Source organism: Hydrogenophaga aromaticivorans, assembly GCF_013387465.1.
Classification (GTDB): Bacteria; Pseudomonadota; Gammaproteobacteria; order Burkholderiales; family Burkholderiaceae_C; genus Hydrogenophaga; species Hydrogenophaga aromaticivorans.
The window spans coordinates 33,638-90,303 of sequence record NZ_VYGV01000006.1 but is presented as its reverse complement, the minus strand read 5'-3'; the positions used below and the strand labels follow the sequence as shown (position 1 = coordinate 90,303).

The 56,666-nt window shown below is 65.5% G+C and carries 52 protein-coding genes and 1 pseudogene (1 of these 53 cut by a window edge); 22 read left to right on the top strand and 31 right to left on the bottom strand.

The annotated features are described in order from the left end of the window. The 6 genes from F3K02_RS04775 to scpA form a co-directional block, all read right to left on the bottom strand. On the bottom strand, positions 1–478 hold the 5' portion of the coding sequence (locus F3K02_RS04775; protein WP_177133856.1) for a VOC family protein. It extends 11 nt beyond the left edge of the window; 478 of the gene's 489 nt are visible here — the first part of the coding sequence; the start codon lies at positions 476–478; its stop codon lies beyond the left edge, outside the window. A 3-nt stretch (positions 479–481) separates the two neighbouring features. Then, positions 482–1,072: a class I SAM-dependent methyltransferase gene (locus tag F3K02_RS04770; RefSeq protein WP_177133854.1), complete on the bottom strand. Its 591-nt coding sequence runs from the start codon at positions 1,070–1,072 to the stop codon at positions 482–484. An 83-nt stretch (positions 1,073–1,155) separates the two neighbouring features. Beyond that, entirely contained in the window at positions 1,156–3,204 is a 2,049-nt protein-coding gene (gene accC / locus F3K02_RS04765; protein WP_177133852.1) for an acetyl-CoA carboxylase biotin carboxylase subunit, read from the bottom strand. Positions 3,205–3,524: 320 nt separating this feature from the next. Next, entirely contained in the window at positions 3,525–5,057 is a 1,533-nt protein-coding gene (locus tag F3K02_RS04760) for an acyl-CoA carboxylase subunit beta (RefSeq protein WP_177133850.1), read from the bottom strand. A gap of 29 nt (positions 5,058–5,086) precedes the next feature. Beyond that, positions 5,087–6,091, bottom strand: a complete 1,005-nt coding sequence (gene meaB / locus F3K02_RS04755) for a methylmalonyl Co-A mutase-associated GTPase MeaB (protein WP_177133848.1) — start codon at positions 6,089–6,091, stop codon at positions 5,087–5,089. Continuing rightward, positions 6,088–8,244, bottom strand: coding sequence for a methylmalonyl-CoA mutase (gene scpA, locus F3K02_RS04750; protein ID WP_177133846.1), 2,157 nt, complete (start codon positions 8,242–8,244; stop codon positions 6,088–6,090). Before scpA ends, meaB begins: the two co-directional genes overlap by 4 nt. Before the next feature lie 141 nt (positions 8,245–8,385). Between scpA and F3K02_RS04745 the strand changes: the two genes are divergently transcribed. The 3 genes from F3K02_RS04745 (at position 8,386) to F3K02_RS04735 (ending at position 11,463) form a co-directional block, all read left to right on the top strand. Beyond that, positions 8,386–9,021, top strand: coding sequence for a GntR family transcriptional regulator (locus tag F3K02_RS04745; RefSeq protein ID WP_177133844.1), 636 nt, complete (start codon positions 8,386–8,388; stop codon positions 9,019–9,021). A 105-nt stretch (positions 9,022–9,126) separates the two neighbouring features. Next, positions 9,127–10,017: a Dyp-type peroxidase gene (locus F3K02_RS04740; RefSeq protein ID WP_177133842.1), complete on the top strand. Its 891-nt coding sequence runs from the start codon at positions 9,127–9,129 to the stop codon at positions 10,015–10,017. A 159-nt stretch (positions 10,018–10,176) separates the two neighbouring features. Beyond that, a complete protein-coding gene (locus tag F3K02_RS04735; RefSeq protein ID WP_177133840.1) occupies positions 10,177–11,463 on the top strand; it encodes an NAD(P)/FAD-dependent oxidoreductase in 1,287 nt (428 codons plus the stop codon). 31 nt (positions 11,464–11,494) lie between these two features. On the opposite strand, the gene F3K02_RS04730 is transcribed toward F3K02_RS04735, so the two are convergent. From F3K02_RS04730 to dusA, 4 genes are all read right to left on the bottom strand, one after another. Beyond that, positions 11,495–13,072: a SpoVR family protein gene (locus F3K02_RS04730; protein WP_425485564.1), complete on the bottom strand. Its 1,578-nt coding sequence runs from the start codon at positions 13,070–13,072 to the stop codon at positions 11,495–11,497. Continuing rightward, positions 13,069–14,337, bottom strand: a complete 1,269-nt coding sequence (locus tag F3K02_RS04725) for a YeaH/YhbH family protein (protein ID WP_177133838.1) — start codon at positions 14,335–14,337, stop codon at positions 13,069–13,071. Before F3K02_RS04725 ends, F3K02_RS04730 begins: the two co-directional genes overlap by 4 nt. Before the next feature lie 43 nt (positions 14,338–14,380). Then, entirely contained in the window at positions 14,381–16,303 is a 1,923-nt protein-coding gene (locus F3K02_RS04720; protein WP_177133836.1) for a PrkA family serine protein kinase, read from the bottom strand. A gap of 176 nt (positions 16,304–16,479) precedes the next feature. Next, positions 16,480–17,529 (bottom strand): tRNA dihydrouridine(20/20a) synthase DusA, encoded by a 1,050-nt coding sequence (gene dusA / locus F3K02_RS04715; protein ID WP_177133834.1) that lies wholly within the window; start codon positions 17,527–17,529, stop codon positions 16,480–16,482. Positions 17,530–17,665: 136 nt separating this feature from the next. On the opposite strand from dusA, the gene F3K02_RS04710 reads away from it, so the two are divergent. Both F3K02_RS04710 and F3K02_RS04705 read left to right on the top strand, forming a co-directional pair. Next, positions 17,666–18,508 carry a transporter substrate-binding domain-containing protein gene (locus F3K02_RS04710; protein ID WP_177133832.1) on the top strand — a complete coding sequence of 281 codons (843 nt, stop codon included), beginning with the start codon at positions 17,666–17,668 and terminating at the stop codon, positions 18,506–18,508. Between the two features lies 1 nt (position 18,509). After that, a complete protein-coding gene (locus tag F3K02_RS04705) occupies positions 18,510–20,429 on the top strand; it encodes a sensor histidine kinase (RefSeq protein WP_177133831.1) in 1,920 nt (639 codons plus the stop codon). A gap of 151 nt (positions 20,430–20,580) precedes the next feature. Here the strand turns inward: F3K02_RS04705 and phbB are convergent, their stop codons facing one another. From phbB to phaC, 3 genes are all read right to left on the bottom strand, one after another. Next, entirely contained in the window at positions 20,581–21,318 is a 738-nt protein-coding gene (gene phbB / locus F3K02_RS04700) for an acetoacetyl-CoA reductase (RefSeq protein WP_177133829.1), read from the bottom strand. A 172-nt stretch (positions 21,319–21,490) separates the two neighbouring features. Next, positions 21,491–22,669 (bottom strand): acetyl-CoA C-acetyltransferase, encoded by a 1,179-nt coding sequence (locus F3K02_RS04695; protein ID WP_177133827.1) that lies wholly within the window; start codon positions 22,667–22,669, stop codon positions 21,491–21,493. 144 nt (positions 22,670–22,813) lie between these two features. After that, positions 22,814–24,658 carry a class I poly(R)-hydroxyalkanoic acid synthase gene (gene phaC / locus F3K02_RS04690; protein WP_177133824.1) on the bottom strand — a complete coding sequence of 615 codons (1,845 nt, stop codon included), beginning with the start codon at positions 24,656–24,658 and terminating at the stop codon, positions 22,814–22,816. Positions 24,659–24,773: 115 nt separating this feature from the next. Here phaC and F3K02_RS04685 point away from each other — a divergent pair, with 115 nt between their 5' ends. Next, positions 24,774–25,109 (top strand): hypothetical protein, encoded by a 336-nt coding sequence (locus tag F3K02_RS04685; RefSeq protein ID WP_177135388.1) that lies wholly within the window; start codon positions 24,774–24,776, stop codon positions 25,107–25,109. Here F3K02_RS04685 and pgeF read toward each other — a convergent pair. The 13 genes from pgeF to F3K02_RS04620 all read right to left on the bottom strand — a co-directional run bounded on the left by pgeF (position 25,029) and on the right by F3K02_RS04620 (position 38,534). Continuing rightward, entirely contained in the window at positions 25,029–25,850 is an 822-nt protein-coding gene (gene pgeF, locus F3K02_RS04680; RefSeq protein ID WP_177133822.1) for a peptidoglycan editing factor PgeF, read from the bottom strand. The genes F3K02_RS04685 and pgeF overlap by 81 nt on opposite strands. Further along, on the bottom strand, positions 25,850–26,491 hold the full coding sequence (gene maiA, locus F3K02_RS04675; protein WP_177133820.1) for a maleylacetoacetate isomerase: 642 nt from the start codon (positions 26,489–26,491) through the stop codon (positions 25,850–25,852). Before maiA ends, pgeF begins: the two co-directional genes overlap by 1 nt. A gap of 135 nt (positions 26,492–26,626) precedes the next feature. Beyond that, on the bottom strand, positions 26,627–27,025 hold the full coding sequence (locus F3K02_RS04670; RefSeq protein ID WP_177133818.1) for a hypothetical protein: 399 nt from the start codon (positions 27,023–27,025) through the stop codon (positions 26,627–26,629). A 265-nt stretch (positions 27,026–27,290) separates the two neighbouring features. Further along, a complete protein-coding gene (locus F3K02_RS04665) occupies positions 27,291–28,067 on the bottom strand; it encodes a slipin family protein (protein WP_177133815.1) in 777 nt (258 codons plus the stop codon). A gap of 14 nt (positions 28,068–28,081) precedes the next feature. Next, positions 28,082–29,521, bottom strand: coding sequence for an NfeD family protein (locus tag F3K02_RS04660; protein ID WP_218179354.1), 1,440 nt, complete (start codon positions 29,519–29,521; stop codon positions 28,082–28,084). 164 nt (positions 29,522–29,685) lie between these two features. Continuing rightward, positions 29,686–29,925 (bottom strand): acyl carrier protein, encoded by a 240-nt coding sequence (locus tag F3K02_RS27420; protein ID WP_343066994.1) that lies wholly within the window; start codon positions 29,923–29,925, stop codon positions 29,686–29,688. Between the two features lie 10 nt (positions 29,926–29,935). After that, positions 29,936–31,144, bottom strand: a complete 1,209-nt coding sequence (locus F3K02_RS04650) for a dihydrolipoamide acetyltransferase family protein (protein ID WP_177133811.1) — start codon at positions 31,142–31,144, stop codon at positions 29,936–29,938. Then, complete coding sequence (locus tag F3K02_RS04645; protein ID WP_177133809.1) at positions 31,129–32,145, bottom strand: alpha-ketoacid dehydrogenase subunit beta; 1,017 nt, start codon at positions 32,143–32,145, stop codon at positions 31,129–31,131. Before F3K02_RS04645 ends, F3K02_RS04650 begins: the two co-directional genes overlap by 16 nt. Then, a complete protein-coding gene (gene pdhA / locus F3K02_RS04640) occupies positions 32,142–33,140 on the bottom strand; it encodes a pyruvate dehydrogenase (acetyl-transferring) E1 component subunit alpha (RefSeq protein WP_177133807.1) in 999 nt (332 codons plus the stop codon). The genes F3K02_RS04645 and pdhA overlap by 4 nt, the downstream gene beginning before the upstream one ends. Beyond that, positions 33,137–34,909: an acetate--CoA ligase gene (gene acsA / locus F3K02_RS04635; protein ID WP_343066991.1), complete on the bottom strand. Its 1,773-nt coding sequence runs from the start codon at positions 34,907–34,909 to the stop codon at positions 33,137–33,139. The genes pdhA and acsA overlap by 4 nt, the downstream gene beginning before the upstream one ends. Before the next feature lie 193 nt (positions 34,910–35,102). Next, complete coding sequence (locus F3K02_RS04630) at positions 35,103–36,011, bottom strand: ribose-phosphate diphosphokinase (RefSeq protein WP_177133805.1); 909 nt, start codon at positions 36,009–36,011, stop codon at positions 35,103–35,105. Continuing rightward, complete coding sequence (locus F3K02_RS04625) at positions 36,011–37,582, bottom strand: thymidine phosphorylase family protein (protein WP_177133803.1); 1,572 nt, start codon at positions 37,580–37,582, stop codon at positions 36,011–36,013. Before F3K02_RS04625 ends, F3K02_RS04630 begins: the two co-directional genes overlap by 1 nt. A gap of 232 nt (positions 37,583–37,814) precedes the next feature. Then, positions 37,815–38,534, bottom strand: a complete 720-nt coding sequence (locus F3K02_RS04620; protein ID WP_177133802.1) for a GntR family transcriptional regulator — start codon at positions 38,532–38,534, stop codon at positions 37,815–37,817. Positions 38,535–38,613: 79 nt separating this feature from the next. On the opposite strand from F3K02_RS04620, the gene F3K02_RS04615 reads away from it, so the two are divergent. The 11 genes from F3K02_RS04615 (at position 38,614) to F3K02_RS04565 (ending at position 48,622) form a co-directional block, all read left to right on the top strand. After that, positions 38,614–39,999 carry a Rieske 2Fe-2S domain-containing protein gene (locus F3K02_RS04615; RefSeq protein ID WP_177133799.1) on the top strand — a complete coding sequence of 462 codons (1,386 nt, stop codon included), beginning with the start codon at positions 38,614–38,616 and terminating at the stop codon, positions 39,997–39,999. Continuing rightward, complete coding sequence (locus F3K02_RS04610) at positions 39,996–41,474, top strand: glutamine synthetase family protein (RefSeq protein WP_177133797.1); 1,479 nt, start codon at positions 39,996–39,998, stop codon at positions 41,472–41,474. The genes F3K02_RS04615 and F3K02_RS04610 overlap by 4 nt, the downstream gene beginning before the upstream one ends. A 6-nt stretch (positions 41,475–41,480) precedes the next feature. Next, the gene (locus tag F3K02_RS04605) at positions 41,481–41,804 is read left to right on the top strand and encodes a 2Fe-2S iron-sulfur cluster-binding protein (RefSeq protein WP_177133795.1); all 324 of its coding nucleotides are present in this window, start codon (positions 41,481–41,483) and stop codon (positions 41,802–41,804) included. Positions 41,805–41,880: 76 nt separating this feature from the next. Next, on the top strand, positions 41,881–42,576 hold the full coding sequence (locus tag F3K02_RS04600) for a fumarylacetoacetate hydrolase family protein (RefSeq protein ID WP_177133793.1): 696 nt from the start codon (positions 41,881–41,883) through the stop codon (positions 42,574–42,576). Positions 42,577–42,598: 22 nt separating this feature from the next. Then, positions 42,599–43,933, top strand: coding sequence for a glycosyltransferase family protein (locus F3K02_RS04595; RefSeq protein ID WP_218179353.1), 1,335 nt, complete (start codon positions 42,599–42,601; stop codon positions 43,931–43,933). Continuing rightward, positions 43,926–44,978 carry a glycosyltransferase family 2 protein gene (locus F3K02_RS04590; protein ID WP_343066990.1) on the top strand — a complete coding sequence of 351 codons (1,053 nt, stop codon included), beginning with the start codon at positions 43,926–43,928 and terminating at the stop codon, positions 44,976–44,978. Before F3K02_RS04595 ends, F3K02_RS04590 begins: the two co-directional genes overlap by 8 nt. Beyond that, the gene (locus F3K02_RS04585; protein ID WP_177133789.1) at positions 44,975–45,787 is read left to right on the top strand and encodes a glycosyltransferase family A protein; all 813 of its coding nucleotides are present in this window, start codon (positions 44,975–44,977) and stop codon (positions 45,785–45,787) included. The genes F3K02_RS04590 and F3K02_RS04585 overlap by 4 nt, the downstream gene beginning before the upstream one ends. Before the next feature lie 3 nt (positions 45,788–45,790). Then, a complete protein-coding gene (locus tag F3K02_RS04580; protein WP_177133787.1) occupies positions 45,791–46,165 on the top strand; it encodes a DMT family transporter in 375 nt (124 codons plus the stop codon). Beyond that, on the top strand, positions 46,162–46,794 hold the full coding sequence (locus F3K02_RS04575; RefSeq protein ID WP_177133785.1) for a class I SAM-dependent methyltransferase: 633 nt from the start codon (positions 46,162–46,164) through the stop codon (positions 46,792–46,794). Before F3K02_RS04580 ends, F3K02_RS04575 begins: the two co-directional genes overlap by 4 nt. A 134-nt stretch (positions 46,795–46,928) precedes the next feature. Further along, on the top strand, positions 46,929–47,981 hold the full coding sequence (locus F3K02_RS04570) for a TRAP transporter substrate-binding protein (RefSeq protein ID WP_177133783.1): 1,053 nt from the start codon (positions 46,929–46,931) through the stop codon (positions 47,979–47,981). 86 nt (positions 47,982–48,067) lie between these two features. After that, complete coding sequence (locus tag F3K02_RS04565) at positions 48,068–48,622, top strand: NUDIX hydrolase (protein ID WP_177133782.1); 555 nt, start codon at positions 48,068–48,070, stop codon at positions 48,620–48,622. Positions 48,623–48,652: 30 nt separating this feature from the next. Here the strand turns inward: F3K02_RS04565 and F3K02_RS04560 are convergent, their stop codons facing one another. Both F3K02_RS04560 and F3K02_RS04555 read right to left on the bottom strand, forming a co-directional pair. Continuing rightward, positions 48,653–48,868, bottom strand: coding sequence for a DUF3820 family protein (locus F3K02_RS04560; RefSeq protein ID WP_177133780.1), 216 nt, complete (start codon positions 48,866–48,868; stop codon positions 48,653–48,655). Then, positions 48,865–49,689: an alpha/beta fold hydrolase gene (locus F3K02_RS04555; protein ID WP_177133778.1), complete on the bottom strand. Its 825-nt coding sequence runs from the start codon at positions 49,687–49,689 to the stop codon at positions 48,865–48,867. The genes F3K02_RS04560 and F3K02_RS04555 overlap by 4 nt, the downstream gene beginning before the upstream one ends. Positions 49,690–49,771: 82 nt before the next feature. Here F3K02_RS04555 and F3K02_RS04550 point away from each other — a divergent pair, with 82 nt between their 5' ends. Beyond that, on the top strand, positions 49,772–50,371 hold the full coding sequence (locus F3K02_RS04550; protein WP_177133776.1) for a lysophospholipid acyltransferase family protein: 600 nt from the start codon (positions 49,772–49,774) through the stop codon (positions 50,369–50,371). Positions 50,372–50,477: 106 nt separating this feature from the next. Here F3K02_RS04550 and F3K02_RS04545 read toward each other — a convergent pair whose 3' ends face one another. Genes F3K02_RS04545 through F3K02_RS04535 form a run of 3 tightly spaced genes read right to left on the bottom strand, consistent with a single transcriptional unit; the run spans position 50,478 to position 52,785 of the window. Beyond that, positions 50,478–51,014, bottom strand: a complete 537-nt coding sequence (locus F3K02_RS04545) for a flavin reductase family protein (RefSeq protein WP_177133775.1) — start codon at positions 51,012–51,014, stop codon at positions 50,478–50,480. A gap of 23 nt (positions 51,015–51,037) precedes the next feature. Then, positions 51,038–51,535, bottom strand: coding sequence for a GNAT family N-acetyltransferase (locus tag F3K02_RS04540; protein WP_177133773.1), 498 nt, complete (start codon positions 51,533–51,535; stop codon positions 51,038–51,040). A 59-nt stretch (positions 51,536–51,594) separates the two neighbouring features. Then, the gene (locus tag F3K02_RS04535; protein WP_177135384.1) at positions 51,595–52,785 is read right to left on the bottom strand and encodes an aminotransferase-like domain-containing protein; all 1,191 of its coding nucleotides are present in this window, start codon (positions 52,783–52,785) and stop codon (positions 51,595–51,597) included. A gap of 381 nt (positions 52,786–53,166) precedes the next feature. Between F3K02_RS04535 and F3K02_RS04530 the strand changes: the two genes are divergently transcribed. From F3K02_RS04530 to F3K02_RS04515, 4 genes and pseudogenes are all read left to right on the top strand, one after another. Then, positions 53,167–54,759: a phage tail sheath family protein gene (locus F3K02_RS04530; protein ID WP_177133771.1), complete on the top strand. Its 1,593-nt coding sequence runs from the start codon at positions 53,167–53,169 to the stop codon at positions 54,757–54,759. A 62-nt stretch (positions 54,760–54,821) separates the two neighbouring features. Beyond that, positions 54,822–55,346 carry a phage tail protein gene (locus tag F3K02_RS04525; protein WP_177133769.1) on the top strand — a complete coding sequence of 175 codons (525 nt, stop codon included), beginning with the start codon at positions 54,822–54,824 and terminating at the stop codon, positions 55,344–55,346. An 8-nt stretch (positions 55,347–55,354) separates the two neighbouring features. Further along, positions 55,355–56,062, top strand: a complete 708-nt coding sequence (locus F3K02_RS04520; RefSeq protein WP_177133767.1) for a hypothetical protein — start codon at positions 55,355–55,357, stop codon at positions 56,060–56,062. Between the two features lie 25 nt (positions 56,063–56,087). Beyond that, positions 56,088–56,666 (top strand): annotated as a pseudogene (locus F3K02_RS04515) (hypothetical protein); the annotation flags it as partial.

Below are 56,666 nucleotides of genomic sequence, written 5' to 3'. Positions count from 1 at the left end.
CCGCCAGCCTGTCAAAGGCGCTCACCACTTCGGGCGGCGCCTGCACCAGCTCGATCAGCACGCCCTCGCCCGCAATGGGGAACTCATCGTTCGCCTTCGGGTGCAGGAAGGTGATGTCAAAACCCGCTGCACCCTTGCGGATGCCACCGGGCGCAAAACGCACACCATGGGCGGTCAGCCACTGCACCGCCAACGGCAGGTCGTCGATCCACAGGCCGATGTGGTTCAGCGGCGTGGCATGCACCGCGGGCTTCTTCTCGGGGTCCATCGGCTGCATGAGATCGACCTCGACCTTGAAAGGGCCGCTGCCGATGGCGCAAATGTCTTCATCCACATTCTCGCGCTCGCTTTTGAAGGTTCCGGTGACCTCCAGCCCGAGCATGTCGACCCAGAGTTTCTGCAGGCGCTGCTTGTCCGGTCCGCCGATGGCGATCTGCTGGATGCCCAGCACCTTGAAGGGGCGTTGTCGTGGTGTCATGAATCAGTGAATGCCGTTGTTGAGTGAATGGGGGACCTGCTCCAGCGTCCAGACGGTGGCCGGTGGCAGGTTGGCCCAGACCGAGGCCGCGCGCCGCCAGTGCCAGCCGGGCGGAATGCCGTCAAACGGGCGCAGGTGCGGTGATGCATAGGTGTACTGGACCAGGCGGGAATGTGGCTGGCGCGAGACCAGCGCCAGCATGGCGTCGATGCACAGGCGCGCCTCGTGCGCCGGCATGGACAGCAGGGGCAGTGACGACACCAGCGTCACCGGCGTGTCGGCCCCTATGACCAGCCGGTCAACACGGGAGGCACAGTGGTTGAGCACCTCGACCTCGGGAAAAGCGATGCGCAGCAGGCCGGCGAAGTCGGGGTCGAGCTCATAGACCACGAAGCGATCCAGCGCCCGCGCGGCGGTCGCCAGCCGGCGGGTGATGGCCCCGGTGCCGGCGCCCACCTCGATCAGCACCCCGGGTGCACCGCGCAGCGCCTCGTCGCAGACCGCCTGGGCCAGTGCCCGGGAAGCGGGGGCAATCGCACCCACGCGCCGCGGGTTGCGCAGACAACCCAGAGCGAAAGCCAGACCATGGTCCATGCGAGACCCCTCGAAGCCAACGGGAATCGAAGGGTATCCCATTTCCACCGGGCTTGTCTGTGTGCCAGTGTGTTCGGCCGGGATCAGCCGAATTCGACGATCGGCTGGTCGACCACCAGCGATTCGCCCTTGGCGGCCAGCACTTTGGACACCACGCCGTCGGCCGCAGCGAACAGCACGTTCTCCATCTTCATGGCCTCGATCACGGCCACGCGCTCGCCGGCCTGGACCTTCTGGCCCACCTGCACCGCCACGTCGACGAGCAGGCCGGGCATGGGCGAGAGCACGTATTTGCTCATGTCGGGCGGCGCCTTGAACGGCATGAGCTTGTGCAGCTCGGCCATGCGGGCGGACACCACCACGGTTTCGATGCGCGTGCCGTTGTGCTGCACCACGAGGGCCAGCGGGTTGCGCAGCGTGCCACGCTCCACCTGGGCGGTGAAGGGCTGGCCGTTGCACGCGCCGTTGATGCAGACGTCGTTCAGGCGCGAAGGGCTGCTGATGGCAAAGCGCTTGCCCTCCACCGTGACCACCGCGGAACCGACCTGCCCCACCACCTCGTCCACGTGCACCGCCGTGTAACGGTTTTCGCCGCTGTTCCCCAAGGTGATCACGCTGAAGTCGTGACCGACCTTGACGCCGTAACCCGGCAGCTGGCCCGTCAGACCCGCCGCGCGCTCGCGCGACTTGCGGCGCACGAAAGCGGCCAGCGCGACCAGGAAGTCGGCATCGTCGTGCGGCACGTCTTCGGCCCGGAAGCCGTGCGCGTAGTGCTCGGCGATGAAGCCGGTGTTGAACTCACCGCTGACGAATTTCGGGTGCGCCAGCAGCGCGGCCTGGAACGGAATGTTGCTGCTGATGCCGCGGATCACGAAGCCATTGAGCGCCTCGCGCATCTTGGCAATGGCTTCATTGCGGTCCTTGCCGTGCACGATGAGCTTGGCGATCATCGAGTCGTAGTACATCGGGATCTCGCCACCATCGACCACGCCCGTGTCCACGCGCACGCCGTACAGGTCGGCGGTGTTGGACTGGTGCATGGTCTGCGCCGGCGGCTGGAAGCGCACCAACCGGCCGGTGCTGGGCAGGAAGTTGCGGAACGGGTCTTCGGCGTTGATGCGGCACTCGATCGCCCAGCCGTTGCGCTGCACATCGGCCTGTGTCAGCGGCAGCTTCTCGCCGGCCGCCACGCGGATCATCAGCTCCACCAGGTCGACGCCGGTGATGCACTCGGTGACCGGGTGCTCCACCTGCAGGCGGGTGTTCATTTCCAGGAAGTAGAAGTCCTGGTCCTTGCCGACCACGAACTCCACCGTGCCGGCGCTCTGGTACTTCACCGCCTTGGCCAGCGCCACGGCCTGCTCGCCCATGGCCTTGCGCGTGGCGTCGGAGATGAAGGGCGACGGCGCCTCTTCGATCACCTTCTGGTGGCGGCGCTGGATCGAGCACTCGCGCTCGTTCAGGTAGATCACGTTGCCGTGCGAATCGCCCAGAACCTGGATCTCGATGTGGCGCGGCTCGAGCACGTATTTTTCGATGAACACACGGTCGTCACCGAAGCTGTTGCGGGCTTCGTTGCGGCAGCTGGTAAAACCTTCGAACGCCTCTTTATCGTTGAAGGCCACGCGCAGACCTTTGCCGCCGCCGCCGGCCGAGGCCTTGATCATCACCGGGTAGCCGATGTCCTTGGCAATCTCCACCGCGCGCTCGGCCGTCTCAATGGCATCGTTCCAGCCCGGAATGGTGTTGACCTTGGCCTCGTTGGCCAGCTTCTTGGAAGCGATCTTGTCGCCCATGGCCGCGATGGAAAAATGGCGCGGGCCGATGAAGGCGATGCCCTCGTCTTCACAGCGCTTGGCGAAGGCCTCGTTTTCCGACAGAAAGCCATAGCCGGGGTGGATGGCCTGTGCGCCGGTAGCCTTGGCCGCGGCGATGATCTTGTCGGCGACGAGGTAGGACTCGCGCGACGCGGCCGGACCGATCAGCACAGCCTCGTCGGCCAGCTGCACGTGGCGTGCTTCCTTGTCGGCCTCGGAATACACCGCCACGGTGGCGATGCCCATTTTCTTGGCGGTGGCGATCACGCGGCAGGCGATCTCACCACGGTTGGCAATCAGGATTTTGGTGAACATTTCAGTCTCCTAGACGAGAGCAAGTGTGTTTGTTAGGTTATGCATCGCTGAACCCGCCATGGGCACGGTGTGCCAGCCTCCGCTCATGTCCCCCGCCGACCTGCGGTCGGCTCCTCCTTTACTTCGCTGCGACAGGCACACCGTGCCCATGGCTGCGAAGGAGGTGAAGACAAAACCGGCCGAACACGCGTCACTCGGAATCGGGTGGTGCGGGCGTTTTGCGGAGGTAAAGGAGGAGCGCGCAGCGCGGGGGACACGGAGCAAAACGTCCGCGCCGCCCGATTCAGCGCCAGAGAAAATCATGGCACGCACAAAAGAAATCACAGCGGAATGTTCCCGTGCTTGCGCCACGGGTTTTCCAGCTTCTTGTCCTTCAACATCACCAGCGAACGGCAGATGCGCTTGCGCGTCTCGTGCGGCAGGATCACGTCGTCGATGAAGCCGCGCGCGCCCGCCACGAAGGGGTTGGCGAAGCGGGCCTTGTATTCGGCCTCGCGCCCGGCCAGCTTGGCCGGGTCCTTCTTCTCTTCGCGGAAGATGATTTCCACCGCGCCCTTGGCGCCCATCACCGCGATCTCGGCGTTGGGCCAGGCAAAGTTCACGTCGCCGCGCAGGTGCTTGGAGGCCATCACGTCGTAGGCACCGCCGTAGGCCTTGCGCGTGATCACGGTGATCTTCGGCACGGTGCACTCAGCGTAGGCGTAGAGCAGCTTGGCGCCGTGTTTGATGATGCCGCCGTACTCCTGGCTGGTACCGGGCATGAAACCGGGCACGTCCACGAAGGTGATCACCGGGATGTTGAACGCATCGCAGAAACGCACGAAGCGCGCGGCCTTGATGCTCGACTTGATGTCCAGGCAACCGGCCAGCACCAGCGGCTGGTTGGCCACGATGCCGACCGTCTGGCCGTCCATGCGCGCAAAGCCGATCAGGATGTTCTTCGCGTACTCGGGCTGCAGCTCGAAGAAGTCGCCGTCGTCCACCGTCTTGACGATCAGCTCCTTCATGTCGTAAGGCTTGTTCGGGTTGTCCGGAACCAGCGTGTCCAGGCTCAGCTCCATGCGGTCGATCGGGTCGCCGCTGGGGCGCACGGGCGCCTTTTCGCGGTTCGAGAGCGGCAGGTAGTTGTAGAGCCTGCGCAGCATCAGCAGCGCCTCGACGTCGTTCTCGAACGCGAGGTCGGCCACGCCGCTCTTGGTGGTGTGCGTCACGGCACCGCCCAGTTCTTCGGCGGTCACTTCTTCGTGCGTCACGGTCTTCACCACTTCAGGGCCGGTGACGAACATGTAGCTCGAATCCTTGACCATGAAGATGAAGTCGGTCATGGCGGGCGAATACACCGCACCGCCGGCCGAGGGGCCCATGATCATGCTGATCTGCGGCACCACGCCGCTGGCCATCACGTTGCGCTGGAACACGTCGGCATAACCACCCAGGGAGGCCACGCCTTCCTGGATGCGGGCGCCACCCGAATCGTTCAGGCCGATCACCGGCGCACCGACCTTCATGGCCTGGTCCATGATCTTGCAAATCTTCTCGGCATGCGCTTCGGAGAGCGCGCCGCCAAAGACCGTGAAGTCCTGGCTGAACACGAACACCAGGCGACCGTTGATCATGCCGTAGCCGGTGACCACACCGTCACCGGGGATCCTGTTGTCCTGCATGCCGAAGTCGGTGCAACGGTGCTCGACGAACATGTCCCACTCTTCGAACGTGCCTTCGTCCAGCAGCACCTCCAGCCGTTCGCGCGCGCTGAGCTTGCCTTTGGCGTGCTGCGCGTCGATGCGCTTTTGCCCGCCGCCGAGGCGGGCTGCGGCGCGCTTTTGCTCCAGTTGGTCCAGGATTTCTTGCATGCGTTTTCTCCAGAAAAATCGGTACGGGTTCAGTCAAACAGTTCAAGCAACTGGCGGGCAGCGGTCGACGCTGGCAGTTCACCGGCCAGCACCCGGCGGGTGGTGTCGTCGAGCCGTGCGCGGATCTGCGGGTGCTCGCGGAAGCGTTGTTTCAGGCCGGCGTCGATGCGCTCCCACATCCAGGCGCCCGCCTGGTGCTGGCGGCGCGCGGCGAGCCGGCCGTTGGCGGTCTGCACGGTGCGGAATCGGGACACTTCGGCCCAGAAACTGTCCACGCCCTGGTTGTGCAGCGCGCTGATCTGGATCACCTGCGGGTGCCAGATCTGGTCGTCATGGTGGGCATGCTCGGGGTGTCCATGCAAACCGAGCAGGCGAAGGCTGGACGTGATCTGCGCGCGGGCGCGGGTGGCGGCGTCGGGGTCAATGTCGGCCTTGTTGATGACCACCAGGTCGGCCAGCTCCATCACGCCCTTCTTGATCGCCTGCAGGTCGTCGCCCGCGTTGGGCAGCTGCAGCAGGCAGAACATGTCGGTCATGTTGGCCACGGCGGTTTCGCTCTGGCCCACGCCCACGGTTTCCACCATCACGATGTCGTAGCCCGCGGCTTCGCAGACCAGCATGGCCTCGCGCGTCTTCTCGGCCACGCCCCCCAGCGTGCCGCTGCTCGGGCTGGGGCGGATGTAGGCCTTCTCGTGCACGCTCAGGTGCTCCATGCGGGTCTTGTCGCCCAGGATGGAGCCGCCCGAGACGGTGGACGAGGGGTCGATGGTCAGCACCGCCACCCGGTGGCCCAGCCCAATCAGGTACAGGCCCAGCGCTTCGATGAAGGTGCTTTTGCCCACGCCGGGCACACCGCTGATGCCGAGCCGGAACGACTGGCCGGTGTGCGGCAGCAGCGCGGTCAACAGCGCGTCGCCCTGCGCGCGGTGGTCGGCGCGGGTCGATTCCAGCAGCGTGATGGCCTTGGCCATGGCGCGACGCTGTACGGCGCCGGTGCCGGCCAGCACACCGGCCTGCAACTCGGCAGGAATCACGCAAGCGCCTTCTTGATCTGCTCCAGCACGTCCTTCGCGCTGGCGGGAATGGGCGTGCCGGGGCCATAGATGCCCTTAACACCAGCCTCGTACAGCATCTCGTAGTCCTGGCGGGGAATCACGCCACCGACGAACACGATGATGTCGTCGGCGCCCTGCTTCTTCAGCTCGGCAATGATGGCCGGCACGAGTGTCTTGTGACCGGCGGCGAGCGTGGAAACGCCCACGGCATGCACGTCGTTCTCGATCGCCTGGCGGGCGCATTCTTCGGGCGTCTGGAACAGCGGGCCCATGTCCACGTCAAAGCCCAGGTCGGCGAAGGCCGTGGCCACCACCTTGGCGCCGCGGTCGTGGCCATCCTGGCCCAGCTTGCTGATCATCACGCGCGGGCGGCGGCCTTGTGCCTCTGCAAACGCGTTGATCTCGCCCTTCAGGGCATCCCAGCCTTCGGCGGAGTCGTAAGCAGCAGCGTACACACCGGTCACCTTTTGTGTATCGGCGCGGTGGCGCCCAAAAACTTTTTCCAGCGCATCGCTCACCTCGCCCACAGTGGCGCGCAGGCGCATGGCCTGGATGCACAGGTCCAGCAGGTTGCCCTGGCCCGATTCGGCGGACGTGGTCAGCGCATTGAGCGCCGCTTCCACTTTGGCGGCGTCACGATTGGCCTTGATCTGCTTCAGTCGAGCGATCTGGCCGTCGCGCACCGCCACGTTGTCGATGTCGCGCGCTTCGATAGCGTCTTCGGTCTTGAGCTTGTATTTGTTGACGCCAACGATCACGTCCTTGCCGCTGTCGATGCGCGCCTGCTTTTCAGCCGCCGCCGCTTCGATCTTCAGCTTGGCCCAGCCGCTGTCCACGGCCTTGGTCATGCCACCCATGGCTTCGACCTCTTCGATGATGGCCCAGGCCTTGTCGGCCATTTCCTGCGTCAGCGACTCCATCATGTAGGAGCCGGCCCAGGGGTCCACCACGCTGGTGATGTGGGTCTCTTCCTGGATCACCAGCTGCGTGTTGCGGGCGATGCGTGAACTGGTGTCGGTGGGCAGCGCAATGGCTTCATCGAAGGCGTTGGTGTGCAGGCTCTGGGTGCCGCCGAACACCGCCGCCATGGCTTCTATGGTGGTGCGCACCACGTTGTTGTACGGGTCCTGCTCGGTCAGCGACCAGCCCGAGGTCTGGCAGTGCGTGCGCAGCATCAGGCTCTTGGGATTCTTGGCGTCAAAGCCTTTCATGATGCGCGTCCACAGCAGGCGGGCCGCGCGCATCTTGGCGATCTCGAGGTAGAAGTTCATCCCGATCGCCCAGAAGAAACTCAGGCGCCCGGCGAACCCGTCCACGTCCATGCCCTTGGCGATGGCGGTCTTCACATATTCCTTGCCGTCGGCCAGGGTGAAGGCCAGCTCCAGCGCCTGGTTGGCGCCGGCTTCCTGCATGTGGTAACCCGAGATCGAGATCGAGTTGAACTTCGGCATGTGCTGGGCCGTGTACTCGATGATGTCGCCGATGATCTTCATCGACGGCTCGGGCGGGTAGATGTAGGTGTTGCGGACCATGAACTCCTTGAGGATGTCGTTCTGGATGGTTCCGCTCAGCTTGTCTTGCGACACGCCCTGCTCTTCGGCCGCGATCACATAGCCGGCCAGCACCGGCAGCACGGCGCCGTTCATGGTCATGGAGACACTGACCTTGTCCAGCGGGATCTGGTCGAACAGGATCTTCATGTCCTCGACCGAGTCGATCGCCACACCGGCCTTGCCCACGTCGCCGGTGACGCGAGGGTGATCGGAGTCGTAGCCACGGTGCGTGGCCAGGTCGAAGGCCACGGACACGCCCTGCCCGCCCGCGGCCAGCGCCTTGCGGTAGAACGCATTCGATTCTTCGGCGGTGGAAAAGCCGGCGTACTGGCGGATGGTCCAGGGCCGCACCGCGTACATGGTGGCCTGCGGGCCGCGGATGAAGGGCTCAAAGCCCGGCAGCGTGTTGGTGTGCGGCAGGTTCGCCGTGTCTTCTGCCGTGTACAGCGGCTTGACGGAAATACCGTCGGGCGTGACCCAGTTCAGCGCGTTCACGTCGCCGCCGGGCGCGGACTTCTGGGCCGCCTTGGTCCAGGCTTCGAGGGTGGCGGGGGCAAATTCGGGCTGTTTATGGCTCATGGCAGGCAGGTACTTGGAACGACGGAAGGGAGACTCGGGAGCGCCGGCGATTTTATATCATTCATAATTATTGATGCAAAATATTCCTGCGGTCTTACAATCAGCAGCCCGTCACACACCGTTTTCCCAACCACTCGCCCCATGTCCGCCCTGTCCCTCGCCCCCCGCGCCCTGTATGAAGAAGTCGCCGAGCTGCTGCGCCAGCGCATCTTCAACCGCGAGCTGGAGCCCGGCAGCTGGATCGACGAACTCAAGATCGCCGAGGAATACGGCATCAGTCGCACGCCGCTGCGGGAAGCGCTGAAGGTGCTGGCGGCCGAAGGCCTGGTGACCATGAAGGTGCGCCGCGGTGCCTACGTGACCGAAGTGTCCGACAAGGACCTGGCCGACGTCTACCACCTGCTGGCGCTGCTGGAGTCGGACGCCGCGGGCGTGGTGGCGCAGCGCGCGAGCGACGCCGAACTCGCCGAACTCCAGGGGCTGCACACCGAGCTCGAAGCCGCCGCAGACGACCGCAACCGCTTCTTCGCCCTGAACGAGCGCTTTCACATGCGCCTGCTCGAAATCGCCAGCAACCGCTGGCGCGAGCAGATGGTGGCCGACCTGCGCAAGGTCATGAAGCTGAACCGCCACAACTCGCTGTTCAAGACCGGGCGCATCGACGAGTCGCTCGCCGAACACCGCGCCATCATGACCGCCCTGCTCGCGCGCAACGCCGAGCTGACCCAGCAGCGCATGCACGAGCACTTCCAGAACGGGCTCGAAGCCGCGACCTGAAGCAACCCGGCCTTCTTCGGCCGGCTCACTGGTAAATTCCGGGCCAGGCCCTGCCCGTCAAACACCGGGCGGGGGTATGTGATCCGACGAGCCCCAGGAGCCCCCATGTCCGTTGCCCATCTGGCCCAACCCGGCATTCTTGAACCCATTCCGGCCCAGGGCCGCTACCTGTCCTGCCAGTTGCGCGTGGGCGCCGAGCCCCAGACGGTGCTGCGCCGACTGGGCAGCCAGGCCGATGGGCTGTCCACCGTGGTGGCGCTGGGCGCTTCGCTGGTGCGCGAACTTGGCGCGGAGATTCCCGGGCTCAAGACCTTCTGCGGCATTGAAGGCGCGCTCATCAAACTGCCCGCCACCCCGACCGACCTGCTGGTCTGGCTGCGCGGCACCGACCGCGGCCATCTGCTGATCCGCAGCCGCCACATTGAAACCCTGCTCGCACCCGCCTTCGACGTGACCGACATCACCGACGCCTTCAACCACGACAACGGCAGAGACCTCACCGGCTACGAAGACGGCACCGAAAACCCCGAGGGTGAAAAAGCCCTGGCCGTGGCCTTTCTGCCCGAAAGTGCGGGTCTGCTGGCGGGCAGCAGCTTCGTGGCGGTGCAGCGCTGGCGCCACCACATGAGCCGCTTCGAAGCCATGCCACGCGAACAGCAGGACCACACCGTCGGCCGCGAACGCGACAGCAACGAAGAGATCGACGACGCACCCGAGTCGGCCCACGTGAAACGCACCGCCCAGGAAAACTTCGAGCCCGAGGCCTTCGTGCTGCGCCGCTCCATGCCCTGGGCCGAGGGCAATGAGGGCGGGCTCGTGTTCACGGCCTTCGGGCACTCGTTTGCCGCCTTCGAGGCCCAGCTGCGGCGCATGTCGGGCGCCGAAGACGGCATCACCGACGCCCTGTACAGCTTCACCGAACCCGAAACCGGCGCCTATTTCTGGTGCCCCCCGGTGAAAGAAGGGCTCATCGACCTGCGCGCAGTGGGCGTATAAACACTGGGCGGAGCACAGAAGAAGTGAGGCCCACTGGGCTTCGGCGGTATACACCATAGGGTATATACCAAGACACCTGTACCTCATGTGCGCGCAATATAAGCAATTGCGGATTTAATAATTCTTATCCCACCCAACCATCGCGACGGAGATATACCCATGGCTCGAATCGTCATTCTCGGCGCCGGTCTCGGCGGCATGCCCATGGCCTATGAAATGAAGGCACTCGCCCGCCCCGGCGATACGGTCACGGTCATCAGCGAAGCACCCAAGTTCCATTTCGTCCCGTCCAACCCCTGGGTGGCGGTGAACTGGCGCACCCGAAAAGACATCGAGGTCGACATCGCCCCTGCGCTGGCGAAAAAGGGCATTGAATCCATCATCCAGCGCGCCAAACGGGTCCACCCGGACGCCAACCAGGTTGAACTGGAAGACGGCAACCGGGTGGACTACGACTACCTCGTCATCGCCACCGGCCCCAAGCTGGCCTTTGACGAAGTCGAAGGCCTGGGTCCTTTTGGTGGCCACACGCAGTCGATCTGCCATGTGAGCCACGCCGAAACCACCAAGACGGCCTGGGATGCGTTCGTGCAGGCGCCCGGCCCGATAGTGGTCGGTGCCGTGCAAGGCGCTTCGTGCTTCGGCCCGGCCTACGAGTTCGCCATGATCATGGACACCGACCTGCGCAAGCGCAAGATCCGCGACAAGGTGCCCATGACCTTCGTGACCTCGGAACCCTACATCGGCCACCTGGGCCTGGGCGGCGTGGGCGATTCCAAGGGCATGCTCGAATCGGCCATGCGCCAGCGCCACATCAAGTGGATCTGCAACGCCAAGACCACCAAGGTGGAAGCGGGCCAGATGCACGTCACCGAGCACGACGACCAGGGCAAGCCCATCAAGGACCACGTGCTGCCCTTCAAGCACTCAATGATGCTGCCCGCCTTCAAGGGCGTGGACGCGGTGTTCGGCATCGAGGGCCTGACCAACCCGCGCGGCTTCATCACCATCGACGAGCACCAGCGCAACGCCAAATTCAAGAACATCTTCAGCGTGGGCGTGTGCGTGGCAATTCCGCCGGTGGAAGTGACGCCCATTCCCTGCGGCACACCCAAAACCGGCTACATGATCGAGTCCATGGTCACGGCCACGGCGCACAACATCCGCGAACTGCTCGACGGCAAGGAGCCCACGCACCACGCCACCTGGAACACGGTCTGCCTGGCCGACTTCGGCGACACCGGCGCGGCCTTTGTGGCGCTGCCGCAGATCCCGCCGCGCAACGTGAGCTGGTTCAGCGAGGGCAAGTGGGTGCACCTGGCCAAGGTGGCGTTCGAGAAGTACTTCATGCGCAAGATGCAGAAGGGCACGTCCGAGCCGATCTACGAGAAACTCATCATGGACTTCATCGGCATCACCAAGCTCAAGGGCAAACAGGGCCCCTGATGCTGCGCGGGCACGCGGGTGGCAAGCGCCCTCAGTGGCGCGGCGGCTCGGCTTCCCAGCGCTGCACGACCTTGCCGTGGTTGTCCACGCTTTCGAGCTGAACCTTGAAGCCCCACAGGCGGGACACGTGCTTGAGCACTTCCCGGACGTCGTCGCTCAGGGGCCGGTCGTGCTGGCGGCTGTGGCGCAAGGTGAGCGAACGGTCGCCGCGCACGTCCACATTCCAGACCTGGATGTTGGGCTCCCGTTCGCTCAGGTCGTGTTGCCGCGCCAGCGCTTCGCGCACCCGCCGGTAGCCCGCCTCGTCGTGGATGGCGGCCACCTCCAGCTCCAGTTCTGCCGCGTCATCGACGATGGAAAACAGCCGCATCTCGCGCATGAGCCGTGGTGACAGAAACTGGCCGATGAAGCTCTCGTCGCGGTAGTTCCGCATCGCGTGATGCAACGTCGACCGCCAGTCGCTGCCCGCCAGATCCGGAAACCACTGCCGGTCTTCCAGCGTGGGGTTTTCGCAGATGCGCTTGAGATCGCTGAACATGGCAAAGCCCAGCGCATACGGGTTGACACCGCTGTAACCCGGGTGCCCCACCGGCAGCTGGCAGACCACGTTGGTGTGCGAGCGCAGGAACTCGATCATGAAACCGTCGGTCAGGCGGCCCTCGTCGTACAGGGCGTTGAGCAAGGTGTAGTGCCAGAACGTGGCCCATCCTTCGTTCATCACCTGGGTCTGGCGCTGCGGGTAAAAGTACTGCGCCACCTTGCGCACGATGCGCACCACCTCGCGCTGCCAGGGTTCCAGCAGCGGCGCGTGCTTTTCGATGAAGTACAGCAGGTTTTCCTCGGGCTCGGGCGGGAAACGCCGGCTGGACTTTTCCACCTGCTTGTCCGATCCCTTGGGCAGGGTGCGCCAGAGGTCGTTGACCTGCTGCTGCAAATAGGCCTCGCGGTCCTTGCGCCGCACCTCTTCCTCCGCCAGCGAGGGCTTCTGCGAACGCCGGTAGCGGTCCACGCCCTGGCTCATGAGCGCATGGCACGAATCCAGCAACGCCTCCACCGCTTCGATGCCATGCAACTCCTCGCACTCCGTGACATAGTTTCGGGCATAGACCAGGTAGTCGATGATGGACTCGGCGTCGGTCCACATGCGGAACAGGTAGTTGCCCTTGAAGAACGAGTTGTGGCCGTAGCAGGCGTGTGCGATCACCAGCGCCTGCATGGTCATGGTGTTCTCTTCCATCAGGTAGGCGATGCAGGGATCGGAGTTGATCACGATCTCGTAGGCCAGCCCCATCTGACCGCGCCGGTAGTGTTTCTCGGTCGCGATGAACTGCTTGCCGAAGGACCAGTGGCGGTAGTTGACCGGCATGCCCACCGAAGCGTAGGCATCGATCATCTGTTCGGCGGTGATGACCTCCAGTTGCACCGGGTAGGTGTCCAGTCCGAAGTCGCGCGCCACGCGCGCAATCTCCGCGTGGTAGGTCTCGATGAGTTCAAAGGTCCAGTCCGATGGACAGGGCAAGGGCTGCCGGTCCCGGCCCGCGGGAGCGGGAGCGGGATCGCCGCCAATCTCGGGCACCGGTTCCCGCGGGACATCGTCGGCGTGCATCATGAGGTACCTGCCTTCCTGAACAGCTCGCGAAACACCGGATAGATGTCGGCGGCATCGGTGATCCGGCGCATGGCAAAGTTCGGCTCGTTCCGGCGCACCTGGTCGTACTCTTCCCAGAGGTTCTGCTCGTCGCCAGCGACCTGCACATAGGCGTAGTAGCGCACCAGGGGCAGCAGCTTCTGCTGCAACAGATCCCGGCACAGCGCCGAATCCTTGTACCAGTTCTCACCGTCCGAGGCCTGGGCGCCGTAGATGTTCCAGTCGCCCGGCGGATAGCGCGCCTGGATGACCTCGTGCATCAGCGTCAGCGCGCTGGAGACCACCGTGCCCCCGCTTTCGGTTGCCTGGAAGAACTCGGTTTCCCCCACCTCGGCGGCCTGCGTGTGGTGGCGGATGAACACCACGTCGGTGCGTTCGTAGTGCCGTTGCAGGAACAGGTAGAGCAGAATGAAGAAGCGCTTGGCAATGTCCTTGCGCTCCTCATCCATCGAGCCTGACACGTCCATCAGGCAGAACATCACCGCCTTGGCGGTCGGCTGCGGAATGCGCACCCGGTTGCGAAACCGGAGATCGAGCGGATCGAGAAATGGAATCCTGCGCACCCGGCGCACCAAGGCCTCAATCCGCTGCTGGAGCGCATGGATCTCCTCGCGCGGCGTGCTGTCCAGCCGCTCGGCTTTGGCGAGCGCGTCCTGCAGCTCGCGCAGGTGCTGCCGCAGTTCACCGCCCATGGCGATGCGCCGCCCCAGCGAAGTGCGCATCGAGCGCACCACGTGAAGACTCGCGGGATTGCCGGCCGATACGTAGCCCGCGCGCTGCGATTTCCACTCGGGTGCGTCGGGCAACAACTGCGTGCGCACCAGGTGCGGCAAGGCCAGGTCGTCAAAGAAGATCTGCATGAACTCGTCGCGCGTGATGCGGAAAACAAAATCATCTTCCCCGCCGCCGTCCTGACTGCCCCGTCCGCCTCCGCCCGCGCCACCCGATGGTGGCCGGCCGACACGGTCGCCCCGCACGTACTCGCGGTTGCCCGGGTGCACCGTCTCGCGCACCCCGCCCTGGCCGTGGCCAAACACCGGCTCGGACACATCGCGCCGGGGCAGCGTGATGTCTTCGCCCTGCTCGATGTCACGGATGCTGCGGCCGGAGACTGCCTTCTTCACCGCGTCGCGGATCTGGTCGCGGTAGCGGCGCAAGAATCGCTCGCGGTTGCCGATGGACTTGTTCTTGCCCGACAGCCGGCGATCGACGATCTGCTGCAGCATGGAGACCCGCCTTTCTGGTTTTCGGGACAACGGCCCCGGGCGCTCAGGAGCTCTTGCGCACGCGCAGGTACCAGTCGCACAGCAGGCGCACCTGGCGCGTGGTGTAGCCCTTGTCGACCATGCGGTTGACAAAGTCTTCGTGTTTCTTCTGTTCGTCGGCGCTGGCCTTGGCGTTGAACGAAATCACCGGCAACAGGTCCTCGGTGTTGGAGAACATCTTCTTCTCGATCACCGCGCGCAGCTTCTCGTAGCTGGTCCACAGCGGGTTCTTGCCCGCGTTGTTGGCCCGTGCGCGCAGCACGAAGTTGACGATCTCGTTGCGGAAGTCTTTCGGGTTGCTGATGCCTGCGGGTTTTTCGATCTTCTCCAGCTCGGCGTTCAGCGAAGAGCGGTCGAAGATCTCGCCGGTGTCGGTGTCGCGGTATTCCTGGTCCTGGATCCAGAAGTCCGCGTAGGTCACGTAGCGGTCGAAGATGTTCTGGCCGTACTCGGAGTACGACTCCAGATAGGCGGTCTGGATCTCCTTGCCGATGAACTCGGCATACCGCACCGCCAGCGTCTCCTTGATGAACGCGAGGTACTTCTGCTCGGTCTCGGCCGGGAACTGCTCGCGCTCGATCTGCTGCTCCAGCACATACATCAGGTGCACCGGGTTGGCTGCCACCTCGGTGCTGTCGAAGTTGAACACCCGCGACAGGATCTTGAACGCGAAGCGGGTCGAGATGCCGCTCATGCCCTCGTCCACGCCCGCGTAGTCGCGGTACTCCTGGTAGCTCTTGGCCTTGGGGTCGGTGTCTTTGAGGTTCTCGCCGTCATAGACCAGCAGCTTGCTGAAGATGCTGGAGTTTTCGGGCTCCTTCAGGCGGGTGTAAACCGCGAACTGCGCGAGCATCTTCAGCGTGCCGGGGGAACAGACGGCCTGCGACAGCGACGAGTTGCGGATCAGCTTCTCGTAGATCTTGATCTCTTCCGTCACCCGCAGGCAATACGGCACCTTGACGATGTAGATGCGGTCCAGGAAGGCTTCGTTGTTCTTGTTGTTGCGGAAGGCCTTCCACTCGCTCTCGTTGGAGTGCGCCATCACGATGCCGTCGAACGGGATCGCGCCGAAACCTTCGGTGCCTTTGAAGTTGCCTTCCTGGGTCGCGGTCAGCAGCGGGTGCAGCACCTTGATCGGCGCCTTGAACATCTCCACGAACTCCAGCAGGCCCTGGTTGGCCAGGCACAAGCCACCCGAGTAGCTGTAGGCATCGGTGTCGTCCTGGGCAAAGGTTTCAAGCCGGCGGATGTCGATCTTGCCGACCAGTGAGGAGATGTCCTGGTTGTTCTCGTCGCCCGGTTCGGTCTTGGCGATCGCAATCTGCCGCAGCACCGAGGGGAAGCGCTTGACCACCCGAAAACGCCGGATGTCGCCGCCATACTCTTCCAGCCGCTTGACGGCCCAGGGTGACATCACACGCTCCAGATACCGTGGCGCGATGCCGTACTGCGTCTGCAGCAATTCGCCGTCTTCGGCCGCGTTGAAAAGGCCCAGCGGTGACTCGTTGACCGGTGAATCCTTGAGCGCATAGAACGGCACCTGTTGCATCAGGTGCTTGAGGCGTTCGGCAATCGACGACTTGCCGCCACCCACCGGCCCGAGCAGATAAAGGATCTGCTTGCGTTCCTCCAGCCCCTGGGCCCCATGGCGGAAATAGGACACCACCTGTTCGATCGGTTCTTCGAGCCCGTAGAAGTCCCGAAACGCGGGGTAGATCTTGATGACCTTGTTGCCGAATATGCGCGACAGGCGCTGGTCGTGCCGGGTGTCGAGCAACTCCGGCTCGCCGATGGCCACCAGCATGCGCTCGGGCGCGGTGGCATACACCAGCGGATCGCGCTTGCAGGCATCCAGGTATTCCTCGATCGAGAGCTCGTCTTCACGCGTCTGCTCGTATCGGGTCAGGAAATGACGGACGGCATCCATACGACCTCCTAGTCTGGAGCGCACTCATGCAAAACCACCAACCCCGACCCGCTCCCCGCCAGGGCTGGCGCCAGCCGGATACCCTCGTCCCGCCTGGCTCTGAACCTGCGCCACCCGAAACAGGTGTCTTCTACAGATCCTGAGCGTGTGAGGATACCGCTCGGGAAAAGTTCAGATCACACCTCAGCCAATGCACCTTCTTCTACCTTACCGACGTGGGCCTGTGCCATCGCCCACACTTCACGCGCCGGCAGGGGTTTCAACCGGTGGTCGCTCCACACCTGGCGCCACTTGCGCGCCCCATGCAATCCATGGCGCAACCCCAGCATGTGGCTGGCGATGGAATACCAGGGTGCGCCGTCTTCAAGGGCCGCTCGTTCCATGTAGTCCACCATCCGCTGCTCCACGGCTTCACGCGTCAGCGCCTCTGCACCAACGGGCGCACCGTAAAAGCGGGCGTCCCACTCCGTCATGAGCCAGGGATTGTGGTACGCCTCGCGCCCGATCATCACACCATCGATCTGCGTCAGATGTTCTTCAATTTGCTTGTTGGTGGTGATACCACCGTTCACGGCAATGGTCAACGCCGGGAAGTCACGCTTGAGCTGATACGCCAGCTCGTAACGCAGCGGCGGAATCTCGCGGTTCTCCTTCGGCGACAGGCCTTTCAGCCAGGCGTTGCGTGCGTGCACGATGAACACCTTGCAACCCGCATCAGCCACGGTGCCGACAAAATCGCGCACGAAGTCGTAGCTCTCCACCCGGTCGATGCCGATGCGGTGCTTCACCGTGACCGGGATGTCCACCACGTCCACCATGGCCTTCACCCCGTCGGCCACCAGCTTGGGTTCACCCATGAGGCAGGCGCCAAAAGCGCCGCGCAACACCCGCTCGCTGGGACACCCGCAGTTGAGGTTGATCTCGTCGTAACCGCGTTGTTCACCCAGCCGCGCGCAGGCGGCCAGATCGGCCGGCTCGCTGCCGCCGAGCTGCAGCGCCACGGGATGCTCTTCTTCATTGAAGTGCAGATGCTGCGCCGCGTTGCCGTGGATCAGCGCACCGGTGGTCACCATCTCGGTGTAGAGCAGCGTGTGGCGGGTCAGCAGACGATGGAAAAACCGGCAATGGCGATCCGTCCACCCCATCATGGGCGCGACCGACAGGCGCCAAGGCGATAGGGCAGCCACCGGAACGGATTCGAAACGGGAGGAAGCAGCAGACAACATGAACCGGATTATCCCAGTCGTCAGCGCCGCGCGCAGCCTGTGAAGATTTGACGATTGCCGTCGACTTTTTGTCGTCAAACAAACCCCGAACTGACGCAATCCCCCTATATTTCAGAAACCAAGGGGGAGTTCCGGGTTGAAACCACACAAAAGGCTGCTGACAGCCGCACTGCTTTTCATCGTGATCCTGACCGGAGCCGCCCTGTGGCTGGTGCAACGCAACGCGCCCGCCACCGCAGCCAGCCATCTGCAACGCGGTGGCACGTTGCGCGTGGGCTTCGCGCTGGAACCGCCGTACGCCTACTTTGACGCCCAAGGCCAGGTGACGGGCGAGGCCACCGAGATATTCAAACTGATGGCCAACCAGATGGGCGTTGAACACATCGATTGGGTGCGCCTGGACTTTGCCCACCTGCTGCCCGAACTCCAGCTCGGACGCATCGATGCCATCGCAGCCGGCATGTTCGTGACGCCCGAGCGCCAGCGCGAAGCGGCCTTTACCCGTCCCACCGCCCGGGTGCGCCCGGCCCTGGTGGTGCGCAAGGGCGAAGCCGCCATCCCGCTCGAACCGCTGCTGACCAAGCTGTCGACCCATCCGCCGTTGCGCTGGACCACCATCCACGGTGCAGCCGAAAACGGACTGCTCGTCCAGGCCGGTATCGCTCCCGAGCAGGTGGCCACCGTGCCCCAGGCACACCGCGGCCTGCGCGCCGTCGCCGAGTCGTCGGCCGATGCCTTCGCCATATCCGCCGTGACCGCCTGGCACCTGGTCGCGCACAACACCCAATGGGCGCTGGAAGTGCGCACCCTGAGCGACGGACCTGCGGGTCTGCCCGCGTTCGCCTTTCGACTTGACGACGCCCGTCTTCGGGATCAGATGAACCAGCAACTCCAGAGCTTCCTGGGCAGTGACGAACACCGTGAGCTGGTTCAGGCCTTCGGCTTCACCAGCGACGAAATGCCACCGGAATCGCCCTGACATGCCCAGAAATCCCCCCTCGCCCGGGCACACCCCGCCCGTGCTGCTGACCAAGCCCCTGCGCATATCGATCGCCACGATCCTGGCGTTCGGGCTGTTCATGCAGATACTGCTCATCCTCGGCGTCAGCATGGCGGACCGCACCCTGGACCGCGGCGTCGCGCCGATGCAGGAGCTCCTGCTGATCCAGCGCCAGACCTCGCAGGCCCTGCTGCTCGTGAAACGCCAGGACCAGCTGGCCCAGTTGCCTTGCAACGACCAGGGACAGAATGAACTCTGCGAGGTACCACTGTTGCTGAAGAACGTGGTGGCATCCACCCAGCGGCTGCTCAACGGCGAAGGTGGTCTGGCGGGCTTGCCCCGATCACAGGCGTTGCAGGACGATGCCCGAACGGTCGCACTGCAACTGCGGGACCAGGCCACCGAGCTGCAAACCCTGAGCACCCGAGCACTGAACGACTCCGGCCGTGTGCTGCTGGACCTGCAGCGTGGTTTGCTCGACCTCTCGGCCCTGGCCCACCGGCTGGAGCAGCACATTCTGGGTCAGCTCCAGAACGACTTCCGCACCAAGCGGTGGCTGGACGGGTTGGCCATCATCGCCACCGGGGTGCTGATGACGGCCGTGGTGGTCACCCTGTTCTGGATGTGGTCGCGGGTTCGCAACGCGTTCAGCCAGGTGCACACCAGTGAAGCGCGCCTGAGAGCCTACACCGATGCTGTGCCCGACCCGGTGTATGTGCTCGACAGCGAAGGCCGTGTGCTGGAGGCCATCGGGCACCAGCATGAGCATCCTGGACAACTGCCGCCCTTGCCCGTGGGCGATCTCGTTCAGCAACACCGTCCCGCAGCCTTGAGCCGGCAGTACCTGCAGACGATCCACCAGGCCCTTTCATCACGGCAGGTGCAAACCCTGGAATCGGAACTGACCGACACCGAGGGCCGGACCCGCTGGTTCGAAGCCCGCGTGGCCGCCATCGAACCGCTGCCGACCAGCGATGCCTTCGAGACGCCCCCACAAACCCCTCTCGACCAGGTCATCTGGTTGTCGCGCGATGTGACCGAACGCATCCGCAACGAACTGGCGCTGCGCCAGCTGAACGAAGAACTGGAAGCCCGCGTTGAAGAGCGCACCCGCGAGCTCAACGATGCCGCCGAGGAGCTGCGCCGGTTCAACTACACGGTGTCCCACGACCTGCGCGCCCCGCTGCGGGCGGTTGAGGCCTACACCGCCCTGGCGGTCGAGGAAGCCGGTGACTCGCTGAGTCCCGTTGCGCGCGACCTGCTCGAACGCGCACGCAAGTCGGCCCACCAGCTGGCCCAGATGGTCGAGAGCCTGCTCAACCTCTCGCGCATCGGCGAGATCCCGTTGCAGCGCAGCTGGCTGGACCTCTCGGCCATGGCCAACGAGATCTGCATGGCCTTCGGCATCGACCAGAAAGACCACCGCATCGAATGGCAGCTGGAGCCGGGCATGACCGTCTGGGCCGACGAACACCTGGTGCGCAGTCTGCTGCAGAACCTCATCAGCAACGCGGTGAAGTACAGCGCGCACCGGCAACCGGCCAGCATCAAGATCGGCCAGAGCCCGCAGGCCGATGGCTCCACCGCTTTCTATGTGCGCGACAACGGTGCCGGCTTTGACATGGCCCACGCAACCCAACTGTTCCAGCCCTTCACGCGGCTGCATTCGGCGCGCGAATTTCCAGGCGACGGCATCGGGCTGGCGACGGTGCGGCGCATCGTCAAGCACCACGGCGGCCGTGTCTGGGCACAGGGCCAGATCGACGTCGGCGCCACCATCTTCTTCACCCTGCCCGGCCAGCCCCCGCCGCGCGAACGCGACTTCATCGGCAGCCGCCCCGCCCCACTGGACCACAGCAACAGCCGCCCCGCCCCGCTCGGGCCCGATATCGAATCCTGACCTGGATCGAACAGGCGAAAAAAAGCCCTGCATCAGCAAGGCTCTCGGCGAGAGGTGCCCCATCCAGGGCACCGCGGATCCGGCTCCGCCGGTCCGCCAGTGCCGCCCCCTGGGGGGTGACGGGCGGAGCCCGGCGCAGGGGGGACCACCCTCACCCCATGTGCAGACCGCCGTTGACCGAGAAGTCGGCGCCCGTGGCGTAGCCACCTTCTTCGCTGGCGAGCCAGGCGATGATGGAGGCGATTTCGCTCGGCTTGCCCAGGCGCTTGACCGGCACCGTGGCGACGATTTTTTCCAGCACGTCGGGACGGATGGCGTTGACCATGTCGGTGCCGATGTAGCCCGGGCTCACGGTGTTGACCGTCACGCCCTTGGTCGCCAGCTCCTGCGCCAGTGCCATCGAGAAACCGTGCATGCCGGCCTTGGCGGCCGAGTAGTTGGTCTGGCCAGCCTGGCCCTTTTCACCGTTGACCGACGAGATGTTGATGATGCGACCCCAGCCCTTTTCGACCATGTCGCCCACGACCTGCTTGGTCACGTTGAACATGGAGTCCAGGTTGGTGTTCATCACCGCGTCCCAGTCTTCGCGCGACATCTTCAGGAACATGCGGTCCTTGGTGATGCCGGCGTTGTTGACCAGCACGTCGATGCTGCCGTGCTCGGCCTTGGTCTTGGAGAAAGCTTCCACGGTGGAATCCCAGTCACCCACGTTGCCGACCGAGGCGTAGAAGGTGTAACCCAGGGCCTTCTGCTCGTCCAGCCATTTGGTGAAGTCGCGCGTGGGGCCACATCCAGCGATGACCTTGAAGCCCTCCTTGTGCAAGCGCTGGCAGATGGCGGTACCGATGCCGCCCATGCCGCCGGTGACGTACGCTACTTTTTGACTCATGTTGTTTGCTCCTCTAGGTGTTGCCGTTATGGCATTAAAAAACGATTGAAACCCAAGCCATCTCGAACAAGGGAGGCGCCAGCTCAGGCCAGCGCGGAACCGGCTTTGCCGGGCCGCTGCTGGCGCCCCCTTGAGGGGGTGACGCCGCAGGCGGCGCGGGGGTGATTCGGAATTACCTCTCCACCGCCAGGGAGACGCCCATGCCGCCGCCGATGCACAACGCGGCCAGGCCCTTCTTGGCACCGCTGCGCTGCATTTCGTGCAGCAGCGTCACCAGGATGCGGCAGCCGGACGCCCCGATGGGGTGACCGATGGCGATGGCGCCCCCGTTCACGTTGACCTTGGCGGGGTCGATGTCCAGCGCCATGTTGACGGCACAAGCCTGCGCGGCAAACGCTTCGTTGAGTTCGAACACGTCGACGTCAGACGCCTTCCAGCCCGCGCGTGCCAGGGCCTTCTGCGAAGCGGGCACCGGGCCCATGCCCATGGTGGCCGGGTCGAGACCGCTGGTGCCAAAGGCGGCGATGCGCGCCAGTGGCGTCAGGCCCAGGGCGGCGGCTTTCTTGGCCGTCATGACCATCACGGCGGCAGCGCCGTCGTTGATACCCGATGCGTTACCGGCGGTCACGGAACCCGCCTTGTCAAAGGCAGGACGCAGACCGGCCAGCACTTCGGCGGTGGTCTTGGCGTTGATGAACTCGTCGCTGTTGAACAGCACCGGGTCGCCCTTGCGCTGCGGAATGCTCACGCCGACGATCTCGTCCTTGAACTTGCCGGCGGCCTGTGCAGCAGCGGCTTTCGCCTGGCTGCCTGCGGCCAGGGCGTCCTGCATTTCGCGGGTGATGCCATGGGCCTTGGCCACGTTCTCGGCGGTGATGCCCATGTGGTACTGGTTGTACACGTCCCACAGGCCGTCCACGATCATGGTGTCGGTCATCTTCCAGTCGCCCATGCGCTGGCCATCACGGCTGCCGTTGAGCACGTGCGGGCTGGCGCTCATGTTTTCCTGGCCACCGGCGATCACGATCTCGCTGTCGCCCCAGGCCACGGCCTGGGCGGCCAGCATCACGGCCTTCAGGCCCGAGCCGCAGACAGCGTTGATGGTCAGTGCCGGCGTTTCCTTGGCCACGCCGGCTTTCATCATGGCCTGACGCGCCGGGTTCTGGCCACAGCCAGCGGCCAGCACCTGGCCCATGATCACCTCACCAATGGCATCGACCGGCAGACCGGTGCGGGCCAGCAGTTCCTTGATGACGATGCTGCCCAGCTCGGTGGCCGGGGTCTTGGCGAGCGAGCCGCCGAACTTGCCCACGGCGGTGCGGGCGGCTGAAACGATGACGATGTCTTCCATGTGTCTCTCCAAAGTGAGGGGGAAATCAAATTCTGTCCGGCGCGAAATGCGCCAACCGAGGATGCGGCGGAACCGGCTTTGCCAGGCCGCACCGCATCGCCCCCTTGTGGGGGTAGCGCGAAGCGCTGCAGGGGTGGGCCATGTTCATGCCCTTGCTTTGACGTAACGGCCCGGCGCCGGTTCGATGGCTGCGTACGTCTTGCCTTTGCCATAGCTCTTGGGCGCAGCAATTTGCTTGCCAGCGAGCGGCTTGAGCCAGTTGGCCCAGTCGGTCCACCAGCTGCCCTTGTGTTCGGTGGCGCTGGCGATCCAGTCGTTCACATCGGCCGGGAACTTGGTGGCGTTGCTCACCCAGTGGCTGCGCTTGCCGGCAGCTGGCGGGTTGATCACGCCAGCGATGTGGCCGGACGCGCCCATGACGAAACGCTTCTTGCCCGGGAACACCTGCGTGCTCGCATACGCACCGCCGATGGGCACGATGTGGTCTTCGTGCGAGCCGTAGATGTAGACCGGCAGCTTGACCTGGCGGAAGTCGATCTTCTCGCCGCAGACCGTGGTCTTGCCGGGCTTGACGAGGTTGTTTTCGAGGTAGGTCTGGCGCAGGTACCAGGCGTAGTACGGGCCAGGCAGGTTGGTCGCGTCCGAGTTCCAGTACAGCAGGTCAAACGGCGGTGGCGATTCGCCCTTGAGGTAGTTGCCCACCACGTAGTTCCAGACCAGATCGTTCGGGCGCAGGAAGCTGAAGGTGGTCGCCAGATCGCGGCCGGACATGAGGCCGCCCTGGCCAAACTGCATTTCGCGCATCTTCACGAAAGGCTCGTCGATGAACACATCGAGGATGCCGGTGTCGGTGAAGTCGATCAGCGTGGTGAGGAAGGTGGCGCTGTGGACCGGCTCTTCGCCACGCGCGGCCAGCACGGCCAGCGCATTGCTGAGCATGGTGCCACCGACGCAGAAGCCCAGCGCGTTGATGGTCTCGGCGCCGGTGATGTCCTGCGTGACACCAATCGCCTTGATGACCGCGTCTTCGATGTAGTCGTCCCAGGTCTTGTGCGCGAGCGACTCGTCCGGGTTGCGCCAGCTCACCACGAAGGTGCGATGTCCCTGCTCCACGCAGTAACGGATCAGCGAATTGGCGGGCTGCAGGTCGAGGATGTAGAACTTGTTGATGCAGGGCGGCACCAGCAGGAACGGACGCTCGTAGACCTTGGCGGTGAGTGGCTTGTATTCGATCAGCTGGAACAGCTCGTTCTCGAACACCACGGCGCCTTCGGTGGTGGCGACGTTCTTGCCCACCTCGAACACGCTCTCGTCCGTCATGGACACATGGCCCTGCTTCATGTCGTGCAACAGGTTGGCCATGCCCTTGGCGATGCTCTCGCCCTTGGACTCCAGCGCCATCTTCTGGGCTTCGGCGTTGAAGGCCAGGAAGTTGCTGGGTGCACTGGCGTCGATCCACTGCTGCACCGCAAAGCGCACGCGGGTCCGGGTCTTGGCATCGCCCTCCACCGCATCGGCCAGCGCCATCAGGGTGCGGGCGTTCAGCAGGTAGGCTGCGGCAGAGAACGCGGCCACCGGATTGCTGGCCCAGGCTTCGGAGGCAAAGCGGCGATCGGCCTGCGGCTTGGCGTCGAGACCGTGGTTCCACAGCCCCGCTACATCTTTCATGTAGGTGTTCTGGATTTCCAGCAGCTTGGCCGGATCGAAGTGGACCTTCTGGCCGGCGGCCTGGTTGAACATGTCACCCATGCCGGCCATGCCCATCCCCGCGCCCACCTGCGGCATGGCCATACCGAACGGATGGGCCGCACCGCTTTGCGGCATGAACGCCTTGAAAGCCGCGAACGGATCGGTGGCGCCCTGCGGAGCTGCCTGTGCGGCAGCGCCTGGAAAGGCCTGCGCAGCTTGCGTCCACTGGGCAATGAGGTTCTGCTGAAACTGCTGCGCAGCTTCCAGCCAGGGCTGTTGGGGTGTTTTCCCAGATGTCATGCTTGTCTCCAATGGTTTTTACCAGCGGCTTATTATCGGTTCCTCTGGGGAGGAATTCCGGGTTTTCCCTAGTGTCAATGTGCCGGCTTCCAGCAAGCTGACAACAAAACCCCGCATGGTTAGGAACGTTGTGTATCTGGTTGTGATCGGTTGGCTCTATGTGGTGCTCATGATGGCGGTGGCCGAGGCGTCGAACACGACAGGCACCGTCCTCGGAGCCATTGTGACCTTCTTTCTTTACGGTTTGATCCCGATCGCATTGGTGGTTTACCTGATGCGCACGCCCCAGCGCCGCAAAGAAATCAAGGCACGCGAAGCCGCCGAGGACCTCGCGCACAAGTTGCGCGCCACAGAGAACGCAGTACCTGCGTCAGACCCGCCAGATGCAGGCCGCCATGCGTCCTGTGCTGCCCAGACGGACAGCATCCCGGCGGTGGGAAAAGAAACGTAAGGGCTGTGTCGCGGTACACCAGACCGGGGTGCCGTCGTTGCCGTATACGCGGTGGATGCCCATGGTGCTCAGCCGCAGCCGGGCCAGCATCGGCAGGTTCGCGAGGTGCTTCTCACCATCCGCCGGGTGCGGGACGAAGGCGCGTTGTACCGCCGGATCGCGCTGCACAAATGCAGACCGAACCTCAGACCCCACCTCAAACGCTTCGGGTCCGATGCATGGCCCCAGCCAGACCAGCATGTCGGCGATGATGCGGTCCCGATCGGCCGAGGCGTCCATCTGCTGAGCCGCCTGCACAAAGGCGGCGACCGTGGCCTCCAGCACCCCTTGGCCATCAGCCCCTCCCGCCAGTCCACGCCAGCCGGCGTGGGCGGCCGCCACCACGCTGCCCGCGCTGTTCGTGAACAGCACCGGCAGGCAGTCCGCGACCATGATGGTGCAGGCCACACCGGGCTGCGTGCTCAGGCAGGCATCGGCCTCACCCCCATCGGGCGTCCGGGTATCGAGTGGGGCCACGGCCACGCCGTGCACCTGCTTCAGGAACACCGGTCGCACACCGGTGGCACCGGCCAGACGCGCCCGGTTGGTGGCAACCGCAACCGGATCATCACCCACATGGTCACCGAGATTGAAGCGGTCAAACGGCAGCGCCGACACGCCGCCCGAGCGGGTGGTGAACACCGCGCGCACCCCGGCCGGCGAGGGCCAGTCGGGCACCAGCCAGTCTTCCGGTATGGGCATCAGGCTTCGAAGTCCGGGCAGGCGGAAGGCTGGGCCTGCTGGAAAGCCGGCAACGCCATGCAGGCGTCGAACGCGGCCATGGTGCGTGGCAAGCCGTCGAGCGGGGTGTTGAAACGTTGCCCGTTGAAGATCTGCGGCACCAGACAACAGTCGGCCAGCGTGGGCGTGTCGCCGTAACAGAAGTGCGAAGCCGGCTGTTGGGCCAGCTGCCGTTCAAAGGCCTCCAGTCCACTGCGCACCCAGTGGCGGTACCAGGTGTTCCGGGTGTCTTCGTCCAGCTTCAGCGTGCCCGAGAGGTACTTGAGCACGCGCAGGTTGTTGATGGGGTGGATCTCGCAGGCGATCGACTGCGCCAGCGCCCGCACACGGGCACGCGCCAGCGCGTCGCGAGGCACCAGGGCGGGCTCGGGATGGATGTCGTCCAGGTACTCGATGATCGCCATGGACTGCGACAAGCGTGTGCCGTCGTCCAGTTCCAGCAGTGGCACCAAGCCATCGGCTGCGATATCACCGTAAGCCGCTTGCCGGTGTTCACCCTTGGCGAGGTGCACCGGCAGGTATTCGTAAGGCAGCCCCTTGATCGCCAGTGCGATGCGCACGCGGAACGAGGCCGAGGAACGGAAATAGTTGTAGAGCTTCATGGAAGCCAAGGATAAACCGACCGGCTGGCGTTGTCCGGTCGTGCGAAGTCGCCCCCATCGGGCAGGCGGGCTTCACAACGGCTGAGGGCCTGAGAGGCTTTCTCTCAGGCCCTCAGCGCAGTGTCACCCGGCTGTTCAGCGCGCCGGGACGATGACCAGCGTGTCGCCCTGGGTCGTTGTTCCACGGGCACCTGTGCTGCCGGTAGCGCCGGTAGCACCGGTATAGCCCGTGGCGCCCGTGGCCCCGGTACCACCCGTTGCGCCGGTGTAGCCGGTGGCACCTGTGGCCCCGGTGTAGCCGGTCGCTCCCGTGTCACCGGTGGCGCCCGTTCCACCCGTTGCACCGGTGTAGCCCGTGGTGCCCTTGGCCCCTGTGGCACCCGTGCCACCTGTGGCGCCGGTGTAGCCGGTGGTCCCCGTGGCGCCGGTCGCGCCCGTGGCGCCGGTGGCACCGGTCGGGCCTGCAGGCAGCGAGAAGCAGGCGGTGAGCGCCAGTGTGGTCGCGGCGACGGCGATGATTTTGATTGAATGCATGATGGTTCCTTGGTGGCTTACGAGGACCACCCTCACATGAAGAGCAGCCCTGCAGAGTTGATCAGCCCTCTGACACAGACTTTGAGCGTCGGCAGATCAGGCCATCGCCACGTTTGAGCGGAAATTCGGCCTGGTGGCCTGGAGCTTCCGTCCCGGTGGAGCTTAGACAGGCCATTGGCGCCAGTCGGTGCGCTGGCGCGCTTAGGGTGTGTTCACAGAAGCGCCACCCCCGCGACTGCTGGGGAGCCTGGCTCCCTGCCCTGGGTCAACTCCGTGAATCAGGCTTCCGGGGGGTGTCCAGCATGCGGCCGAGCAGGTCCATCGGCAGCGGAAATACGATGGTCGACGCGCGGTCACCGGCCACCTGGGTCATGGTCTGCAGGTAGCGCAGCTGCATGGCCTCGGGCTGCTGCGACAGCATCTGTGCCGCTTCGAGCAAGGACACGGCAGCCTGCTTCTCGCCTTCGGCGTGGATCACCTTGGCACGCCGCTCGCGTTCGGCTTCGGCCTGACGCGCGATGGCTCGCACCATGGACTCGTTCAGGTCGATGTGCTTGATCTCGACGTTGGTCACCTTGATGCCCCAGGCACCCGTCTGCGCGTCCAGGATCTGCTGCACATCGAGGTTCAACCGCTCGCGCTCGGCCAGCATTTCGTCGAGCTCGTGTTTGCCCAGCACCACGCGCAACGTGGTCTGCGCGAGCTGGCTGGTGGCCACGAGGAAGTTTTCCACCTGGATGATGGCCTTGTCGGGCGCCACCACGCGGAAGAACACCACCGCATTGACCTTGACCGACACGTTGTCGCGCGAGATCACATCCTGCGGCGGCACGTCCATGGTCACCACGCGCAGATCGACCCGCACCATCTGCTGCAGGCCCGGCACCACGATCACCAGACCCGGCCCCTTGACCTTCCAGAACCGGCCGAGCTGGAACACCACGCCACGCTCGTACTCGCGCAAGATGCGGAACGACGACGCCAACAGGATCAGCACAATAGGCACGAGGATCGCGCCCAGTCCCAGGTTGAAATCGAACATCGTGGGTGCCTCCTTCAGGGGGATGGTTGGGACGCAGAAGAGTTTTCGGTGTCGGGCCGCACCTGCAGTACCAGGTCGCTCAAACCCAGCACCCGCACGCGCTGCCCGGGCAACAGGGGCGATTCCGAGCGCACCTGCCAACGCTCGCCACGCACCTCGGCCCAGGCCTCATCGCCCTGGACCAGAAGCACCTCGCCGAGCGCACCGACCAGGCCTTCGCCACCGCTGACCACCGGCGCGCGGCGCGCCCGCAGCGCCATGCCACCGCCCAGCAACACCGCGGCCGCGGCCGTGACGGCGATGCCGAAAATCAGCGGCAGCGGCACACCGAGGCCGGGCACATCGCGGTCAAACAGCAGCAGTCCGCCAGCGATGAACGCCACGACACCACCCACACCGAGCACGCCAAACGAGGGCGAAAGCAGTTCGGCGGCCAGCAGTGCAAAGCCCAGCAGGATCAGCGCGAGCGCCGCGTAGTTCACCGGTAGCAGCTGCAGCGCAAACATCGCCAGCAGCAGACAGAGCGCGCCCACGGTGCCGGGCAGGCCGAAGCCGGGTGACGAAAACTCGAACATCAGGCCGTAGACCCCGATCATCAGCAGGATCAACGCCAGGCTCGGGTTGGCGATCACCCCCAGCAGGCGGTGGCGCCAGTCGGGCGGCTGCGCCACGGTGGTCAGGCCGCGCGTCTGCAGGCGCAGCTCGCCGCTGGCCATGCGCACGGTGCGCCCATCGATCTGTGCGAGCAGGTCGGCGATGTCACGGGCCACCACGTCCACAACCTTCTCACGCAGGGCTTCGGCCGCGGCCAGGCTCGCGGCCTCGCGCACCGCGCGTTCGGCCCACGCCGCGTTGCGTCCGTGTTGCAGCGCCAGGCCTCGGATGAAGGCGGCCGCGTCGTTGACCTGTTTGGCGGTCATGGCGTCGACGGGCGATGCGGGCGCTGGCGTGCCCGGTGCTCCCGGGGGCGTTGGCGCAGGATCGGGCCGTTCCCGGGGTGCCTGCGGTGCGCCCGGCATGCCGATGGCCACGGGCGTGGCGGCCCCCAGCGTGGTGGCCGGGGCCATGGCGGCGATGTGGCTGGCGTAGAGGATGTAGGTGCCGGCGCTCGCGGCCCGTGCGCCCTGAGGCGTCACGTAGGTGGCGACCGGTACGGGTGAGGCCAGGATGGCCTGGATGATCTGGCGCATGGAGGTGTCGAGCCCGCCGGGTGTGTCCAGTTCCAGCACCACCAGCGGCGCGCCCTGCTGCTGGGCACGCTGCAGACCACGGATCACGTAGTCTGCGCTGGCGGGGCCGATGGCACCCTGCACCGTCAGGACCATCACCGGCTCGGCCCGCACACCGGTCACTGCGAAGGCCCACAACAACGCAGCCCACACCCACCAGCCCCGGATGCGGCTGATACGGTCACCCCCGACGGCCCGGGGATCCATGGCACGAGCTGTGTTCATCGCACCTCCGCAGAGATACCGGATTCACTGTATGCCTCTCGGCGGTCCGCACGCAAATGGCCAGCGATACACCCATGGTGGAGACGAGGATGTCACCGCTGGCGGTGCACCGCGCCCTTGAAGCCAGGGGGTGCGCCGGTCCGGCATCCCGCGGCGGCGGCGACCTACCGGGTCAGGTACGCCACCAGCCCCTGCAGCGTGAACAGCCGCGGGTAGTCGCTTTCGGGAATCGGCACGCCACTGCCCTGGCTCAGGCCGATGATGAAGTTGAGGAAGTCCATCGAGTCGAGGTCCAGCGCCTCGCGCAGGTCCTCGTGGTCGCCAACGGTACTCAGGTCGGCCTCGGGGGCGATGCCGGCCAGCACATCGGTCGCGAGTTGTCGGATGTCGTTCGGGTTCTTCACGGTGGGTTCCTCACAGCGTTTCGGGCGATTGCAGGTGTTGCTGGATGGCCGCCAGCAACTGGCCGCCGAGATGGCCATCGCTGGTGCGGTGATCGGCAGCCAGGCTCAGGTTCACGAGCCGGCGGGCGACGATCTGCCCGTCCACCACCCAGGGCCGTTCCACCACCCGGCCAAACCCGATGATGGCGACCTGCGGTGGGTAGATCACGCCCAGCACACTTTCAGCACCGCGGTCGCCCAGGCTGGTCACTGTGACGGTGGGATCGGTCAGTTCCGAACTGCGCAGACCACCCGCTCGGGCGCGCTGCACCAGATCGCGCATGGCTTCCATCAGCTCGGCGGGCGATCGGCCATCGGCGCCGTGGATGGCGGGCGCCACCAGGCCGCCGCCACGCAGAGCGGTGGCCCATCCCACGTGAATCCCGACGCCGGGCCGAAAGACACCGCCTTCACAGAATCCGTTGAACTGCGGCACCTCACGCAGCGCGAGTGCCGTGGCCTTGAGCAGCAACACCGCCGGCAGCAGGCGGTGCACCGGGTCGCGGTCGCGGTTCCAGGCCTGCAGCCAGGCTTGTGCCGCATCGAAATCGACCGTGCTGCTCAGGTAGTAGTGCGGGATCTCGCGCTTGGATCGCGCCATGGCCGACGCGATGGCTTGGCGCATCTGCACCGGGTCGAAGCTTCCCCTGTGTGCGGCCGATGCCGCTGCTGCGGGGGCCGCAACCGACCGGGGCCGCCACCCAGCACGCTCCACATCGCCCAGCACCACCGCGCCATCGGCTCCCGTACCCGACAGCGCATCGGGGTCCAGGCCAATCTGCAGCGCCCGCTGACGGGCTGCCGGGCTGACCTTGCGGCGCGCATTGACCGGTGTGGACTGCCCGGTCCGGGGGGCTGCGGCTTCGCGCCCCAGCGGCGGAGATGCGGGCTGCGCAACGGCTGAGACCGCGGACTTCGAAGCCTTGACCGAAGCTGCAGGCTTCCCGCCCGTCTCCATCACCCGCGCCAGCACCGCACCCACCGGCAAGCGTTCACCCACGGGCGCCAGATCGCCGATCACGCCGTCGAGAAAACACTCCACATCGATCGCGCCTTTGTGCGTTTCCACCACGGCGACCACATCCCCAGGCTTCACGCGGGCACCCGGCTCGACGAGCCACTGCACCACCGTGCCCGTCTCCATGTCGGCACCGAGCGCGGGCATCAGAAAGTCGGCCATGCGCCCTCCCCCGCTTTCACCAGGCTGCGCACGGCGGCCACGATGTCGGGCACCTGCGGCAGGCTGGCCGTTTCCATGTGTTCGGCGTAGGGCACCGGCACCTCGCGGGCACACACGCGGCGCACCGGGGCGTCGAGCTCGTAGAGCGCGTCTTCGGCCAGCCGGGCTGCGATCTCGGCCGAGATCGAGCCGCTCTTCCAGCCCTCGTCCACGATCACGCAGCGGTGCGTTCGGGTGAGCGATTCCATCACGGTGGCGGTGTCCAGCGGGCGCAAGACACGCAGGTCGATCACCTCGGCCTCGATGCCCTCGCTGGCCAGCTGCTGCGCCGCGGCCAGGCATTTGGGCAGGCTGTTGCCATAGGTCACCAGACTGACGTCCTTGCCCGCACGGCGCACGCGTGCGTGCTCGATGTCCACCGCGGTGACCGACGGGTCCAGATCGCCCTCGGCGTTGTAGAGCACGATGTGTTCGAAGATCAGCACCGGGTTGGGGTCGGCCAGTGCGGCGGCGAGCATGTGGCGCGCGTCTTCCACCGTGCCGGGCACCAGCACCTTGAGCCCGGGGATGTGGGCGAACCAGCCCTCCAGGCTGTGCGAATGCTGCGCCGCCAGCTGCCGGCCGGCGCCGGTGGCCATGCGGATCACCAGCGGCACGGCGAACTGCCCGCCCGACATGTGCGGGATGGTGGCGGCGTTGTTCATGATCTGGTCCAGCGCGAGCAGACTGAAGTTGCAGGTCATGATCTCGACGATGGGGCGCAGACCGGCCAGCGCGGCGCCCACACCCGCGCCGACAAATCCCACCTCGGCCAGCGGCGTGTCGACGATGCGCGCGGGGCCGAACTCCTCCAGCAGGCCCTTGGTCACGGCGTAGCAGCCACCGTATTTGCCCACGTCCTCGCCCACCACGAAGCAGCGTGGGTCGGCCAGCAGCGCGTCGCGGATCGCCTGCTTGCAGGCTTCGCGGTAGGTCATCCGGGTCGGTGCGGCGGCGTTCATGTCACGGTCTCCTGCACCACGCGGTCCATCAGCACGAAGCGCTCCAGCTGGTCCACCGGCTCCAGCGTGCCGGCCTCGGCAAACGCCACCGCCGCCTGGAGCTCCGCGGCCACCGCGGCGTCGATCGCCGCCGCCTCGTCCACGGTCAACAGGTGGTTGCCCTCCATCCAGTGGCGCAAGCGCTCGATCGCATCGCGCTGGCGCCAGCCTTCGATCTCGCCCCGTGTGCGGTAGGCCTGGGTGTCGAACATCGAATGCGCGCGGAAGCGGTAGGTGCGGCACTCCAGGAAATACGGCCCGAGGCCGGCGCGCACATGCGCCACGGCGCGCCGCGCGGCGGCGGCCATCTGGACCGGGTCCATCGCATCGACCTGCGCCGAGGCCATGCGGTAGGCGTCGGCCTTGCGGTACACCTCGGTCTGGGACTCCGAATCGGCCAGCGGAACACCCATGGCGTAGAGGTTGTTTTCACACACGAACAGCACCGGCAGCTTCCAGATGGCCGCCAGGTTCATGCTCTCGTGAAAGGCCCCTTCGGCCACCGCGCCCTCGCCAAAGAAACAGGCTGTCACCGCGCCCGGTCGCAGCTGTTTGTCGGCCATGGCAATGCCCACGGCCAGCGGCAGGCCACCGCCGACGATGGCGTTGCCGCCGAAGAAGCGGTGCTCACGGTGAAACAGGTGCATGGAACCGCCGCGCCCGCGGCAACAGCCTTCGACCTTGCCCAGCATCTCGGCCATGAGTGGCGCCATCGGCATGCCGCGAGCCAGCGCATGGCCGTGCTCGCGGTAGGTGGCCAGCACCGCGTCGCGCGGCTCCAGCGCATCCATCACCCCCACGGCCACAGCCTCCTCGCCGTCGTACAGGTGCAGGAAGCCACGGATCTTCTGCGCCTGGTAGAGCTCGACGCACTTGGCTTCAAAGCGCCGGATGCGCAGCATCCCGCGGTACAGGTGGTGCAGGTGGGCGCGGTCGAGGTGAATCTTGTCGGTCATGGCGCACCCTTCTTCTCGTCACTTTCCAGCGTGGACAGATCGCCCTCGGGCAAGCCCAGTTCTCGCGCCTTGAGCAGGCGGCGCATGATCTTGCCGCTGCGGGTCTTGGGCAGGTTGTCTCGAAACTCAATCTGCTTGGGCGCCACCGCCGCGCCCAGCCGTTTGCGCGCATGGCCCAGCAGCTCGCGGCGCAGGGTCTCGCCGGCCTCGAAGCCGGGCTTGAGCGCCACGAAGGCCTTCACCACCTCGCCCGCCATCGGGTCGGGAATGCCGATCACGCCCGCCTCGGCGACCGCCGGGTGTTCCATCAGCGCGCTCTCGACCTCGAACGGTCCGATCAGATGCCCGGCCGACTTGATGACGTCGTCGGCCCGGCCGACGAACCAGTAGTAGCCGTCGGCGTCGCGGTGCGCCAGGTCACCGGTGAGGTACCAGCCGTCGGCGAAACACTTGCGGTAACGCTCGTCCTCGTGCAGGTAGCCGCGCATCATCGACGGCCACGGCGTCTTGAGCGCCAGCTCGCCATCCACATCGGGTGCTTCGATGGGCTCCACATGCCCGTCCGCCAGGCGGCGCACCACCGCGGCAGTGATGCCGGGCAAGGGCTTGCCCATGGAGCCCGGCTTGATGTCCATGGCCGCGTAGTTGGAGACCATGATGCCGCCGGTTTCGGTCTGCCACCAGTTGTCGTGGAACGGCCGGCCGAACGCCTTGAGGCCCCAGACCACGGCCTCGGGGTTGAGCGGCTCGCCCACGCTGGCCATGAAGCGCAACGCCGAGAGGTCAACACCCTGCAGTGCTTCGGCACCCAGCTTCATCATCATGCGGATGGCGGTGGGCGCGGTGTACCAGACGGTGATGCGCTCGCGCTCCAGCACGCCGTACCAGGTCTGCGGATCGAACTCGGCCTCGACCACCACGTTGGTCACGCCACACACCAGCGGCGCGATGATGCCGTAACTGGTTCCGGTGACCCAGCCCGGATCGGCCGTGCACCAGAACACATCGTCGTCGTGCAGGTCCAGCGCGTAGCGGCCCGTCACCACGTGCGCGAGCACGGCCTCGTGCACGTGCACCGCACCCTTGGGGCGGCCGGTGGTGCCGCTGGTGAAGTGCAGCAGGGCCATGGACTCGGGATCGGTGTGCCCGATCGTGTAACGCGTGGACGCAGGCGATACGAGTACACCCCACGGGTGCACGCCGGGCTCGTCAGACGGGGCCGCACCGACCACGATCACATGTTTGAGGCCCGGCAGGCGTTCCCTCACATCGCGGATCTTGCGCTGGTAGAGCTCGGGGGTCGTCACCAGCACGCGGGCGTCACCCATCTCGGCCCGGGTGACGATGGGCTCGGGACCAAAGGCTGAGAACAGTGGCGTCACCACGCAGCGCGCCTTGAGCGCCCCCAGCACCGCCACATACAACTCGGGCAGGCGCCCCATCAACACAAACACCCGCTCGCCGGGCATCACACCCAGGTCGTGCAGCGCGTTGGCGAACTGGTTGGTGGCCTGCGCCAGGTCGGTGTAGGTGAATTCCTGGCGTTCACCGCTCTTGCCGATCCAGCGGATCGCGACCTTGTCGCCGCGGCCGTGCAGCAGGTGCCGGTCCACGGCTTCGTAGGCGATGTTCAGGCCAGCGCCGCCGGGCAGGCCGTCCAGCCAGCGACGGGCGTCATTCCAGCTGAACTGCGCGGCAGTGACCGCGTGGTCCATCAGGTTCGGCGCCGGCCCCCGCGCCGCGGGTTGCTTGTGAATGGTCGCGCTCACCGTGGTCTCCTGGATGCAGAGCAGCCCGTCGCAAGACGCCAAAACGAAAAACCGTCAGCGAACCGGAAAACCTGCGCTGCCTGTGGTGTGGCGGGAGACTACGCTCCCATGTGAAACATCTTGTCCCATCGGGAGCACGGCCCGATTGAGTGCAATCAATGTGAGCGAAGACCGCCGCAATAGCAAGAGCCGATCAGTGAGCGCGGTCGGCGAGGCGCCGCAAAGCCTCCGCCACCGCAGGCACGACACTGACCGCGTTGCTGGCGTGGGGAATGCTGTCGGTGCTCCAGATCTGACCGGCACCGGCTTCGCGGATCAGCCGGACCGCGCCGTCGGCAAACAGCGCGTGCGTGACCGCCACGTCCACCGAAGCCGCGCCCGCCACTTTCAGCAAACGCGCGGCCTGCGCGAGGGTATGACCCGAACTGGCCACGTCGTCCATCAGCACCACGGCGCGTCCGGTGAACGGCAGGTCGGGCAGCTCGATGTCTACCTCCCGGTCGCCATGCCGCAGCTTGCGGCAAACGCCGTGCGCCCAGCCGTGGCGCGCAGCAGCCTGCGCCACCCATTGCAGCGACTCCTCGTCCGGGCCGATCAGCAGCACGTCGGGGCGCTGCGTCGCAATGTGGTCGGCCAGCAGCGGCGCGCCGCTGAGCACGATGGCATCTTTCACGGGTATGGCCTCTTCCAGCGTCGCCACGCGGTGCAGGTGCGGGTCCACCGTGATCACGGCGTCAAACAGACCGGCCAGGAAGCGGCCGATCACGCGCTGGCTCACCGCTTCGCCGGGGTTGAACGCGATGTCCTGCCGCATGTAGGCCAGGTAGGGCGCCACCAGCGTGAGGTGCACGGCGCCGAGCTGGTGCGCGGTGCGCGCGACCAGCAGGATCTCGACCAGCTTCTCGTTCGGCTGGTGCAGGCCGCGCCAGAACACCACGCGCGGTGGCAGGCTCTCGGGCAGGCGCAGGCGCAACTCGCCGTCCGGAAAGCGGTGGCGCTCGATGACCGCCAGCGCCAGACCCACCGCAGCGGCAACCGCCTGGGCGATGGTCTGCTCATCGTCAAAACACAGCAGGCAGCCAGCGGAAAGGTCGGGGTGCATCAGAACTCCACAAACACATGGGGCACCTGGTCGGCGTGCCCGAGGCTGAAACCGTTGAAGCGCAGGCAGGCCTGGCGGGCAAATTCGAGGTCGGCCGGGTAGCTGGCGTGCACGCGGTAGAGCACCTCGCCCGCCTTGACTTCGTCACCCAGCTTGGCGCAAAGGTCCACGCCCGCGCCCTGCACCTTGGGCGCACCGGCCAGCCTTGCGATCTGCGCGATCTGGAGGTTGTCGATCCCGGTCACCACGCCGGCCTGCGCCGCGGTCACTTCGATCGTGAGCGCGCCCAGCGCCGGGTGGTGGTGATCAAAGTCGTGCGAACCCTGGGCCTCGATGATGGCCTGCATCTGCGCCAGCGCGCGACCCGAATCGAGGATGTCGCGCGCGATCCGGAAGCCGTCGCCACCGCGCACGTCGGGGCTGCATTCGATCAGGCGCCCGGCCAGGCGCAGGGATTTCTGCCGCAGGTCGTTCGGTGCATCGGGGTGGTTCTCCAGCACCCGCATCACGTCGCGCGCCTCCAGCACCGGCCCCACCCCCTGCCCCACGGGCTGGCGGCCATCGGTAATCACCACGTCCAGCGACAGGTGCAGGCGCTGCGCCACGTACTCGAACAACCGGCGCAGGCGCTGCGCCTCGGGCATGGAGCGCACCTTGGCCGTGGGGCCGATAGGAATGTCGAGCACCAGGTGGGTGGCGCCAGCCGCGATCTTCTTGGACAGGATGGACGCCACCATCTGCCCGGGCGAGTCGATGTTCAGCGGCCGCTCGACCGAGATCAGCACATCGTCAGCCGGCGACAGGTTGGCCGTGCCGCCCCAGGCCAGACAGCCTTTGTGGGTGCGCACGATTTCCGTCAACCGGTCGAACGGCAGCTCCACCGTCGCCAGCACTTCCATGGTGTCGGCCGTGCCCGCGGGCGAGGTGATGGCGCGCGATGAGGTCTTGGGAAACACCAGCCCGTAGGCCGCCACGATGGGCACCACCAGCATGGACGTGCGGTTGCCCGGGATGCCGCCGATACAGTGTTTGTCCACCACCAGCGGTTCGTGCCAGTCCAGCCGGCGGCCGCTGGCCACCATGGCTTCGGTCAGGAAAAACACCTCTTCGCGGTCCAGCTCGCTGCGGTTGCTGGCGACCACGAAGGCAGTCAGCTCGATCTTGGAATAGCGGTGCTGGGCGATATCACCCACGATGGCGTGGAAATCGGCGCGCGTGAGGCGCTCGCCGTTGATCTTGCGGAACAGCGCCGGGATGGATTCGGCCGGCTCGGCCTGCGACACCGAGGCCGGGTGGCCATCGGGCACATCCAGCTGGGCGAAGGCATCCTCCGACACGCCGAGCTGGTTGCAGCCGACGATGGACGCGTCGTCCACCACGTTGAGCGTGGCCAGAATGCGCTGGCCGTTGGCGCGCACCTCCACCTTGGACAGGGCCTGAAAACCCTCGGCCCGGTAGACCGCGCAGTCGCGGTGAAGGTAGGCGACGTTCTCGCGGTAGGTGTCGATGGCCACGCGGCGCAGCATCAGGCTGCCGCGGCCGGGTATCTCTTGTTCGGGTTGGGCGCTCATGCCCGGCACGATACACCGCCGAAAGCCCGGTGCGATAGCGCACAGCGATCCAACTTCCGTTTTCCATGGCTCCAGAGTGCCACCCCGAGGCATGAAACGGCGCCCTGGGACCCACTTCCCCTCCAGCGCGAAATGCCTTCTTCAAGGATGCGGTGGAACCGGCTTCGCCGGGCCACTCGCATCGCCCCCTGGGGGGTGACGGCCCGCAGGGCCGGCGCGGGGGGAGCCGTGTTCAGCCGACCACCAGCCGCATCCCAGGCATGAACCGCTCGGACTCTGCGCGCCGCTCCAGCGCCAGACGCATGTTCATCTGCGCCACTTCGGTGTGTTCAACCGCAAGCGCCTGTGCGCGCACGCCCTCGCCCAGGCGCAGCGCGTCACACAGCATGTGGTGCTGCCGGTGGGCGTAGAGCATCCAGTCGCGGTCCAGCGCCACCGTGCCCTGCATGGGCAACATGGCCGAGGCGGGAGCGAACGGCAGCTTGTCGTTGAGCGCCACGGCGCGCTGCAACGCCCGGTTGCCACAGGCGTCCAGGATCAGCGCGTGGAACCGGTCGTTCATGGCCGCGTAGGCGGCGTAGCTCTCGATGGTGAGCGGGCTGTCGGCGAGCAGGCGGTCGCCCTCGTCCAGGCAGGCCTGCAGGTCACCCTGCAGTTGGCGCGACACGCCGTGTTCGGCCACCAGGCGCGCCGCCATGCCTTCCAGATGGCCGCGCACGGCGATCGCGTCGGTGACTTCCCGGGCGGTGAACTGGCGCACTAGGTACTTGCCGGTGTCGTTGGCCTCGACCAGCCCTTCCTGCTCCAGCGTGACCAGAGCGGCGCGCACCGGCGTGCGCGATGCCCCCAGGCGCTCGGCCAGTTGTTGCTCCGCCAGTCGCTGGCCGGGCGCGAACTCGCCGCTCAGGATCAGGTCGCGCAGTTGCATCAAAACGGTTTCTTGCAGGCTCATGCCGCAAACTGTACACTGAATCCACAAAACGGGATACCGTTTAACCATCCCCCGCCGAACAGCCCACAGGAGACCCCACATGAAAGCCGAACTGAACCAGCGCATCACCCAGGTCGGGCCGGGCACACCGGGTGGCGAGTTGCTGCGCCGCTACTGGCAACCGGTGGCCCTGCTCGACGAGTTCAACCCCGCGCTGGACCCGGCCATGGGCGTGCGTCCGGTGAAAGCGGTGCGCGTGCTGGGGCAGGACTTCGTGCTGTTCCGGAACGCCCAAGGCGCCTTCGGCCTGCTCGACCGCGACTGCCCGCACCGCGGCGCCGACCTGGCCTTTGGCCGCAACGAGGGCGACGGCCTGCGCTGCCCTTTCCACGGCTGGAAGTTCGACGTGAGCGGCCAGTGCACCGAGACCCCGGCCGAGCCCGCCGGCAGCACGCTGTGCACCCGCATCCAACAACGCAGCTACCCGCTGATCGAAAAGGCCGGCGCGCTGTTCGGCTGGTTCGGCCCAGAAGGCAGCACGCCACCGCCCTTCCCAGCGCTGGACTGCTTCGAAGCGCCCGCCACGCACAGCTTCGTGTTCAAGGGCCTGTGGCACTGCAACTGGCTGCAGGCCTTCGAGGTCGGCATCGACCCGGCGCACGCTTCGTACCTGCACCGCTTCTTCAACGACGCCTCGCTCGAGGGCAGCTACGGCAAACAGTTCCGCGGCGCCAGCGTGGGCGAGGTGGGCGGCGAGCGCTGGCCCATGACCAAGGTGTTGCGCGAATTCGGCCAGCCAGAGATCAGCTTCACGCAGCAGCCCTATGGCCTGCAGCTGACCGCGCTGCGCCCCATGACCGACGCGCTCACCCACGTGCGCATCACCAACGCGGTGTTCCCGCAGACCTTCGTGATCCCGCTCTCCGAGACCATGACGATCACGCAGATGCACGTGCCGGTGGACGACACGCACAACCACTGGTTCGCCTTCTTCACCAGTTTCGACAAACCGGTGGACAAGGACACCATGCGCAATCAGCGCCTGGACGCCGTCACCCTGCCCGACTACATCCCCAAATCCGGGCGCCACAACAACTGGGGGTTCAGCGCCGAAGAGCAGCAGAACCGCACCTACCTCGGCATGGGCGAGGACGACATCAACGTGCACGACCAGTGGGCCTGCGAGAGCATGGGCGCCATCCAGGACCGCACACGCGAACACCTGGGCACCACCGACAAGGTGATCATGGCGAACCGTCGGATGCTGTTGCAGGCCATGGACACCGTGGAACAAGGCGGCACGCCACCCGGCATCGCCGACCCGGCACAACACGCCAGCATCACCGGCCCCGACACGGTGGACGGCATCGCGCCCACCGAAGGCTGGCCAACCTGGTGGCAGGACGCCGTGCGCGCCAAGCGCGCAGGCGCGCCCTGGCAGAACGCCGCCGCGCAAGCCGCGACCGAAACGGCCGGCGCGAAATGAGCCATTTCGCCCAACGCTGCGGGCAGCACGACGCGGCCCGGGAAGCGGCTTGCCAACAAACCGCCCGGCTCATCGAAGCCAGTGGCATCCAGCGCGTGCGCCTGGGCTGGTGCGACGTCCACGGCATGCTGCGCGGCAAGACACTGATGGCGCCCGCGGCCATCAAAGCGCTGCGCGATGGCGTGGGCATGGTCGGCACGATGATGCTCAAGGACACGGCGGACCGCACCGCCTGGAAGGTGTTTGAGCCCGGCGGCACCAGCGATCTGCCCGGCTTTGCCGGCGCGGCCAACCTGATGCTGCTGCCCGATCCGTCGAGCTTCATCGAGTTGCCCTGGAGCAAAGGCACTGGCTGGCTGCGCTGCCAGCCCTGGTTCCAGGACGCCACCCCGGTGGCGCTGGACAGCCGCCGCGTGCTGCAGCAGGCGCTGGCGCGGCTGGCCCAGGCGGGCTACGGCCTCAAGACCGGGCTCGAAGTGGAATTCCACATCTACCGCATTACCGACACCACCCCGCAACTCGACCCCGAACGCGCCGACTGGCCCGGTCTGCCGCCGAGCGTGGAAATGATCCACCCCGGCTACAACCTGCAGTCCGAAGCCATGATCGACATGGCCGACGAGCCGCTGGCCATCGTGATGCACACGGCGCAGGCGCTGGGCCTGCCGTTGCAGTCGCTGGAAATCGAACTCGGCCCCAGCCAGGTGGAAGCCGTGTTCGACGCCACCGACGCGCTCACCGCCGCCGACCAGATGGTGCTGTTCCGCAACGGCGTGCGCCAGGCCCTGCGCCGAGCGGGCTACCACGCCACCTTCATGTGCCGCCCGCCGTTTCCCCACATCATGTCCAGCGGCTGGCACCTGCACCAGTCGCTGGTGGATCTGGCCACCGGCGGCAACGCCTGCGTGCGCGAATCGCCCGCGCCCGGCAGCGGCCGCGCCGACGCGCGCCACACGCTGTCGGACGCCGGTGCCCACTGGCTCGCCGGCCTGCTGGCGCACGCCGAAGGCATGACCGCGCTGTGCACACCCACCGTCAACGGCTTCGGCCGCTTCCGCCCGAACGCGCTGGCCCCCCAGAGCATGATCTGGGGGCAGGACAACCGCGGCGCCATGTTGCGCGTGGTCGGCGGGTCGGGCGACCAGGCCACCCGCATCGAGAACCGCATCGGCGAGCCAGCCGCCAACCCCTACCTGTACATGGCGGCGCAGATCCACGCCGGGCTCGACGGACTGGCCCGCGGCCTCGAACCACCACCCGCCTGCGAGACACCCTACGCCGCCGATCACCCCAAAATCCCCGACACCCTCGGCCACGCACTGGGATGCCTGCGCGCAGACACCGCGCTCATCGCCGGGCTGGGCGCCGATGTCGTGCACCATTTCTGCCGCATCAAACAACAAGAGATCGACCGCCACGCCGACGCCAAGGACAAGACCGACTTCGACCGCCGCGAATACTTCAGCCGAATCTGACACCCCATGATCCACATCCGTTTCATCGCCGCCGACCAGTCGGTACAGGACATCCAGGGCAAACCGGGCCAGAGCATCATGGAAGCCGCCGTCGCCGCCAACGTGAGCGGCATCGCAGCCGACTGCGGCGGCACGCTCACCTGCGCCACCTGCCATGTGATCGTCGATGCTCCCTGGGCAGACCGGCTCCCCGAGCCCGGCAATGACGAACAAGGCATGCTCGAATTCACGGCATCGCCGCGCGCACCCGGCAGCCGGCTGAGCTGCCAGATCGTGCTCACACCGGAACTCGACGGCATCGAACTGCGCCTGCCGGCTTCGCAGTATTGAGCGGGCACCGGTTGCCTATACTGCTGGGCACCCGAACTCACGCCACCCGCTGCCCGCCAGCCGCCAGGAACCCGCCATGAGCTACGTTTTCACCCCGCCGCCCGTCGTCTCCGTGCCCGTGGTCGGCCGCGCCGAACGCTTCCCGGTCCACCGCATCTACTGCGTGGGCCGCAACTACGAAGAACACGCCAAAGAGATGGGCTTCACCGGCCGCGAGCCGCCGTTCTTCTTCCTCAAACCGGCCGACGCCATCGTTGTCGCCGAAGCCGGCAAGACCGCGGTCATTCCCTATCCCACGCTCACGTCCAACCTGCACCACGAGATCGAGCTCGTGGTCGCCATCGGCCAGGGTGGCCGCGGCATCCGTGCCGAAGACGCAGCGAAACACATCTTTGGGTACGCGGTCGGCCTGGACATGACGCGGCGTGACCTGCAGAACGAGATGAAGAAGCAGGGCCGTCCCTGGTGCATCGGCAAGGGCTACGACCAGTCCGCTCCCATCGGCCCCATCACCCCCGCTGCCGAGGCGGGCGACATCGCCAGCGCCGCGATCTGGGTGCAGGTCAACGGCAGCGACCGGCAACGCAGCAACGTGAGCAAACTCATCTGGAACATCGCCGAGACCATCGAACACCTGTCCAATGCCTGGGAGCTGCAGCCGGGCGACCTGATCTACACCGGCACCCCCGAAGGCGTGGCCGCGGTGGTCAAGGGCGACACCATGACCGGTGGGGTGGACGGCCTGACCCCGATCACGGTCAAAGTGACCTGACTGCGGGGCTCGACTCAACCTTATGACGTTTCAACCCCTTGTTTCAAAGAAACACTTTCATCTACTGAACAGTTTTCTAGGGTTGCTGGTGCTCGCCGCCAGCCTTCTCTGGGGCATGAACAATATCGCCCAGAGAATGAAGCTGGACTACCACTCGCCGTACGACGAACACACCCATTTCGATTATTGGTACAAGATCTACCACTGGAACAAGGTCCCGGCCGTCTATGAGCGCATTGACAACCGGTCACTGGAGATCTGGGCCTGCGGAAGCAGCCCTGTTGTCATGCAGGGCATGACCTGCTCACCCAGTGGCAAGATCGAAAGCGATGGCTGGTCCCTCGAAAATACCGCCAGTTCCTACCTGCCGACCTACTACCTCTTGACGGCTTGGCTGTCCAGCGCGGTGAAGGCGTTGGTTCCCGTGGACAACGACTTCCACCTGGCCAAGCTCACGAACATGGTCTGGGGCTTCGTGGGTCTGCTGCTCGTCGCGCTGCTGGCCATGCACCTTGGCGTGCCACCCCTGCTCGCGGCCATGTTGGTCGCTGTCACAGCACAAGCCCCCATCTATGTCTACATGGCCACGGTATTCAACCCCGAGGTCTTTGTGTTGGTCGCCGTGCTTCTCGGGATCTTCGTCTATGTGCGCTTCCTTTACCCATTGAAGAACCAGGCAGTGTTCCTGGCTTGCGCGTCCTTGTTGAGTGCGCTGGTCTTGTCTGTCAAGCCAACCGCCCTGCTGCTCGTGGTGATCCTGGGCGTGTCTGAACTGCTCAGGACACCGCTACCCTGGCGCCAACGCTTGTTGCGTGTGCTGGTCTATGGCCTGTGTACCGTGTTGATCTACGCCGCCATGGTTGCAGCCGTCAACGGCGTGCGAGGAGGAGGACCCAGTGATGGTTCGATGCGGGACATGTTGATCAGACGGCTCGGTGATCGCTCATTTTTCGTCAACATGAACATGGTATATGCCCAGTTCACGCACAGCACCGCCAGCCCGGGCTGGAGAACCCTCGTCGACTGGAACCTGCCCCACGCGTTCATGTACCTTCCCACCTACGTCCTGATCCTGTCCGGGCTGTCATTGATCTACCTGGTGATTGCCCTGTCGAAAGGCATTGCCGTGACCAGACAGGCCGCGCTGTTCGCGGGTTCTGCCATGGCATTCGTTGCGCTCCCGTTGTTTCTCTACATCTACCTCCGGTTGACCCATTTCCCGTTCTTCTTCCAGGCGAGGTACTTCCTGCCCTATCTGGTGACCAGCGCCCTGTTGGGCACCGCGTTCGTCGTGTCGGTGTTCCGGCAGGTCGTCTGGAGGCACCGTTCGCCCGCGCGGCTAGCCGACCATGGGTGAGGCAGAACGATTGCATCGCATGGATCCAGTTTTCCAGACTCCACCAGAGACGGTCAAGATCGCCGCCGTCATCCCGGCCTACAAAGTCAAAGCACAGGTGCTGGATGTGATACGGCGGCTGGGGCCGGAAGTCGACGCCATCTACGTGGTCGATGACGCGTGCCCGCAAGCATCGGGACACCACGTTCAGCAGAATTGCAGCGACCCGCGGGTGAAAGTCATCTTCAACCCGCAGAATCTTGGCGTGGGCGGTGCGACCATGAGCGGATACCAGGCTGCCATTGACGACGGATGCCACATCCTGGTCAAGGTCGATGGCGACGGCCAGATGGCGCCCGAACTGCTGCCGCAATTCGTGGCACCGATTCTGGAGGGCCTGGCCGACTACACCAAAGGCAACCGCTTCTACGATCTGACGAACATCGGTCGCATGCCCGGCATCCGCTTGCTCGGCAATGCCCTGCTTTCATTCATGTCGAAATTCTCCACGGGCTACTGGGACATCTTCGATCCGACCAATGGCTACACCGCCATACATGCCCGGGTCGCGAGCCATCTGCCATTCGACAAGATCAGTCAGCGGTATTTCTTCGAAAGCGACATGCTGTTCCGGCTCAACATCATGCGCTGCGTGGTCATGGACATTCCCATGGACGCCCACTACGCCGACGAGGTCAGCAACCTGCGCATCCGATCCATTCTGGGTGAATTCATGCTCAAGCACCTGCGCAACTTCGGCAAGCGCATCTTCTACAACTACTTCCTCCGCGACCTCTCCGCGGCTTCATTTCACCTGCTGCTGGGTACGTGCCTGACAGTTTTTGGTCTGCTGTTCGGTGCATACCAATGGACCTTGTCCGCCTCCATGCAAGTGGTCAGCTCGGCAGGTACCGTCATGCTGGCCGCATTGCCTTTGCTGCTGGGACTCCAGCTCTTGCTGGCCTTCATCTCCCACGACACCCAGTCGGTGCCCAGGCTGCCCATTCACAAGCGCCTCTACCGATCGGCCCCAACCTTGCGCCAGCCAGAAAGACCTTCACCATGAGGCCAGATGACGGGTCTTCGGCGCCGCCCAGCCATACTTTTCTGGTCCCAGCCTACGGGAACTCCCCTTACCTCAGCGACTGTCTGGAGTCGCTGGTGCGCCAATCCGCACCGTCCGGCATCCTGATCTCCAGCTCCACACCCCATGACGGGCTCTTTGAGCTGGCGAAACGTTTCGGCGCCGAGTGCCATATTCATGGCCCCAACAAGGGCATGGCCCACGACTGGAACGAGGGACTGGCGCAGATCAAGACCGATTGGGTCACCGTCGCTCATCAGGACGACGTGTACCTGCCCGGCTACGCCGAACGGGTCATGCTTGCCGCTCAACAGGCGCACGAACCGTCCATGGTGTTCACCAACTACGCGGAACTCGTCGGCGAGGATGTGCGGGAGCACACCCTTCTGCTGAACATCAAGCAGGTGCTGCTCCTGTTGGGCTTTCTGGGTCGGCGAGAAATTTCCAGCAAGTGGTCAAAAATGAACTGCCTGCGTTTTGGCTGTCCGATCCCGTGCCCCTCGGTCACCTTCCGCACCCGGCCAGGCCAGACCCATTTCGCCGACGGTTACCACGTAAACATGGATTGGGCAGCGTGGATACGCAAAGCCGAAGAGCCCGGCGGGTTTGTCTGGGTCCGGGACACATTGATGCACCATCGCATCCATGCAGAAAGCGGCACGACCGAGGGCATCCATGAAGGCCATCGAACAAGAGAAGACCTGGAAATGCTCTGCCGTCTCTGGCCCCGCCCCCTGGCCCACATCATCGCCAGGACCTATGCCATCGCCTATTCCAGCAACGAAAGCTGAAGCATGCCCACTTTTGTTCTCGTCCTGATCGTCACCTTCGTCACCATCGGCAGCCAGCTGATCTTGAAGCGAGGGGTCGGTGACGTCGTGAGCGTCCTGAAGACCGATGGTCCATTCGCTTTCGTGCTGTCGGCAGCGACCTCCCCGGTGGTCATCGCTGCGCTGGCCCTGCAAGGAATGGGCTATGTGGTCTGGTGGTTTGTCCTGACCCAGGAGCGGCTGTCGGTCGCATTCGCGATATCCGGCTCATTCTTCTACCTGACCATGGCCGCCGTGAGCTGGTATTTCTATGATGAAAAACTGAACATGCCGCAGTGGATCGGACTGACCCTGATCACGGCCGGTGTATTGATGGTCACCCTTTTCAAGGACACATGAGCAATTCCAGCCCCCCGACTGGCGAGGGCCATGCGGTCTATGACCAGTCCTACACGCGCTACCAGGTTCAACGCAGCGCTTTCCGGCGCTTCATTCGCAAAATGTACATCCGGCAGGCCGCTCGGCTTTCTCGGGGGCCGGCCCTGGACTTTGGTTGCGGCATCGGCGAACTGCTGCGGGCACTGCCCGAAGGCTCGCTGGGTGTCGAGTACAACGAGGCCACGGTGCAGTACTGCCAGCAACAGGGACTGGACGTCCGCTGGTACAACGGATTTGCCGATGACTGGACCCTGTCCTCGGTAAACTGGAAAGGTCGGGTCCGCACGCTCTTCCTGAGCCATGTGCTCGAACATTTTGACCAACCCGCCGAGATTCTCCGCAAGCTGCTCCTGGCCACCGAACCCGACATCACACGCGCCGTCATCGGCGTACCGGGACGTGCGGGGTTCAAAATCGATCCCACCCATCGTACGTACGTTGATCTCGATGTCATCCGGAAGGCAATGGGTGATAAGAGCCGTTGGCGACTGGTTCACACGAGTTACTTTCCGTTCAATCTCCGTTGGATCGGCAACGTGTTTGCATACAACGAACTGCATGTGGTCCTGGAGAGATCCTCAAGCACATAGCCGACGCCTTGACCGGCACGCTTTCTGCGGGTTTCACCCGTAGCGGTACCAGGTCTGTAGGCACTATGTTTCACCATCGCCCAAAGCCCTGCTTTGACCGGCATCCTTCTTTCATCACCAGGAGATTCCCCCCCATGATCCAGCGCAGAACCCTGCTCCAGTCCGGCGCGGCCGTGGCCTTCGGCGCCCCGGCGCTCGTCGGCTTTGCCCAGCAAACCGTCACCCTCAAGTTCCACACCTTCATGTCGCCACAGTCCAATGTGTGGCTGAACATGCACAAGGCCTGGATGGACAAGGTCACCAAGGACTCGGGCGGCCGCATCAAGTTCGAGGCCTACCCTGCCATGCAGCTCGGTGGTTCGCCGGTGCAGCTGTACGACCAGGCCAAGGACGGCGTGGTCGACATCGTCTGGACCCTGCCGGGCAACACGCCGGGCCGCTTCCCGCGCATCGAAGTGTTCGAGCTGCCGTTCATGATGAACAACGCCGAAGCCACTTCCAAGGCTTACTGGGAATACGTGCAGACCGTGGCCCAGGACGAGTTCAAGGATGTGCACCCCATCGCCCTGCAGGTGCACGGGCCCGGCATTTTCCACATGCGCGACAAGCAGATCAAGACCGCCGAAGACCTCAAAGGCTCCAAGGTGCGCGGCCCGACCCGCCAGATCACCAAGATGCTCGGCTACCTCGGCGCTTCGCCCGTGGGCATGCCGCTGCCGCAGATTCCCGACGCGCTCTCCAAAGGCGTCATCAACGGCTGCGTGATCCCCTGGGAAGTGGTGCCGGCCGTCAAGGTGCAGGAACTGGCCAAGTTCCACAGCGAGTTTGACCCGGCGGGCGGCGCGCTGTACACCACGACCTTCATCCTGGCCATGAACAAGGCCAAATACAACGCACTGCCCGCCGACCTCAAGGCCGTCATCGACAAGAACTCCGGCATGGAAACCTCGGCCTGGCTGGGCAAGGTGCAGCAGGGTGGCGACGCGCCCGGCCGCGAGTCGGCCGTCAAGCTGGGCAACAGCATCTACACCATCCCCGCCGCCGAAGCGCAGGAATTCAAGCGCAAGGCGCGTCTGGTGGAAGTGGAGTGGATGCAGGACATGGACAAGCGCGGCTTCAACGGCAAACAACTGCTGGACACCGCCAAGTCGCTGATCGCCAAACACGGCAAGACCGCCAAGGGCTGATCGCCTCCTGCGCCGGGTGCCTTGCACCCCTGTGTCTTGAAGGGCTCCGCAAGGGGCCCTTTTTCATTTCCCCTACACTTTGCGACATGCACCGCAGCCCCATCCAACACTGCAGAGAATGCGGCGCCGCCGTCACCTACCGACTGCCCGACGACGGTGACACCAAACCCCGCGCCATCTGCACCGTCTGCCACACCGTCCACTATGAAAACCCGCTCAATGTCGTGGGCACCGTGCCAGTCTGGGGCGAGACGGGTGAATACGTGCTGCTCTGCCTGCGCAACATCGAACCGCGCCGTGGCAAGTGGACCCTGCCCGCCGGCTTCATGGAACTGGGCGAAACCACGGCCGAAGGCGCGCTGCGCGAAACCGACGAAGAGGCCGGCGCGCAGATCGAGCTGGGCGAGCTCTTCACGCTCATGAACGTGGCGCGCGTGGGCCAGGTGCACCTGTACTACCGCGCCCGCCTGCTCAGCAAACAATTCAACCCCGGCTTCGAGACCATCGAGGCCCGGCTGTTCACCGAAGACCAGATCCCCTGGGACGAGATCGCGTTCCGCACCGTCCGGGAAACGCTGGAACACTACTTCGCCGACCGACGGCGCGGGCAGTTCGGCTTCCACGCCTTCGACATCGCCTGAGGGCTGACGTCGCTGGCGATGGAGGGCTGGTCAGGAGCGCCGCCGCAGTGGCGCCAGCAGATCGCTCAGGCCGTTGTGGTCGATCTCGTGCATCAGCTGCAGCAGGCGGCCGATGTCCCCCTTCGGGAAGCCCTCGCGCGCAAACCAGTTCAGGTAGTTGCCCGGCAGGTCGGCGATGGGCGTGCCCTTGTGTTTTCCGAAGGGCATCTCGGTTGTGATCAGGCGTTCCAGGTCCTCAGCCTTCATCGCTCAGCGCCTCCACCGTCCAGCCAGGCCCGCACCGCGGTGTGGAACAGGGCGGGCTTCTGAAACATCAGCCAGTGCCCGGCGTCAAAGCCCTTCACCTGGCTGCCCGGCGTGGTGCCCAGGGCCGCGAGCCAGCGCGGTGAATGGAACATGAAGGGCTTGCGCCGGCCGAAACAGAACAGCGTGGGGATCTGCGGGCCGAACACCTTGTCCACCCGCGCCACGCCGCGCAAGCCGCCATAAGAACCGAACCACTGCATGGCGTAGGGGTAGTTCATCTGCCAGCCCATGCGCTCCGGCGGCGTGCGACAGCCGATGGTGCGCGCCATGAAGCGCGTCATGCGGTCGGCCAGGCCCGGCAGCCAGCGACCCAGCTTCCAGGCCACAGCCAGCCAGAGCTGGTAACCCGCGATCATCAGCTTCTCTTTGGTTTTGAGCGACTTGAGGTAGGCGCCCGAATTGGTGTCGCCGATGTCGGTGCCCACCACGCGCGCCACGCGTTGCGGGTGGCGTGCCGCGTATTCGTAGCCGAAGAAACAGCCCCAGTCGTGCAGCAGCAGCGTCACCGGCTCGTCCGGGCTCACCGCGTCCACCACGGCGCCCACCAGTTCGCACATCTCATTCACCGACACAGGACGCGGCGGCTTCGCGAGGTCAAAGCCCGGCAGCGAGAAGCGTACGCAGCGGTAGCCATCGCTCAGCGCCCGCACCGCGCCGTCCCACAGCGCCAGCGTGTCGGGCCAGCCGTGCAGCATCACCACCGTGGGGCCGTGGCCCTCGATCTGCACCGTCAGTCCCTGCACATCGAGGGTTGGGGTCATGGCTTGATATCCGTCAAATGAAGTGGCGGCGATGGTAGCGCGCGCAAGGGCCAGGCGGTGTCTTGCACGATACTCCCCGGCCATGCACCGAACCATCTTCACCACCCCGGTGATCAACACCCTGCTGCGCGGCTTTTCGCTGGCTTTCCTGAAAATGACCGGCTGGACAGTCGAAGGCAGCCTGCCGCCGCAGGCGACCCGGAGCGTGTTCATCGCAGCGCCCCACACCAGCAACTGGGACCTGCCTTACACCCTCATGGTCGCCTTCGCCCTGCGCCTGAACCCCTACTGGATGGGCAAGCAGAGCATCTTCAAAGCCCCGTTTGGCGGCCTGATGCGCTGGCTCGGCGGCATCCCGGTGAACCGCGCGCAATCCAGCAACCTGGTGGCCGCCTCGGCCCAGGCCATTGCCGGGGCCGACGGACCGCTGCAACTCATCGTGCCGCCCGAAGGCACGCGCAGCAAGACGCGCTACTGGAAGACCGGCTTCTACTACATCGCCCAGACGGCCCAGGTGCCTATCGTCATGGCCTACATGGACTACGCCACCAAACGCAGTGGCCTGGGCCCGCTGTTCCAGCCCACTGGCGACATCGCGGCCGACATGGCCGCGATCAAGGCGTTTTACGCGCCGTTCAAGGGCAAGAACGCGGCGCAGTTTGAGGCCGAGCCGATCGAGTAAGCCTGCGGTTCGGCCAGCCGCGTCGCCCCAGCGGTCGTGCCGCTCCTGCCGGTCGTTCGTCACATCCAGACGCACGCCGTCCGGGTCGATGAAAGGCGTGGGCCGGCTATTTCATTTTTGACTTGAGCTGGATCGTCTCACCCGCCACCATGAAGCGGCCACGCCCGCGGTGGTGCAAGGTGCGCGCTTCCTTGTGCGCCGGGTCCATCCAGGCCTTCACCACCTCCAGCACAAACAGGCCGTACTTCGCCACCATGCCCGTGTCCACCACGCGGCACTCCAGGCTGGCAAAACACTCCTTGATCAACGGTGCACCCACCACTTTGGCCGGCACCGGCGTGAGCCCGAAGCGCTCGAACTTGTCCACGTTGCGGCCCGATGAATTGCCACACGCCACCACCTGCTCCGCGATCTCCACCGAGGGGATGTTGATCACGCACTCGCGCGACGCCTTGAGCAAACCATACGAGTGGTTGCGCGGGCTGACCACGCAGCCCACCAGCGGCGGCTCGAACTCCAGCATCAGGTGCCAGGACTGCACCATCACATCCGTCTGCCCGCCGCTCGCCGTGGTCAGCAGCACCACCGGGCCGGGTTCAAGCAGGGTGTAGGCCTTGGCGAGCGGGAACGATCTTTTGGCCATGTGTGGGCTCCCGTTGCGCAGATTCAAGACGCCGCGCCGAACGCCTCGTGGAAGAGCACCGTGCCGCGCGGCAAGGCGTCGGTGAACGGCAGCACCATGAAATATTCCGGCGGAATGTCCGGGTAGACCAGTTGCGCCTCATTGCGAAAACCGAAGCGCCGGTAGTAGCCCGGTTCGCCCACCAGCATGATGCCCGCCGCACCCTGCTCTCGCAGCGCCTGCAGCGCCGCCCGCATCAGCGCCGAACCGATGCCTTTTCCCTGGTGTTCAGGCAACACCGAAATCGGCCCCAGCCCATGCCAGCCCGGCGTGCCGTCGGCAATGACCACGGGCGAGGTCGCCACATGCCCGACCAGTTCGCCACCCTGCTCCGCCACCAGCGACACGCTCAGCGCCCCGGCGCGGCGCAGCGCGTTGACGATGAAGGCCTCGGTTTGGCTGGTGTGGGGTGCGTTCAGGAAGGCGGCCGTGGTGAGGGCCGCGATGGCGTCTGCATCGGCGGGCGTTTCGGGCCGGATCATGGTGCGGAGCCGGTCAGGGTGTTTGGGTTGTTGGCACTGAAGAAGTGGGAGTCAACAGATCAAACCGCTGCGCCCAACCGCCCCACCCCCTCTTCAATCTTCTCCACCCCCACCGTCGCAAACGAGAGGCGCAGGGTCGCGTGGTCGGGGTTCGTGGCGTAGAACGGTGCGCCGGGCACGAAGGCCACGCCTTTTTCAATCGCGCGTTTGGCCAGCTCGCCACCGTCGGCCACCTTGCCGCCCGCGCCCGTGAGGCGGGCCCAGACGAACAGCCCGCCCTGCGGTTGCACGAACTCGATGGCGTCGCCCAGCTCGCGGCGCAGGGCATTGCCCATGGTGGTGGCGCGTTCGGCGTACACGGCGCGCACCTTGGCCAGCGTGGCGGGCATGCGGCCGGCTTTCAGGTACTGCGCGGCGGTGGCCTGGGCGAAGGTGCTGGTGTGCGCATCGCTGAACTGTTTGCACATGGTGGCCTTGGCCAGCAGCTCGGCGGCGCCGATCATCCAGCCCACGCGCAGGCCGGGGCTCAGCACCTTGCTCAGCGAACCGCAGTGCACCAGCAGCTCGCGGCTGCCGGGCACGCTGGCGCTGAGCGCGAGCAGGCTGGGCGGTGGCGCTTCGCCGAAGTAGAGATCACCGTACGGATCGTCTTCCACGATCAGCGTGTTGTGCTTCACCGCCATTTCCAGCACGCGCTGGCGCCGCTCCAGGCTGAGCATGGCGCCGCTGGGGTTGCCGAAGGTAGGGATGAGGTAGACGAATTTGGGCTTGTGTTCTTCGATCAGCTTTTCCAGCTCATCGGTCTTCACGCCGTTGCCGTCCACCGGTGCGCTGATGAGCTGCGCGCCGTAAAGGCGGAAGCACTGGATGGTGGCGAGGAAGGTCGGGCCTTCGACGATGACCTTGTCGCCGGGGGACACGAGGGTCTTGCCCAGCAGGTCCAGCGCCTGCTGGCTGCCGGTGGTGACGATGAGGTCGTTGGCCGTCACACCCTGGTTGCCCTTGCTGGTCATGAACGCAGCGAGCTGTTCGCGCAGCGGGTTGTAACCCTCGGTAGCACCGTATTGCAGGGCGCCACCCGGTTCTTCGGTCAGTGCGGTGTTGACGGCTTCGCGGATGCCGTCCACGTCGAACATGGCGCTGTCGGGAAAGCCGCCGGCAAAGCTGATGATGCCGGGCTTGCCCAGCAGCTTGAAGAGTTCGCGGATGGCGGAGGTTTCGACGTTGTTCAGGCGGTCGGCAAATTGCATTGGCATGGCGTGTGGCTCATTGGCGAAAACGAAAGCTTGGAAGATAGCAGACGCCGCCACGGCACCCCCTGAAGCCGGGCTTTCCCGTGGGCTCATTTCCGTCGTTTTTGGCGCGCATTTTTGGTGCCACCCAGCCCCGTTTCGTCCTCCGTTTGAGGCATGCCGGATACACCGATTTGTGGCGCAATGCGGTCCAGAAGAACCAGCGTTGAGGCCACGAATTTCACCGGTTGGACAAGGGATCGGGCGACACAAAGTGTCACAACATCCGGCCGATGAACTTCGTAGCCTCTCGAACCTGAAGCACACCGCTGGCTTCACCAGGCGCCACGAGGCGCACTCCGGGCCCCCCATCAACACAGCCTTCAAGGAGCGTCCACCATGCCTTCAGCCCTCACCTATCCTGGGGTTTACGTCGAAGAGGTTCCCAGTGGTGTGCGCACCATCACCGGTGTCGCCACGTCCATCACGGCCTTCATCGGCCGCTCCTCGCGCGGCCCCGTCAACCGGGCGGTGCGGGTACAAAGTTTTACAGAGTACGCGCGCATCTTCGGTGGCCTCTGGCGCGACAGCACCATGAGCTACGCGGTGAACCACTTCTTTCAGCACGGCGGGGCCGACGCGCTGATCGTGCGGGTTTTCAACGGCAACATCGCGACCAACACGGCCACCATCACCCTGCCCGCGGGCGCCGGCAGTCTGGTGCTGGAGGCCGCCAGTCCGGGCCTGTGGGGCCAGGCCTTGCGGGCGCGGGTCGATCACCTCACCCGCAACCCCGCCGACACGCTGCTCTTCAACCTCACGGTCGAAGAGCTCGACCGGGTGGGCGGCAGCCAGGTGGTGGCCGCGGAGAGCTTTCGCAACGTCTCGGTCTCGCCGTTGAGCCCGCGCTTCGTCAACACCGTGCTCAACGAACAGTCGGCCCTGGTGAGGGTGCGCGCCTCCGCGCCGCAGAACGCCAGCCCGAACGATCCCGCCAACCCGGCTTTGCCCAACGTGGTGGCCGCGGGCGCAGCGAACGCCGATGGCGCGGCGATCACCGACGCCCAGCTCGTGCCCACCAACGCCACGGCGATCGCCAACCGCGAGGGCATGTACGCGCTGGAGGCGGCCGACCTGTTCAATCTGCTGTGCCTGCCGCCGCTGACCCACGAGGCCGACGTGGCCACCGCCACCTGGGCCCTGGCCGCCACCTACTGCCAGGATCGGCGCGCGATGCTGATCATCGACGCGCCCGCCGCCTGGACCGCCAACGCCGCCACCGCCATCAGCACCGCCCAGACTGGCGTGAGCGGCCTGCGCACGACGGTGGGCAACGACGACGCGCGCAATGCCGCGGTGTACTTTCCGCGCCTGCGCATGGCCGATCCGCTGAGCGAAAACCGCCTCGCCGAGTTCGCGCCCGGTGGTGCGGTCGCGGGCATCATCGCGCGCACCGACGTGCAGCGTGGCATCTGGAAGGCCCCCGCGGGCCTGGACGCCTCGTTCTCCGGTGTGCAGGGCTTCAGCTACACCATGACCGATGGCCAGAACGGCCTGCTCAACCCGCTGGGGCTGAACTGTCTGCGCAGCTTCCCGGTCACGGGCAACCTGGTGTGGGGCGCGCGCACGCTGGCCGGCGCCGACCAGCTCGCCTCCGAGTGGAAATACCTGCCGGTGCGGCGCTTCGCGCTGTTCCTCGAAGAAAGCCTGTACCGCGGCAGCCAGTGGGTGGTGTTTGAGCCCAACGACGAACCGCTGTGGGCGCAGATCCGGCTCAACGTGGGCGCCTTCATGCAGAACCTGTTCCGCCAGGGCGCGTTTCAGGGCCGCAGCCCGCGCGAGGCCTACTTCGTCAAGTGCGACCGCGAGACCACGACGCAGAACGACATCAACCTCGGCATCGTGAACATTCTGGTCGGGTTCGCGCCGTTGAAACCGGCCGAATTCGTGGTGCTCAAGATCCAGCAGATGGCCGGTCAGGTCGAAGTCTAGGGCCCGATCACACCATTTTTGGAAGATACGTTGCGGATCAACAGGCCCTAAGGAGAACCGTCATGGCTCAGTTCAGTGTCAATGCACAGCGTTTCGACCCCTACAAGAACTTCAAATTCCGCGTCAAGTGGGATGGCCGCTACGTCGCGGGCATCAGCAAGGTGGGCGCGCTCAAGCGCAGCACCGCGTTGGTCGAGCACCGCGAGGGCGGCGACCCTTCGGTCACGCGCAAGTCGCCCGGGCGCACCAAGTTCGAGGCGATCAGCCTGGAGCGCGGCGTGACGCACGACCTGGAGTTCGAGCGCTGGGCCAACAAGGTCTGGAACTTCGGCTCCGGCCTGGGCGCCGAAGTCTCGCTGCAAGACTTCCGCAAGGACCTGATCATCGAGGTCTACAACGAGGCCGGCCAGCTCGTCCTGGCCTACAAGGTGTTCCGTTGCTGGGTCTCGGAATACCAGGCACTGCCCGATCTGGACGCCAACGCCAACGCGGTGGCCATCCAGTCGATCAAGCTGGAGAACGAGGGCTGGGAGCGTGACTTTGACGTCACCGAGCCGACCGAACCGCGCTTCACCGAACCGGCCTGAAGCCCGTCATGCGCACGCTCGACGAAGCCGGGCTGCTCAGTCTCTGGGAACGCGGCCAGGACCGCCATCCCATTGACCGGGCCTTGCTGCTCTGCGCCTGGGCGCGGCCCGACGTGGCGCCCGAGCGCTTCGCGCAGCTGCCTCTGGGGGTGGTCAACACCGGGCTGTTGCGCATGCGCGCTGCGCTGTTCGGCGCGCGCGTCGAGGTGCAGCTGGACTGCGAACACTGCGGTGAACACCTGGAGCTCGCGCTGGACATCAACCCCTTGCTGGCCGACGCCACGGCACAGGACGAACGCGCGGACGTCGAGTTGCAGGGATTCCGGTTCCGCGTGCCCCACAGCCGCGATCTCGCGGCCCTGGCCCATGAAACCGACGCCCAGACAGCCGCGCTGCACTTGCTGGAGCGCTGCTGTGTGGTGCGCCCCGATGGCCCCACTGCGCTGGCCGACGTCTTGAGCGAGGCGGAAGAACAGCTCGAAGCCGCCGACCCCCTGGCCGACCTGAGGCTGGGCGTGGCCTGCGAGACCTGCGGCCAGACGACCCAGGCTTCGCTCGACGCTGGCAGCCTGGTGTGGGACGACGTGCGCCACCACGCCAGGGGCCTGCTGGGCCAGGTGCACAGCCTGGCGCAGGCCTATGGCTGGACCGAAGGCGAGGTGCTCGCGCTCAGCCCGGCCCGGCGCGCCGCGTATCTGGACCTGCTCAGGGTCTGAGGCTCACCACACGACGAGGCAGACCATGACCGGATTCCTGCAACGTCTCGCCCAACGGGCCAACGGCTCGGCCCGCACGGTGCGCGCTGCGTCGGGCATGCGGTTCGCGCCCGAGCCGATTGAGCACGGCGCGCCGATGCAGCAAGACGCCCCGGCCCCCAAGGCCCGCACACCGTTTGAGCCAGCCGGCTCGACCACCGGCACGCCCCCGGGCGCTAGCCCCGGCCGTTCTCCCGAACCGGTGTTCGCACCCGCCGATGCACGGCGCCAAAGGGCTGCAGAAACACCCCGGCGCGGCCAGACCGCCGCAACGGCATCGGCCCCCGCCCCGCTGCAGGAACCCGCCGACGATACTGCAGCCGCACCCTCCCCGGCGCGGGCGGCACGTGCAAAAGCTTCGATGACCACCCCACGCCCACCCCACCCTGTGGACGAGGCTCCAGCGGCCCGCAGCGCGAACCCGGCCACCAGCGAACCCGCCCCCCCGAGGTCGGACGCTCCCCTGGCAACCGCATCACCCTCCACCTGGCCTCAGGTCGAGCCGCTGCTCGCGCCCACGATCCGCGTGCGCTGGCCCGCCAGCGCCGCGTTGCCGCCCCTGGCC

Excerpts from the sequence above, each read along its gene's own strand:
- F3K02_RS04685 (WP_177135388.1), top strand. The coding sequence starts at position 24,774 with ATGGTTAGGAACGTTGTGTATCTGGTTGTGATCGGTTGGCTCTATGTG.
- F3K02_RS04730 (WP_425485564.1), bottom strand. The coding sequence starts at position 13,072 with ATGATGCACGCCGACGATGTCCCGCGGGAACCGGTGCCCGAGATTGGC.
- F3K02_RS04740 (WP_177133842.1), top strand. The coding sequence starts at position 9,127 with ATGTCCGTTGCCCATCTGGCCCAACCCGGCATTCTTGAACCCATTCCG.
- F3K02_RS04610 (WP_177133797.1), top strand. The coding sequence starts at position 39,996 with ATGAGCCATTTCGCCCAACGCTGCGGGCAGCACGACGCGGCCCGGGAA.
- F3K02_RS04670 (WP_177133818.1), bottom strand. The coding sequence starts at position 27,025 with ATGCATTCAATCAAAATCATCGCCGTCGCCGCGACCACACTGGCGCTC.
- F3K02_RS04645 (WP_177133809.1), bottom strand. The coding sequence starts at position 32,145 with ATGAACGCCGCCGCACCGACCCGGATGACCTACCGCGAAGCCTGCAAG.
- phaC (WP_177133824.1), bottom strand. The coding sequence starts at position 24,658 with ATGACATCTGGGAAAACACCCCAACAGCCCTGGCTGGAAGCTGCGCAG.
- F3K02_RS04735 (WP_177133840.1), top strand. The coding sequence starts at position 10,177 with ATGGCTCGAATCGTCATTCTCGGCGCCGGTCTCGGCGGCATGCCCATG.
- F3K02_RS04555 (WP_177133778.1), bottom strand. The coding sequence starts at position 49,689 with ATGACCCCAACCCTCGATGTGCAGGGACTGACGGTGCAGATCGAGGGC.
- F3K02_RS04575 (WP_177133785.1), top strand. The coding sequence starts at position 46,162 with ATGAGCAATTCCAGCCCCCCGACTGGCGAGGGCCATGCGGTCTATGAC.
- F3K02_RS04720 (WP_177133836.1), bottom strand. The coding sequence starts at position 16,303 with ATGGATGCCGTCCGTCATTTCCTGACCCGATACGAGCAGACGCGTGAA.
- F3K02_RS04760 (WP_177133850.1), bottom strand. The coding sequence starts at position 5,057 with ATGCAAGAAATCCTGGACCAACTGGAGCAAAAGCGCGCCGCAGCCCGC.
- F3K02_RS04665 (WP_177133815.1), bottom strand. The coding sequence starts at position 28,067 with ATGTTCGATTTCAACCTGGGACTGGGCGCGATCCTCGTGCCTATTGTG.
- accC (WP_177133852.1), bottom strand. The coding sequence starts at position 3,204 with ATGTTCACCAAAATCCTGATTGCCAACCGTGGTGAGATCGCCTGCCGC.
- F3K02_RS04525 (WP_177133769.1), top strand. The coding sequence starts at position 54,822 with ATGGCTCAGTTCAGTGTCAATGCACAGCGTTTCGACCCCTACAAGAAC.
- F3K02_RS04520 (WP_177133767.1), top strand. The coding sequence starts at position 55,355 with ATGCGCACGCTCGACGAAGCCGGGCTGCTCAGTCTCTGGGAACGCGGC.
- maiA (WP_177133820.1), bottom strand. The coding sequence starts at position 26,491 with ATGAAGCTCTACAACTATTTCCGTTCCTCGGCCTCGTTCCGCGTGCGC.
- F3K02_RS04530 (WP_177133771.1), top strand. The coding sequence starts at position 53,167 with ATGCCTTCAGCCCTCACCTATCCTGGGGTTTACGTCGAAGAGGTTCCC.
- dusA (WP_177133834.1), bottom strand. The coding sequence starts at position 17,529 with ATGTTGTCTGCTGCTTCCTCCCGTTTCGAATCCGTTCCGGTGGCTGCC.
- pgeF (WP_177133822.1), bottom strand. The coding sequence starts at position 25,850 with ATGCCCATACCGGAAGACTGGCTGGTGCCCGACTGGCCCTCGCCGGCC.
- F3K02_RS04725 (WP_177133838.1), bottom strand. The coding sequence starts at position 14,337 with ATGCTGCAGCAGATCGTCGATCGCCGGCTGTCGGGCAAGAACAAGTCC.
- F3K02_RS04660 (WP_218179354.1), bottom strand. The coding sequence starts at position 29,521 with ATGAACACAGCTCGTGCCATGGATCCCCGGGCCGTCGGGGGTGACCGT.
- F3K02_RS04630 (WP_177133805.1), bottom strand. The coding sequence starts at position 36,011 with ATGCACCCCGACCTTTCCGCTGGCTGCCTGCTGTGTTTTGACGATGAG.
- pdhA (WP_177133807.1), bottom strand. The coding sequence starts at position 33,140 with ATGACCGACAAGATTCACCTCGACCGCGCCCACCTGCACCACCTGTAC.
- F3K02_RS04625 (WP_177133803.1), bottom strand. The coding sequence starts at position 37,582 with ATGAGCGCCCAACCCGAACAAGAGATACCCGGCCGCGGCAGCCTGATG.
- F3K02_RS04580 (WP_177133787.1), top strand. The coding sequence starts at position 45,791 with ATGCCCACTTTTGTTCTCGTCCTGATCGTCACCTTCGTCACCATCGGC.
- F3K02_RS04605 (WP_177133795.1), top strand. The coding sequence starts at position 41,481 with ATGATCCACATCCGTTTCATCGCCGCCGACCAGTCGGTACAGGACATC.
- F3K02_RS04585 (WP_177133789.1), top strand. The coding sequence starts at position 44,975 with ATGAGGCCAGATGACGGGTCTTCGGCGCCGCCCAGCCATACTTTTCTG.
- F3K02_RS04590 (WP_343066990.1), top strand. The coding sequence starts at position 43,926 with ATGGGTGAGGCAGAACGATTGCATCGCATGGATCCAGTTTTCCAGACT.
- F3K02_RS04770 (WP_177133854.1), bottom strand. The coding sequence starts at position 1,072 with ATGGACCATGGTCTGGCTTTCGCTCTGGGTTGTCTGCGCAACCCGCGG.
- F3K02_RS04545 (WP_177133775.1), bottom strand. The coding sequence starts at position 51,014 with ATGGCCAAAAGATCGTTCCCGCTCGCCAAGGCCTACACCCTGCTTGAA.
- F3K02_RS04565 (WP_177133782.1), top strand. The coding sequence starts at position 48,068 with ATGCACCGCAGCCCCATCCAACACTGCAGAGAATGCGGCGCCGCCGTC.
- F3K02_RS04650 (WP_177133811.1), bottom strand. The coding sequence starts at position 31,144 with ATGGCCGACTTTCTGATGCCCGCGCTCGGTGCCGACATGGAGACGGGC.
- F3K02_RS04540 (WP_177133773.1), bottom strand. The coding sequence starts at position 51,535 with ATGATCCGGCCCGAAACGCCCGCCGATGCAGACGCCATCGCGGCCCTC.
- F3K02_RS04535 (WP_177135384.1), bottom strand. The coding sequence starts at position 52,785 with ATGCAATTTGCCGACCGCCTGAACAACGTCGAAACCTCCGCCATCCGC.
- F3K02_RS04695 (WP_177133827.1), bottom strand. The coding sequence starts at position 22,669 with ATGGAAGACATCGTCATCGTTTCAGCCGCCCGCACCGCCGTGGGCAAG.
- F3K02_RS04560 (WP_177133780.1), bottom strand. The coding sequence starts at position 48,868 with ATGAAGGCTGAGGACCTGGAACGCCTGATCACAACCGAGATGCCCTTC.
- F3K02_RS04620 (WP_177133802.1), bottom strand. The coding sequence starts at position 38,534 with ATGAGCCTGCAAGAAACCGTTTTGATGCAACTGCGCGACCTGATCCTG.
- F3K02_RS04570 (WP_177133783.1), top strand. The coding sequence starts at position 46,929 with ATGATCCAGCGCAGAACCCTGCTCCAGTCCGGCGCGGCCGTGGCCTTC.
- phbB (WP_177133829.1), bottom strand. The coding sequence starts at position 21,318 with ATGAGTCAAAAAGTAGCGTACGTCACCGGCGGCATGGGCGGCATCGGT.
- scpA (WP_177133846.1), bottom strand. The coding sequence starts at position 8,244 with ATGAGCCATAAACAGCCCGAATTTGCCCCCGCCACCCTCGAAGCCTGG.
- F3K02_RS04550 (WP_177133776.1), top strand. The coding sequence starts at position 49,772 with ATGCACCGAACCATCTTCACCACCCCGGTGATCAACACCCTGCTGCGC.
- F3K02_RS04745 (WP_177133844.1), top strand. The coding sequence starts at position 8,386 with ATGTCCGCCCTGTCCCTCGCCCCCCGCGCCCTGTATGAAGAAGTCGCC.
- F3K02_RS04595 (WP_218179353.1), top strand. The coding sequence starts at position 42,599 with ATGACGTTTCAACCCCTTGTTTCAAAGAAACACTTTCATCTACTGAAC.
- F3K02_RS04600 (WP_177133793.1), top strand. The coding sequence starts at position 41,881 with ATGAGCTACGTTTTCACCCCGCCGCCCGTCGTCTCCGTGCCCGTGGTC.
- F3K02_RS04615 (WP_177133799.1), top strand. The coding sequence starts at position 38,614 with ATGAAAGCCGAACTGAACCAGCGCATCACCCAGGTCGGGCCGGGCACA.
- F3K02_RS04705 (WP_177133831.1), top strand. The coding sequence starts at position 18,510 with ATGCCCAGAAATCCCCCCTCGCCCGGGCACACCCCGCCCGTGCTGCTG.